Origin of the sequence: Streptomyces sp. NPDC050636, from assembly GCF_040654775.1 — a bacterium.
GTDB lineage: Bacteria > Actinomycetota > Actinomycetes > Streptomycetales > Streptomycetaceae > Streptomyces.
On the sequence record NZ_JBFAIP010000044.1, the window covers coordinates 1 to 54,386 of the forward strand.

47 protein-coding genes and 2 riboswitches are annotated in these 54,386 nt (G+C 70.2%); of the genes, 21 read left to right on the forward strand and 26 right to left on the reverse strand.

Annotated features, from left to right (window positions below; all coding sequences use genetic code 11):
* Positions 1–90 precede the first annotated feature (90 nt).
* The 3 genes from AB0I10_RS26205 to AB0I10_RS26215 form a co-directional block, all read right to left on the reverse strand.
* Positions 91–1,512, reverse strand: coding sequence for an NAD(P)/FAD-dependent oxidoreductase (locus AB0I10_RS26205; RefSeq protein WP_363155060.1), 1,422 nt, complete (start codon positions 1,510–1,512; stop codon positions 91–93).
* 41 nt (positions 1,513–1,553) lie between these two features.
* Positions 1,554–2,408 (reverse strand): inositol monophosphatase family protein, encoded by an 855-nt coding sequence (locus tag AB0I10_RS26210; protein ID WP_363155108.1) that lies wholly within the window; start codon positions 2,406–2,408, stop codon positions 1,554–1,556.
* A 226-nt stretch (positions 2,409–2,634) separates the two neighbouring features.
* Positions 2,635–4,473: a gamma-glutamyltransferase gene (locus AB0I10_RS26215; protein WP_363155061.1), complete on the reverse strand. Its 1,839-nt coding sequence runs from the start codon at positions 4,471–4,473 to the stop codon at positions 2,635–2,637.
* Between the two features lie 144 nt (positions 4,474–4,617).
* Here AB0I10_RS26215 and AB0I10_RS26220 point away from each other — a divergent pair, with 144 nt between their 5' ends.
* Together AB0I10_RS26220 and AB0I10_RS26225 are read left to right on the forward strand one after the other, a co-directional pair.
* Complete coding sequence (locus AB0I10_RS26220) at positions 4,618–5,574, forward strand: hypothetical protein (RefSeq protein ID WP_363155062.1); 957 nt, start codon at positions 4,618–4,620, stop codon at positions 5,572–5,574.
* Positions 5,575–5,610: 36 nt separating this feature from the next.
* Complete coding sequence (locus tag AB0I10_RS26225) at positions 5,611–6,369, forward strand: Sir2 family NAD-dependent protein deacetylase (RefSeq protein WP_363155063.1); 759 nt, start codon at positions 5,611–5,613, stop codon at positions 6,367–6,369.
* Between the two features lie 26 nt (positions 6,370–6,395).
* On the opposite strand, the gene AB0I10_RS26230 is transcribed toward AB0I10_RS26225, so the two are convergent.
* Positions 6,396–7,130, reverse strand: a complete 735-nt coding sequence (locus tag AB0I10_RS26230; RefSeq protein ID WP_363155064.1) for a TetR/AcrR family transcriptional regulator C-terminal domain-containing protein — start codon at positions 7,128–7,130, stop codon at positions 6,396–6,398.
* Positions 7,131–7,245: 115 nt separating this feature from the next.
* Here AB0I10_RS26230 and AB0I10_RS26235 point away from each other — a divergent pair, with 115 nt between their 5' ends.
* Both AB0I10_RS26235 and AB0I10_RS26240 read left to right on the forward strand, forming a co-directional pair.
* The gene (locus tag AB0I10_RS26235; protein WP_363155065.1) at positions 7,246–7,842 is read left to right on the forward strand and encodes an NAD(P)H-dependent oxidoreductase; all 597 of its coding nucleotides are present in this window, start codon (positions 7,246–7,248) and stop codon (positions 7,840–7,842) included.
* A 26-nt stretch (positions 7,843–7,868) separates the two neighbouring features.
* The gene (locus tag AB0I10_RS26240; RefSeq protein ID WP_363155067.1) at positions 7,869–9,470 is read left to right on the forward strand and encodes an MDR family MFS transporter; all 1,602 of its coding nucleotides are present in this window, start codon (positions 7,869–7,871) and stop codon (positions 9,468–9,470) included.
* Here the strand turns inward: AB0I10_RS26240 and AB0I10_RS26245 are convergent.
* Entirely contained in the window at positions 9,467–10,849 is a 1,383-nt protein-coding gene (locus AB0I10_RS26245) for an MFS transporter (RefSeq protein ID WP_363155068.1), read from the reverse strand. The two genes, AB0I10_RS26240 and AB0I10_RS26245, sit on opposite strands and share 4 nt — an antisense overlap.
* A gap of 58 nt (positions 10,850–10,907) precedes the next feature.
* On the opposite strand from AB0I10_RS26245, the gene AB0I10_RS26250 reads away from it, so the two are divergent.
* Together AB0I10_RS26250 and AB0I10_RS26255 are read left to right on the forward strand one after the other, a co-directional pair.
* On the forward strand, positions 10,908–11,447 hold the full coding sequence (locus AB0I10_RS26250) for a CGNR zinc finger domain-containing protein (RefSeq protein WP_363155069.1): 540 nt from the start codon (positions 10,908–10,910) through the stop codon (positions 11,445–11,447).
* A 392-nt stretch (positions 11,448–11,839) separates the two neighbouring features.
* Positions 11,840–12,103 carry a DUF6355 family natural product biosynthesis protein gene (locus AB0I10_RS26255; protein ID WP_363155109.1) on the forward strand — a complete coding sequence of 88 codons (264 nt, stop codon included), beginning with the start codon at positions 11,840–11,842 and terminating at the stop codon, positions 12,101–12,103.
* A 170-nt stretch (positions 12,104–12,273) separates the two neighbouring features.
* Here the strand turns inward: AB0I10_RS26255 and AB0I10_RS26260 are convergent, their stop codons facing one another.
* From AB0I10_RS26260 to AB0I10_RS26270, 3 genes are all read right to left on the reverse strand, one after another.
* The gene (locus AB0I10_RS26260) at positions 12,274–13,497 is read right to left on the reverse strand and encodes a beta-ketoacyl-[acyl-carrier-protein] synthase family protein (RefSeq protein WP_363155070.1); all 1,224 of its coding nucleotides are present in this window, start codon (positions 13,495–13,497) and stop codon (positions 12,274–12,276) included.
* 242 nt (positions 13,498–13,739) lie between these two features.
* Complete coding sequence (locus AB0I10_RS26265; RefSeq protein ID WP_363155071.1) at positions 13,740–14,921, reverse strand: aminotransferase class I/II-fold pyridoxal phosphate-dependent enzyme; 1,182 nt, start codon at positions 14,919–14,921, stop codon at positions 13,740–13,742.
* Positions 14,922–15,154: 233 nt separating this feature from the next.
* Positions 15,155–15,388 carry a phosphopantetheine-binding protein gene (locus AB0I10_RS26270; RefSeq protein ID WP_363155072.1) on the reverse strand — a complete coding sequence of 78 codons (234 nt, stop codon included), beginning with the start codon at positions 15,386–15,388 and terminating at the stop codon, positions 15,155–15,157.
* Between the two features lie 629 nt (positions 15,389–16,017).
* Between AB0I10_RS26270 and AB0I10_RS26275 the strand changes: the two genes are divergently transcribed.
* The 3 genes from AB0I10_RS26275 to cobF all read left to right on the forward strand — a co-directional run bounded on the left by AB0I10_RS26275 (position 16,018) and on the right by cobF (position 20,919).
* Positions 16,018–18,339: an MMPL family transporter gene (locus tag AB0I10_RS26275; RefSeq protein ID WP_363155074.1), complete on the forward strand. Its 2,322-nt coding sequence runs from the start codon at positions 16,018–16,020 to the stop codon at positions 18,337–18,339.
* 57 nt (positions 18,340–18,396) lie between these two features.
* Positions 18,397–18,615: riboswitch (cobalamin riboswitch) on the forward strand.
* Between the two features lie 154 nt (positions 18,616–18,769).
* Positions 18,770–20,104 (forward strand): tRNA uracil 4-sulfurtransferase ThiI, encoded by a 1,335-nt coding sequence (gene thiI, locus AB0I10_RS26280; RefSeq protein ID WP_363155075.1) that lies wholly within the window; start codon positions 18,770–18,772, stop codon positions 20,102–20,104.
* Positions 20,101–20,919, forward strand: coding sequence for a precorrin-6A synthase (deacetylating) (cobF, locus tag AB0I10_RS26285; protein ID WP_363155076.1), 819 nt, complete (start codon positions 20,101–20,103; stop codon positions 20,917–20,919). Before thiI ends, cobF begins: the two co-directional genes overlap by 4 nt.
* Positions 20,920–20,996: 77 nt before the next feature.
* Here the strand turns inward: cobF and AB0I10_RS26290 are convergent, their stop codons facing one another.
* From AB0I10_RS26290 to AB0I10_RS26310, 5 genes are read right to left on the reverse strand one after another with little or no spacing between them, the layout of a single operon-like run.
* Positions 20,997–21,788 carry an enoyl-CoA hydratase gene (locus tag AB0I10_RS26290; protein WP_363155077.1) on the reverse strand — a complete coding sequence of 264 codons (792 nt, stop codon included), beginning with the start codon at positions 21,786–21,788 and terminating at the stop codon, positions 20,997–20,999.
* Positions 21,785–22,738, reverse strand: a complete 954-nt coding sequence (mmsB, locus tag AB0I10_RS26295; protein ID WP_363155078.1) for a 3-hydroxyisobutyrate dehydrogenase — start codon at positions 22,736–22,738, stop codon at positions 21,785–21,787. Before mmsB ends, AB0I10_RS26290 begins: the two co-directional genes overlap by 4 nt.
* Positions 22,735–23,808 carry an enoyl-CoA hydratase/isomerase family protein gene (locus AB0I10_RS26300; protein WP_363155079.1) on the reverse strand — a complete coding sequence of 358 codons (1,074 nt, stop codon included), beginning with the start codon at positions 23,806–23,808 and terminating at the stop codon, positions 22,735–22,737. Before AB0I10_RS26300 ends, mmsB begins: the two co-directional genes overlap by 4 nt.
* On the reverse strand, positions 23,805–24,953 hold the full coding sequence (locus AB0I10_RS26305) for an acyl-CoA dehydrogenase family protein (protein WP_363155081.1): 1,149 nt from the start codon (positions 24,951–24,953) through the stop codon (positions 23,805–23,807). Before AB0I10_RS26305 ends, AB0I10_RS26300 begins: the two co-directional genes overlap by 4 nt.
* Before the next feature lie 5 nt (positions 24,954–24,958).
* Positions 24,959–26,458: a CoA-acylating methylmalonate-semialdehyde dehydrogenase gene (locus AB0I10_RS26310; RefSeq protein ID WP_363155082.1), complete on the reverse strand. Its 1,500-nt coding sequence runs from the start codon at positions 26,456–26,458 to the stop codon at positions 24,959–24,961.
* A gap of 199 nt (positions 26,459–26,657) precedes the next feature.
* A riboswitch (cobalamin riboswitch) is annotated at positions 26,658–26,844 on the reverse strand.
* 362 nt (positions 26,845–27,206) lie between these two features.
* Between AB0I10_RS26310 and aceA the strand changes: the two genes are divergently transcribed.
* The 3 genes from aceA to AB0I10_RS26325 all read left to right on the forward strand — a co-directional run bounded on the left by aceA (position 27,207) and on the right by AB0I10_RS26325 (position 31,057).
* On the forward strand, positions 27,207–28,490 hold the full coding sequence (aceA, locus tag AB0I10_RS26315; RefSeq protein ID WP_363155084.1) for an isocitrate lyase: 1,284 nt from the start codon (positions 27,207–27,209) through the stop codon (positions 28,488–28,490).
* Positions 28,491–28,586: 96 nt separating this feature from the next.
* Entirely contained in the window at positions 28,587–30,179 is a 1,593-nt protein-coding gene (gene aceB, locus AB0I10_RS26320; RefSeq protein ID WP_363155085.1) for a malate synthase A, read from the forward strand.
* Complete coding sequence (locus AB0I10_RS26325) at positions 30,176–31,057, forward strand: 3-hydroxybutyryl-CoA dehydrogenase (RefSeq protein WP_363155086.1); 882 nt, start codon at positions 30,176–30,178, stop codon at positions 31,055–31,057. Before aceB ends, AB0I10_RS26325 begins: the two co-directional genes overlap by 4 nt.
* Positions 31,058–31,163: 106 nt before the next feature.
* Here AB0I10_RS26325 and AB0I10_RS26330 read toward each other — a convergent pair whose 3' ends face one another.
* Complete coding sequence (locus AB0I10_RS26330) at positions 31,164–32,180, reverse strand: TIGR03842 family LLM class F420-dependent oxidoreductase (RefSeq protein WP_363155087.1); 1,017 nt, start codon at positions 32,178–32,180, stop codon at positions 31,164–31,166.
* A gap of 21 nt (positions 32,181–32,201) precedes the next feature.
* The gene (gene hydA / locus AB0I10_RS26335; protein WP_363155088.1) at positions 32,202–33,611 is read right to left on the reverse strand and encodes a dihydropyrimidinase; all 1,410 of its coding nucleotides are present in this window, start codon (positions 33,609–33,611) and stop codon (positions 32,202–32,204) included.
* Between the two features lie 414 nt (positions 33,612–34,025).
* On the opposite strand from hydA, the gene AB0I10_RS26340 reads away from it, so the two are divergent.
* The gene (locus AB0I10_RS26340) at positions 34,026–34,910 is read left to right on the forward strand and encodes an ABC transporter substrate-binding protein (RefSeq protein WP_363155089.1); all 885 of its coding nucleotides are present in this window, start codon (positions 34,026–34,028) and stop codon (positions 34,908–34,910) included.
* Between the two features lie 79 nt (positions 34,911–34,989).
* Here the strand turns inward: AB0I10_RS26340 and AB0I10_RS26345 are convergent, their stop codons facing one another.
* The 3 genes from AB0I10_RS26345 to AB0I10_RS26355 all read right to left on the reverse strand — a co-directional run bounded on the left by AB0I10_RS26345 (position 34,990) and on the right by AB0I10_RS26355 (position 38,874).
* The gene (locus AB0I10_RS26345; RefSeq protein WP_363155090.1) at positions 34,990–36,303 is read right to left on the reverse strand and encodes an aspartate aminotransferase family protein; all 1,314 of its coding nucleotides are present in this window, start codon (positions 36,301–36,303) and stop codon (positions 34,990–34,992) included.
* Entirely contained in the window at positions 36,300–37,142 is an 843-nt protein-coding gene (locus tag AB0I10_RS26350) for a nitrilase-related carbon-nitrogen hydrolase (RefSeq protein ID WP_363155091.1), read from the reverse strand. Before AB0I10_RS26350 ends, AB0I10_RS26345 begins: the two co-directional genes overlap by 4 nt.
* 199 nt (positions 37,143–37,341) lie before the next feature.
* Positions 37,342–38,874, reverse strand: coding sequence for a hypothetical protein (locus tag AB0I10_RS26355; protein ID WP_363155092.1), 1,533 nt, complete (start codon positions 38,872–38,874; stop codon positions 37,342–37,344).
* A gap of 160 nt (positions 38,875–39,034) precedes the next feature.
* Between AB0I10_RS26355 and AB0I10_RS26360 the strand changes: the two genes are divergently transcribed.
* Positions 39,035–39,505, forward strand: coding sequence for a MarR family transcriptional regulator (locus tag AB0I10_RS26360; RefSeq protein ID WP_363155093.1), 471 nt, complete (start codon positions 39,035–39,037; stop codon positions 39,503–39,505).
* Between the two features lie 97 nt (positions 39,506–39,602).
* Here AB0I10_RS26360 and AB0I10_RS26365 read toward each other — a convergent pair whose 3' ends face one another.
* Positions 39,603–41,045, reverse strand: coding sequence for an amidase (locus AB0I10_RS26365; RefSeq protein ID WP_363155110.1), 1,443 nt, complete (start codon positions 41,043–41,045; stop codon positions 39,603–39,605).
* Positions 41,046–41,398: 353 nt separating this feature from the next.
* On the opposite strand from AB0I10_RS26365, the gene AB0I10_RS26370 reads away from it, so the two are divergent.
* Both AB0I10_RS26370 and AB0I10_RS26375 read left to right on the forward strand, forming a co-directional pair.
* Positions 41,399–42,142 carry a hypothetical protein gene (locus AB0I10_RS26370; RefSeq protein ID WP_363155094.1) on the forward strand — a complete coding sequence of 248 codons (744 nt, stop codon included), beginning with the start codon at positions 41,399–41,401 and terminating at the stop codon, positions 42,140–42,142.
* 187 nt (positions 42,143–42,329) lie between these two features.
* Positions 42,330–42,695, forward strand: coding sequence for an STAS domain-containing protein (locus tag AB0I10_RS26375; RefSeq protein ID WP_363155095.1), 366 nt, complete (start codon positions 42,330–42,332; stop codon positions 42,693–42,695).
* Between the two features lie 301 nt (positions 42,696–42,996).
* On the opposite strand, the gene AB0I10_RS26380 is transcribed toward AB0I10_RS26375, so the two are convergent.
* Together AB0I10_RS26380 and AB0I10_RS26385 are read right to left on the reverse strand one after the other, a co-directional pair.
* Positions 42,997–43,995 carry a winged helix-turn-helix domain-containing protein gene (locus AB0I10_RS26380; protein WP_363155111.1) on the reverse strand — a complete coding sequence of 333 codons (999 nt, stop codon included), beginning with the start codon at positions 43,993–43,995 and terminating at the stop codon, positions 42,997–42,999.
* A 241-nt stretch (positions 43,996–44,236) separates the two neighbouring features.
* Positions 44,237–44,974 carry an SDR family oxidoreductase gene (locus tag AB0I10_RS26385; RefSeq protein ID WP_363155096.1) on the reverse strand — a complete coding sequence of 246 codons (738 nt, stop codon included), beginning with the start codon at positions 44,972–44,974 and terminating at the stop codon, positions 44,237–44,239.
* 217 nt (positions 44,975–45,191) lie between these two features.
* Between AB0I10_RS26385 and AB0I10_RS26390 the strand changes: the two genes are divergently transcribed.
* Positions 45,192–45,848 carry a class I SAM-dependent methyltransferase gene (locus AB0I10_RS26390; RefSeq protein WP_363155097.1) on the forward strand — a complete coding sequence of 219 codons (657 nt, stop codon included), beginning with the start codon at positions 45,192–45,194 and terminating at the stop codon, positions 45,846–45,848.
* 17 nt (positions 45,849–45,865) lie between these two features.
* On the opposite strand, the gene AB0I10_RS26395 is transcribed toward AB0I10_RS26390, so the two are convergent.
* The 4 genes from AB0I10_RS26395 to AB0I10_RS26410 form a co-directional block, all read right to left on the reverse strand.
* Complete coding sequence (locus tag AB0I10_RS26395) at positions 45,866–46,627, reverse strand: SDR family oxidoreductase (protein ID WP_363155098.1); 762 nt, start codon at positions 46,625–46,627, stop codon at positions 45,866–45,868.
* 55 nt (positions 46,628–46,682) lie between these two features.
* The gene (locus tag AB0I10_RS26400; protein WP_363155099.1) at positions 46,683–47,186 is read right to left on the reverse strand and encodes a hypothetical protein; all 504 of its coding nucleotides are present in this window, start codon (positions 47,184–47,186) and stop codon (positions 46,683–46,685) included.
* 248 nt (positions 47,187–47,434) lie between these two features.
* Positions 47,435–47,821: a hypothetical protein gene (locus tag AB0I10_RS26405; protein ID WP_363155100.1), complete on the reverse strand. Its 387-nt coding sequence runs from the start codon at positions 47,819–47,821 to the stop codon at positions 47,435–47,437.
* A 425-nt stretch (positions 47,822–48,246) separates the two neighbouring features.
* Positions 48,247–48,690, reverse strand: a complete 444-nt coding sequence (locus tag AB0I10_RS26410; RefSeq protein WP_363155101.1) for a helix-turn-helix domain-containing protein — start codon at positions 48,688–48,690, stop codon at positions 48,247–48,249.
* Between the two features lie 774 nt (positions 48,691–49,464).
* On the opposite strand from AB0I10_RS26410, the gene ligD reads away from it, so the two are divergent.
* Positions 49,465–50,436 (forward strand): non-homologous end-joining DNA ligase, encoded by a 972-nt coding sequence (ligD, locus tag AB0I10_RS26415; RefSeq protein ID WP_363155102.1) that lies wholly within the window; start codon positions 49,465–49,467, stop codon positions 50,434–50,436.
* A gap of 126 nt (positions 50,437–50,562) precedes the next feature.
* Here the strand turns inward: ligD and AB0I10_RS26420 are convergent, their stop codons facing one another.
* Positions 50,563–51,501, reverse strand: coding sequence for a hypothetical protein (locus AB0I10_RS26420; RefSeq protein WP_363155103.1), 939 nt, complete (start codon positions 51,499–51,501; stop codon positions 50,563–50,565).
* A 240-nt stretch (positions 51,502–51,741) separates the two neighbouring features.
* Between AB0I10_RS26420 and AB0I10_RS26425 the strand changes: the two genes are divergently transcribed.
* From AB0I10_RS26425 to AB0I10_RS26435, 3 genes are all read left to right on the forward strand, one after another.
* Complete coding sequence (locus AB0I10_RS26425) at positions 51,742–52,041, forward strand: hypothetical protein (RefSeq protein ID WP_363155104.1); 300 nt, start codon at positions 51,742–51,744, stop codon at positions 52,039–52,041.
* A 143-nt stretch (positions 52,042–52,184) separates the two neighbouring features.
* Positions 52,185–53,465, forward strand: coding sequence for a VWA domain-containing protein (locus AB0I10_RS26430; RefSeq protein WP_363155105.1), 1,281 nt, complete (start codon positions 52,185–52,187; stop codon positions 53,463–53,465).
* Complete coding sequence (locus AB0I10_RS26435; RefSeq protein ID WP_363155106.1) at positions 53,465–54,322, forward strand: hypothetical protein; 858 nt, start codon at positions 53,465–53,467, stop codon at positions 54,320–54,322. The genes AB0I10_RS26430 and AB0I10_RS26435 overlap by 1 nt, the downstream gene beginning before the upstream one ends.
* The last annotated feature ends 64 nt before the right edge of the window (positions 54,323–54,386 follow it).

The window sequence follows — 54,386 nt, forward strand, 5'->3', positions numbered from 1 at the left end:
CCTCCACACCTACAACCACCACCGCTGCCACACCGCACTGGACGGCAAGCCACCCATCAGCCGTGTGAACAACGCTCCAGGTCAATACACCTAGGCGCGGGCGGCGCGGAGCCGGCGCCAGACCGCCTTGGCGGCGTAGTGGCCGGACAAGCCGTGGACGCCGGGGCCGGGCGGGGTGGCCTGGGAGCAGAGGAAGACGGCGGGGTGGGCGGTTTCGTAGGGGATGCGGGTGAGCTTGGGGCGGATGAGCAGGCGCAGCCCGGCCGCGGAGCCGGTGGCGGTGTCGCCGCCGACGTAATTGGCGTTGCGGGCGGCGAGTTGGGGCGGACCGGCGACCGCACGGGCCAGGACGAGATCCCGGAAGCCGGGGGCGAAGCGCTCGATCTGCCGCTCGACGACGTCGGTGGCGTCGCCTTCCCAGCCGTTGGGGACATGGCCGTACGCCCAGAAGGTGTGCTTGCCCTCGGGGGCGCGGGTGTCGTCGATCAGGCTGGGCTGAGCGGTGATCAGGAAGGGCGCGGACGGGTCCTGGCCGTGCACAGCGGCGTTCAGCGCGGCGGCGATCTCGCCGCTGGTGGGGCCGATATGGACGGTGCCGGCCCGGCGGGCCTCCTCGGCCGTCCAGGGCACCGGGCCGGACATCGCGTAATCGATCTTGAAGACGCCGGGGCCGTACTTCACGTCCCGGTAGGCGTTGCCCAGGCCGGCGATACGGGCGAGCGCGGTCGGTGAGGTGTCGAAGACATAGGCGCGGGCCGGCGGCAGATCGTCCAGCCGCTTGACCTCGAAGTCGGTGTGCACCGCGCCGCCATGGGCCCGCAGCAGACCGGCGAGCGCGTCGGAGATCGCCTGGGAGCCGCCGCGCGGCACCGGCCATCCGTTGGCGTGCGCGGCGAGCGCGAAGATCAGGGCGAGGCCGGTGGTGCCGAAGCTGCCGAGCGGCGCGATGGCGTGCGCCGCGAGACCGGCCATCAACGCGCGGGCCTTCTCGTCCTGGAAGCGCCTGTTGAGGAGGGTGACCGGCTGCATCGCGACCAGGCCGAAGCGGGCGTACGTCAGCGGGTCGCTGGGCAGGCCCAGCCACTGGGTGCGCAGGAAGTCATGCGCCAGGGTGTCCCACTTGGCGACGAAGGGCGCGACGAGCCTGCGGTAGGTGCCGGCGTCGCGCGCGCCGAAGGACATCGCGGTCTGGCCGACGGTGTGGGCGAGCACGGCGGCCGTGCCGTCGGGGAACGGGTGCGCCATCGGGAGCTCCGGGTGCAGCCACTCCAGGCCGTACCGCGCCAGGGGCATGGCTCTGAAGGCGGGCGATCCCACCCCGAGGGGGTGCACCGCCGAGCAGGGGTCGTGGCGGAAGCCGGGGAGGGTCAGCTCCTCGGTGCGGGCTCCGCCGCCGATGGTGTCCCGGGCCTCGAAGACCTCGACGGACATGCCGCGCCGGGCCAGTTCGACGGCGGCCGTCAGACCGTTGGGTCCCGCCCCGACCACCACGGCATCGAGCATCCTCGGCACCTGCGCCACTCCCCTCGCGTCTGAACCCTCGTCGTTGAGGATCAGTTGGCGGCTGCCAGCAGTCCGAGGATACGCCGCGCCGTTTCCTCGTCCCGCGCCGCGGTGAAGGGCAGGGCGTTGCCGCCTTCGATACGGAACGGCTGCCCGGCGACCGTGCCGCTCGCGCCGCCCGCCTCCTGCACCAGGAGCAGCCCGGCGGCGTGGTCCCAGGCGTTCTCCCAGCTGAAGGCGATGGCGTCGATCTCACCGCGGGCTATGTGCAGATACTCCAGGCCCGCCGAACCGCAGGGGCGCGGGGCGACGCCACCGGTGTCCAGGGCGGCCAGCACCCGCTTCTCGTCGTCGCTGGTGAAGTCGAAGTGGGAGGTGGCCACGTCGAGCACCGCGCCGGGGGCCGGGCTGCCCGCATGCAGCGGTACGCCGTTGAGCTCGGCGCCGGCGCCGCGGCGGGCGATCGCCATCAGGCCGAGCGCGGGGGCGTACGTCCAGGAGGCCAGCACCTCGCCGCGGTGGGCGAGCGCCACGAGGGTGGCGAAGCCGGGGTCGCCGTGCACGAACTGGCGGGTGCCGTCGACCGGGTCGACTATCCAGACAGGGGCGTCGCCGCGCAGCGCGTCGAGCACGCTCGGGTCGGCGTGGACCGCCTCCTCGCCGACGACCTGGGAGCCGGGCAGCAGGGCCGTCAGCGCGGCGGTGAGGTGCTCCTCGGCGAGCCGGTCGGCGACCGTGACGAGGTCGTGCGGCCCGTTCTTCTCGACGATGTCCTCGGCGGCGAGCTGCCGGAAGCGCGGCATGATCTCGTCGGCCGCGGCTTGGCGCACGACTGCCTCGACGGCGGCGAGGTCCAGCGCGGAGAGGTCCAGCGAGGACCGGCGGGGAGCGGCGGTCAGGGCCATGGCGGCGTCGTCACTGCTGGTCGTGGCATCGGTGATATTCGTGGTATCTCCCGAATCCTGGGTACGAATTGCTTCGATCATGCATCCATCGAACCACGCCCCACTGACACAACGCCTGGACACCAGGTGAACTCCCGATGCTGCGGAGTGCACGGCGTGGTGGCACGCACACCCGCCGTGACCGCCCCGTCGCACACCCGCCGTCACCGCCCCACCACCGAGGGGTTCAGCGTCCGACCGCGTACCCCTGCATCCCCCGCGGATTCGCCGCCGCGGACAGCACTCCGGTCTCCGGATCGCGCGCCACGGCGCACAGCCGCCCCTCCGACCAGGCGTCGCCAACCGTGACGAGATGACCTCGCCGCCGCAGCTCAGCGACGGTCTCCGCGCCGATCCCGGACTCGACGGTGACGCTCCCCGGCCGCATCCCCCGCGGGTAGAAGGAGCCCGGGAACGAGTCGTTGTGCCAGTTCGGGGCGTCGATGGCACCTTGGAGGTCGAGGCCGCCGCGGACCGCCGACCGCAGCGCCACCGCGAGGAAGAAGTGCACCTGCCACTGATCCTGCTGGTCGCCGCCGGGCGTGCCGAAGGCCATCACAGGGGCCCCGTCGCGCAGCGCGAGAGACGGTGTGAGGGTGGTGCGGGGGCGGCGCCCGGGGGTGAGCGAGTTCGGCAGTCCCTCCTCCAGCCAGGCCATCTGCAGCCGGGTGCCGAGCGGGAAGCCGAGGGCCGGGACGACCGGGTTGGACTGCAGCCAGCCTCCGGAGGGGGTCGCGGAGACCAGGTTGCCCCAGCGGTCGACGACGTCGATATGGCAGGTGTCGCCCCGGGTGGCGCCGTTCCGGTCGACCTCGGGCGCGATGCCCGAGGCCACCCCACGGGCGACCGTCGGCTCGCCCGCCCCGCTCCCGGAGACAGCCATCGGATCAAAGGCGTCCTCGCCCGCCGCGACCGCCAGCGCGTGCTTGCTCAGCCGCGGGGTGCGGCCGTCCGGGCTGCCGGGCCGCAGCTCGTACGAAGCGCGCTCGCCGATCAGCGTCCGGCGCGCGGCGTTGTAGTCCGCGCCGAGCAGCGTGCCGAGCGGCACCTCGTCCGCGTCGCCGTACCAGGCCTCGCGGTCGGCCATCGCGAGCTTGCTGCCCTCGATGAGCAGATGCATGTACTCGGGACTGCCGTAAGCAGGCAACTCACTTGGCAGCAGGGCGAGTTGCTGGAGGAAGGCCGGTCCCTGGGACCAGCCGCCCGCCTTGGCGACGGTCCAGCCGTTCCAGTCATAGGTGGCCGGCGCCTCGTACGAAGCGGCGAAGGCGGCCAGGTCGTCACCGGTGAGGGTGCCCGCGTGGCGCTCCCCCGACGTGTCCATGGCCGGGCGGGCGGCGAAGGCGGCGAGCGCCTCGCCGATGAAACCCTCGCGCCAGACCCGGCGGGCGGCCTCGATCTGCGCCTCCCGGTCGGCGGACGCGGCCTCCGCCTCCGCTGTCAGCCGGCGCCAGGTGGCCGCCAGCGGCCGGTTCCTGAGAAGCCCGCCCGGGGCGACGGACTTGCCGTGCGGCAGGTAGATCCCGGCCGAGGATTTCCACTCCGTCTCGAAGAGCTCACGGACCGTCTCGACGGTCTCCCCGATCCGCTCGACGGCCGGGTGGCCGTGCTCGGCGTAGCCGATGGCGTAGCGCAGCACCTCGGCGAGGGACTTGGTGCCGAAGTCGCGCAGCAGCAGCATCCAGGCGTCGAAGGCGCCGGGGACCGCGGCGGCGAGCGGTCCGGTGCCGGGAACCAGATCGAGGCCGAGCCCGGTGTAGTGCGCCACGCTGGCCCCGGCCGGCGCCGGCCCCTGGCCGCACAGCACCCGCACCGGCCCGTCCGCGGGCGCGAGGATGACCGGCACCTCGCCCGCCGGGCCGTTCAGATGCGGCTCCACGACATGCAGCACAAACCCCGCGGCGACGGCCGCGTCATAGGCGTTGCCGCCGTCCTCCAGGACGGCCATCGCGGACTGGGACGCCAGCCAGTGCGTGGTGGCGGCCATCCCGAAGGTGCCTTGGAGGGTGGGGCGGGTGGTGAACACGGGGTGGCTCCTCGTTCTGTGACCATGGATGGCGATGTGGGTGCTGTGAGCGATGTGAGTGATGTGGGTGATGTGGGTGATGTGAGCGATGTGAGTGCTGCGCCTGAGGGGTTGCCCCCTTCACTGCTCCCCTACCCTCGCCGTATGGCCATGCACCGCACCACACTTCCCCGCTCCGCGGACGGGGTCCGCTGGGACGGCCTCGCGCTGGCCGTGGACGGTCCGGCCCGCCCGCCGCTGCGCTTCGAAGTCGCGGACGGGCGGCGGATGGTGCTGCTTCAGGGAGAGAAGGTCGTGCTGCTCGCTCGGCAGCGCGTCACACACTTCGGCGTGCATTACGCCCGCACCGGGCGGTACGCGTCGCCGCTGCCCCCGCTGCGCGCCGACGTCGCCCGCATACACCGGGAGGCCTGCCCGGACGACGACGCCTGGTTCGCCAGGTGGGCCCACCACTTCGCCGATGAGCTGCGGGACAGTCCCAACGGACCGCTGCACGAAGGTGATTGGCAATTTCGCCCCGGCATGTCCTCCTATGCCGTCGACGCCTTCTGGGAGTCGCTCTGGCACGACCCGGACCGCGGCCACATCGCCTGGTTCTCCGGGAGTCCCGAAGAGGACAGCCGGGACATCCTCGCGCTGCGCCCACTGTCCGACCCGGACGCGGCACGGGTGAAGGCCTATCGCCGCCAGTACCGCGAGGGCGTGCTGCCGCCCGTGCTGCTGTGGGGCATCAGCGCACTCGACTGCTGCGTGGTGCTGGACGGCCACGACCGGCTTCTCGCCGCGCTCGCCGAGGGTGGACGCCCACCCGTGCTGCGCCTGAACCGGGAGCACCAGGGGGAGTCGCCCAGGCTCTACGCCCAGCCGGCCATCCGCACGTACGAGGAACGTGTCGCCCGCCTTGGGCGGGAGCAGGCCGCCGGCGATCCGCTCGCGGAGGTCAGGATCGCGAACGCGAGCCGAAGCCTGGCGAAAGAGCTGCAGGACCTGTTCTCCGCCTCCCATCTCACCCGCTCCTGGCCGCTCTCCGGCGGCGCGCCCGCCTGGGACGCGCTCGCCCGGCAGCACGCGCCCGGCTGGCACCCCGACACCCGAAACTGACGCGACGACAGCGCGCCGACTGCGTACCCTCGCGCCATGACCGGCACCGACCACACCGCCCCGGACCAGCCGCCCCGCCGCCCCCTCGTCGCGATCCTGAGCGGCGCCGGGATCTCGACCGACTCCGGGATCCCCGACTACCGCGGTCCGAACGGCCTGTGGCGGCGTGACCCCGAGGCCGAGAAGCTGGTGACCTACGACTCGTACATGGCCGATCCGGAGATCCGGCGCCGCTCGTGGCGGATGCGCCAGGAGAGCCCGGCGTTCCGGGCCCGGCCGAACGCCGCGCATGAGGCGGTGGTCGATCTGGAGCGGTCCGGGACGCCGGTGCGGGTCATCACCCAGAACGTGGACGGGCTGCATCAGCTCGCCGGGATGCCCGAACGCAAGGTCCTGGAGCTGCACGGCACCGCACGGGCCGTCACCTGCACCCGCTGCCATGCCCGGTCCTCGATGGCGGAGGCCCTGGAGCGGGTGGCCGCGGGCGATCCCGACCCCGCGTGCCTGGTGTGCGGCGGGATCCTGAAGTCCGCGACGGTGATGTTCGGGGAACGGCTGGATCCGGAGGTGCTGGGTACAGCGCTGGGCGTGGCGAAGGCTGCGGAGATCTTCATCGCGGTGGGCACCACGCTTCAGGTGCACCCGGCCGCCTCGCTCGCCGGGGTCGCCGCCGAGAACGGCGCCCAGCTGATCATCATGAACGCCGAGCCGACGCCGTACGACGAGCTCGCCGACGAGGTGATCCGCGAGCCGATCGGGGACGCGCTGCCCAAGCTGCTGGCGGAGATCGGCTGAGCGGAGCCGCCCACCGGGGACAGCCCTTAGCTGCCGAGCCTGACCGCGATGCCGTCGAGCACGCAGTCGAGCCCCGTCTCGAAGTGCCAAGCCGCGTCGTCCTTGCGCGCGGCGCCGAGGGCGTAGCGCCGGTAGGTCGGGTAGCGGCCGGTCTCCATCAGATAGGTCATCTGGGGCGCGAGCGCCCGGCGCGTCTCGTCGCCGCCAGCCCAGCCGTTGTCCTCCATGTACTGGCGCAGCGCCACCTCGGACTGCGTCGCGCCGTGCACATAGGCGTTGACCGCGCGGAAGGCGGCCATCACGGTGTCGGTGTCCATGCCGTGGCCGTCGAGCGCGGCCAGCTGGCGTTCGGCGGCCGCCATCCGGTTCGGCGTCAGCACGAAGTGCGGCGTGGGCAGCTGGGCGAGCCAGGGGTGCCGCAGCATCATGGCGCGGTTGGCCAGCGCATGGGCGCGCAGGACCTCGCGCCAGCCGGTCACCTCGTCGGGGACCGTACGTTCGGTCATGACCTGGTCGACCATCAGCGCCCACAGGTCGTCCTTGCCCGAGACATGGCGGTACGCGGCCATGGGCGCGACGTCCAGCTCGGTGGCGAGGCGGCGCATGGTGACGGCGGCGAAGCCCTCGGCGTCGGCGACCTGCACCGCCACGGCGGCGATCTTCCGCGGTGTCAGTGAGGCGCGGGGCGCGGCGGTGGGGCGCTCCAGGCGCTCCCACAGCACGGGCGAATCCGCACTTCCGCTCTTCTTCTGGGCTGCCACGCGGGGCTCCTCTCAGGCCGACCGTTCGTGTACAGCGTATCGCCAGTAGACGACGTACACATCGACGTGTACGTTGTACGCACTTCGATACGTTGTACACAGCAGGGGGATTCCCATGAGCACGCAGCCGCAGCAGCTCCGCATCGCGGTCGTCGTCGGCAGCACCCGGGAGGGCCGCTTCGCGCCCGTCGTCACGCAGTGGATCAAGGGCCACCTCGCACAGCGCGACGACATGAGCGTCGACGTCGTCGACCTGGCCGAGACCCCGCTGCCCACCGTTCTGCCGGCCTTCGGGAAGCCACCGGCGCCCGGCACCGAGGAGGCCCTCGCACTGGTCTCGCCGCGCCTGGCGGCGGCCGACGCGTTCGTGTTCGTCACGCCGGAGTACAACCACAGCTTCCCGGCACCCCTGAAGAACGCCATCGACTGGCACAACGAGCAGTGGCACGCCAAGCCGATCGGCTTCGTCTCCTACGGCGGTATCTCGGGCGGCCTGCGCGCGGTCGAGCAACTCCGTCTCGTCATGGCCGAGTTGCACGCGACAACCGTCCGCAACGCGGTCAGCCTGCACAACGCCTGGGGCCTGTTCGACGAGGAGTACGCGATGAAGGACCCGCAGAGCGACGCCGCGGCCAAGGCGATGCTGGACCAGCTCGGCTGGTGGGCCCAGGCGCTGCGGGACGCCAGGACCGCCCGCCCGTACACCGCCTGACGTTACGTCAACACATTGGAGGAGCCATGGATCAGCGTACGGAAGAAGCCGCTCCCAAGACCACGTCCAAGACCACGTCCAAGACCGCCTCCACGAACGCGCCCCAGACCGCGGAGCCCGCCACCGGCCGGCCGCCGGACCCGGCGCCGCCGTCACGTCTCGCCATCCTGGGACTGCTGCTCGGCATCATCCTGGCGACACTCGACGGCACGATCGTCGGCACCGCCCTGCCCACCATCGTCGGCGACCTCGGCGGCCTCGACCACTTCTCCTGGGTGGTGACGGCCTATCTGCTCACCACCGCCGTCTCCACCCCGATCTGGGGCAAGCTCGGCGACCTGTACGGCCGCAAGGGCAGCTACCAGGCCTCGATCGCGGTCTTCCTCGTCGGCTCCGTACTCTGCGGAGTCGCCCAGGACATGGGGCAGTTGATCGCATTCCGCGCGCTCCAGGGACTCGGCGCGGGCGGCCTCTTCGTGGGCGCGCTCTCCCTCATCGGGACGCTCCTCCCGCCCGCGCAGGCGGGGCGCTCCCAGTCGATGATCGGCGTGCTGCTGCCGATCGCCATGATCGGCGGGCCGCTGCTCGGCGGCTTCCTCACCGACCAGCTGAACTGGCGCTGGGTCTTCTACGTCAACGTGCCCGTCGGCGCCGCCGCCCTCCTGATCGTCGGGTTCCTCATCAGGCTGCGCGGCGAGCGCAGCACGGCCCGCATCGACTACACCGGCGCCGTACTCCTCACGGCAGGCATTTTGGCGCTCACCCTGATCGGGACCTGGGGCGGCACGACGTACGACTGGATCTCACCGCAGATCGCCGGGCTCGCCGCACTCTCGGTGGCCGCACTCGGCTGGTTCGTCCACGTGGAGCGACGAGCACCCGAACCCATCATCCCGCCGCGCCTGTTCCGCGACCGCAACTTCACGCTCGCCCAGGTGCTGAGCTTCCTGGTGGGTGCGGCGATGCTGGCCGCGGCGAGCTATCTGCCGCAGTACATGCAGTTCGTACGGGGCACGTCGTCGACGGAGAGCGGGCTGCTGCTGCTCCCGCTGATGCTCGGCATGATGGGCGCGCAGCTGTTCATCGGGCGGGCGGTCGGCAACGGCGGCGGGTATCGCGCGTACCCCGTCGCGGGCGGCGCGGTCGCCACGGCGGGCGCTCTGGCGCTGCTCATGGTCGGCGCGGACACCGCCACGGCCGTGGCCTCCGCGCTGACGTTCGTCCTCGGCACGGGCCTTGGCTGCCTGATGCAGCCCTCGATGCTCATCACCATGAACAGCGCGGATCCGCGCGACATGGGCGCGGCCAGCGGCACCACCACGCTCCTGCGCACCATCGGCGGCTCGCTCGGCGTCGCCGTGCTCGGCTCCGTCTACACCAGCCGCATGGCTGCCACCCTCACGGACCGGCTCGGCCGGGACGGGGAGCGCCTGGCCGGCGGCCACGACGTGACCCCCGCGGTGCTGCGCGGGCTGCCCGGGCCGGTGCGGGACGCCTTCCGTGCCGCGGTCACCGGCGGACTGCACGGCGTCATGATCGGCACGGCCGCGCTGTGCGCCGTCACCTTCGCGGCCGCCTGGCTGATCCGCGAGGTACCGCTGCGGGCGGGCCCGGGGGCGGGGGACTAGGCCGACTGGACGGCGGGACGCCGTGCCTTGAGCAACCAGAGCGCCATTAGCCCGCTCCCCAGCCCGACGACAGCCGCGACCGCGAACACCGCGGACAGCCCGCTGGCGTACGCCGCGTGCAGCTCAACGCCGCCCTTGCCGGACGAGAACCGGTGGAATACGGAGCCGAGTACGGCGATGCCCAGCGCCAGGCCGAGCTGGCGCGCGCAGTTGGCCGCGGCGGAGGCGACCCCGCTCTGCGATTCGGGCGCGGCGGACATGGCGATGGCGGGCAGCACGGGGGAGACGACGCCCGCGCCGATACCGGTGAGGATCAGTCCCGGTACCAGCGCCGCCCAGGACGAGTCCGCGTCGACGGACAGCATGAGGACATTGCCCAGGCCCACGGCCACCGTGCCGCCACCGAGCGTCCAGTGCGAGGGGAGCCGGTGCAGTGCGCTGCCGACCACGGCGGAGGTGGCGAAGAACGCCGCCGGCTGCACCGTGATGACCAGGGCCGTGGGCAGGGAGGTGAGCCCCACGCTGTCCTGCAGCCAGATCGACATGACCGGCAGCGCGCCGAATCCGGCGAGGTAGTAGCCCATGGCCGCGACCAGCGTCCCGTTGAACTCCCGCTTGCGGAACAGGTCGAGGGAGATCATCGGGGCGCTCCCGGCCCGCTCGACGAGGATGAACGCGCTCAGCATCACCAGGCCGACGACGAAGCCGAGCACCGCGGAGGGCGCGCCCCACCCCTGTTCGCCGCCGCGGATGATGCCGAAGGTGATGCCGATCGCCGCCAGGGTGAAGGTGACGATGCCCGGGTAGTCGATGCGGGTTGAGGTGCTGGTGTCGTCGATCAGCACCGCGGCGGACAGCGCCACCGTGATCACACAGACCGGCACCCCGCCGAAGAAGATCCACTGCCAGGACAGAAACTGCGTCAGGACTCCGCCCGCGACATTGCCGATACAGGCGGCGGCACCGGCGACCGCGCCCCAGACCGCGAAGGCCACGCCCTTGTCGCGTCCGGTGTAGGTAAGTCCGATCAGGGGCAGCAGGGTCGAGAACATCGCGGCACCGGCCAGACCCTGTACCGCCCGCGCGGCGATCAGCACGGTGACATTGCCGGCCAGTCCGCAGACGAGCGTGGAGACGGCGAAGATCCCCAGACCGGCCAGGTAGAGGCGTTTGCGCCCCAGGTTGTCGCCGAGTGATCCCATGCCGAGCGACAGCCCGGCGAGGGCGAGGGTGTAGACGTCGACGATCCACTGCAAGGAGCCGAAGCCCGCGTGCAGGTCGTGGGCCATGCTGGGGAGCGCCACCGTCACGATCGTCGAGTAGACGAGCAGCATGAACGTTCCCAAGCAGGTGGCGACCAATGGCAGCCATTTGCGCATGGATGTGCTTCCTTCCGGGGCCTGGAGCCTTCCGGAACAAGCCTGTTGTAATACTCTTATGCAGCAGAACCCTTACGGAGAAGATCCCGTACGGCTCATCCTGGACCTCGCGGCCACGCCGCCCCGCTCCCCCGAGGAATTCGCCGAACGCTGCCTTGCGGCGGGCATGGCGATCGACCGGCCGGTGGGCGACGAGGACCTGGCGGAGATCCTGGAATTCATCCCGCGCTGGCTCGCGGTGGTCGACGCCGACACCCCCGAGCAGCGAGCCGCCCTGCTCAACGAGCTGCTGACGACCTCATCCGCGCACCCCCGGTTGACCGACCACGCCGACGGCGGCTGGCACATCCACTACCGCGCCGACGGCCTGGGCCTGGCCGGTGTGGTGCGGGCGGTGGTCAGCGTGGGTACCGCCCTGCACCTGACCCGCGGTATGGACCGCCTCGGGCGCTGTGCTCTGGCCGAATGCGGCCGGGCGTACGGTGACTTCACACGGGGCGGTCGACAGCGCTACTGCTCACACGCCTGCGCGAACCGCGACGCCGTGCGCCGTTTCCGCGTCCGGCAGGCAGCACAGAACCCGTGCAACCACGGGTGATTTCTCATTCTTGAATGGGCGCTGTCGAGGCGTCGGCCTGAGCGATCGACGCGTAGTACGCCGCATACGTCGCCTCCAACGCGGTGGAACCGGCCGCGCCGGTGAGCTGGTGAACCCGGGTCACAAGTTCGAAGGCTACCCATCCTTCGGCGCCTTGAGCATGTTGTTCAAGGTGGATGCGTGGCACGCGTGCTGCTGAAGAACAGCCAACGAAACGAGGCGGATCAGCGCCTCAAATGCATTCGCGCTCGATCCGGTGAATCCCTTCACTCACACGAGCAGAACCGTATGACCGTCAAGGTGATTGCTGCGACGCTCTCGACGTGCTCGAACCATCGGTGCTCGGGCATCGCGTCCTCAAGAAGGAGTTGACCGTGAGCGTTCGCCGTTCCCTGCCGGCCGTCCTCGGCGCCGTAGCCCTCTTCCTCGGGCTGTCCACAGCCGCCGCCCCATCGGCCGCAGCCAACCCCTGCGGGTTCTTCAAGACCAGCAGCGACGCGTTCTACAACCACTGCACGAACGACGGCTCACGCGTAGTCATCAAGGTCAATGCGGCGTTCGCCCCCGACTACGAGCGCTGCCTGGCCGCCGGCGAGACCTGGCTGGGATCGGCCGGCGATATCCGAGGCGCCCGCTACGTCGGCCGCACCTGCTGACCCCGACATGACCACGAGCCCGGGGCGCCGCGCCCCGGGCTCGTCTTACGACGACGAACACCGCCAGCCGCCGGGGAACCGCCCTCAGGTCGTGACGGCCGGCAGCCGCCATTGACCTCGTGTCACAACTCGCCCCGGACCAGTGCAGCCGCAGGCGCCGTCGGGCGTGCTCATTCCCCGACGAACACCAGGACGGTGTTCTGCCCGCCAAAACCGAATGAGTTGCTGACGGCGGCGTTGATGGCCGCGGCTCGGGGGGCTTGGGTGACGATGTCCAGTTCCCAGTCGTCCTCCTGGCGGTGGAGGTTGGCGGTGGGAGGGATGAGCTGGTGTTGCTGGGTGAGGACGGTCAGGGCTGCCTCGATGGCGCCGGCCCCTCCCAGAGCGTGGCCCAGAACGCTCTTCGGGGCAGTGACGGGGGGCGGCACCGGGCCGAAGACGCGGTGCAGGGCGCGCGCCTCGGCTCTGTCGCCAAAAAGGGTTGAGGTGCCGTGGGCATTGACATGCCCGACGTCGCGTGGCTGGAGGCCCGACTCCTTCAACGCGGTACGCAGGGCGCTTTCAACGCCGGTGCCCTCAGGGTGCGGGGCCACCGGATGGTAGGCATCGCTGGTGCAGGCGTGTCCGCAGAGCACCGCACGCTGATCGGCACCACGGCGCAGGGCGTGCTGGCGGCGTTCGAGGACGAGGACTGCTGCGCCTTCTCCCAGGACAAAGCCGTCGCGGTCGGCGTCGAAGGGGCGTGAGGCGAGGTGAGGAGCGTCGGTGCGCTGGGAGAGGGCGTGCATTTGCTGGAAGCCGGTCACCGTCATCCGCGAGCATCCCGATTCGGCGCCGCCGGCGAGAGCGATGTCGCAGGCGCCCGAGGTGACCATGTCGGCGGCGACCGCCAGGGCGGTGGCGCCGGAGGAACAGGCGCTGGCAACGGTGAAGTTCGGGCCTCGGGCGTCCAGCGTGATGGCGACCTCGGCGGCAGCCATGCTCGGCACGCTCCGCGGCAGCGCCAGGGGGGAGACCAGTTCCGGGTGGCCTTGGCTCAGGACGTCGAACTCATGGAAGTAGGTGTGCAGGCTGTTGCTGCCGACGCCGAGGACGACGGCTACCCGGGGAGCGTTCCAGGCGGCCGGGTCGAGTTTGGCGTCTCTGACCGCCTGCTGGGCGGCGGCGAGAGCAAGGTGGATGAAGCGGTCCAGGCGTCGTGCCCGTCGCCGGCCGTGAACGGCGTCGGCGTCGAACCCGTCGACGCGGCAGGAGATGTCCACGGGCAGCCCCGCCAGGTCGGGATCGGTGCGAGCCAGACTCTGTCCCTGGCACACCGTGGCCCAGGTGGATTCCTTGGTGAGCCCGGCGGGGGTGATCATGCCGATGCCGGTGACCGCAGCCTCGCAGCGCATGTCCGTTCCCTTCGTCGTGGGGTGTGACGACGTGGTGGCTGAGTGAGCGGGTTTCCGAAGCTCTCAGGGGCCGCGGCGCGTACCAGGACCGGGAGTTCGCGCGGGGTGGGCGCGCTCGGTCCGGAGTCGGAGCACGTTGTCTCTCCGTCCCCGACGGGTCCGGTGGGGGCAGCGTCGGTGCCGGGGCTGCGGGAAGGGCCGGAGGACCGGGGCCTGTCCGGTGGGTCGGGGTCGGACAGACCCTAGGCCGCAGCGGTGAGGGGCGGGAGGTGCCGCCCGACCGCCTCGACGATCTGGTCGACCTGGTCGGGCGTGTGTGCCGCGGTGACCGTGATGCGGACGACGAGCTGGTCCCCGGCCACGCTGGGCGGCAGAAACGCCCCGGTGAAGACACCCGCGTCGAGCAGTGCCCGCCATGCCTTCAGGCCCGGTTCGGGCTCCCCCGCCGGCAGCGCGACCGCGGGGCCCGGCCAGGCCGGCAGACGGTGCCCCAGCTGCGCCAGGCCGCGATGCAGGCGTTGCGCCGAGTCCCACACGGCGGCACGGAGCTCGGGCCGGGCACGAGCCGTCCGTACGGCCGTCAGCGCGGCGGCCGCGGACGCCGGTGGCAGCGATGCCGAATACATCTGGGCAGATCCGAAGTGACGCAGGTTGCGGATGGCTTTCACCGAGCCTGCGACAAACCCACCGATGGAGCCGAACGCCTTGCAGAGGGTGCCGGTGACGATGTCGATCGCACCCTCGGCGTCGAAGTGCTCGCCGATACCTCGCCCGTTGTTTCCGAGCACGCCGAAGTCGTGCGCGCCATCGACGATCAGCCCGGCGCCGTAGCGCTCGGCCAGTTCGGCAAGCTGCGGAAGCGGGCAGAGGTCGCCGCCGAGAGAGAACGCGCCCTCGGTGACGATGATGGGGGTCTTGCCCTTGTCCGTGGCGGTACGCATGAGCCTTTCGGCATGGGCGATGTCGTTGTGCCCGAACCGGCGGTGCTCAGCCCGTCCGAGGGAAACGGATTCCACGAGAGAGGCGTGGATGTGCTGGTCCGCGATCACCATGTGATTGGCGCCGAAAAGAGCGGACAGAGACAGGTTGGCCTGGAATCCCGTCATGGTCAGCATGACCGCAGGGCGCTGGAGAAAGTCGGCCAGCTCCTCTTCCAACTCATGATGGAGCCCAATGGTGCCGAGCATCGGGGAACCGGTGCAGCAGGTGCCGTACTTGGTGGCGGCTTTCGAGGCCGCCGCCCGCACGCCGGAATCGGTCGCAAGCCCCAGATAGTCCGTCGAGGCCGCGTTGATTGCGCGTACGCCATCGACGATCACCTCCCCCGGCGTCGGCCGGTCCTCAATGACGAGGTAATAGGGATAGATGTCACGACGGGAGACGAACTCGTCGAGAATGGGGACATCAGCGATCCAGCCAGTCATGATCATCCTGTCGATAGGGTTCGCCACCTCCGCACGGTGCGGGCAATCTCCCACAGTTCGTGGATTCGGTGACGAACGTTTCTACTGCGACACGGACTAAGAACTCCGGAGCTTGTGCTGGGTGTGAATTCCGCGCAGGGAGTGAAGCACTCGCGCACGCTGCCGATGCCTGACCCACGCCCCCCAACCGCCGGCCGCACCTACTCCAAGACTGTACGCGTGGGATCCCGACGTCAGGAGGATGCACCCTTGACCGGGACGAAGATCGCCGCGATCTCTTCGAGGGTGCTGTCGAGGCTCGCAGCATCCTCATTGAACTGCATTCCCGTCCGCTCCTTGATCATCACCTCTAGTTCCGCCAAAGACAACGAGTCCAATTCGATGTCTCGGGCCTTGGCCTGGGGATGAACCAAGTCTTCCGCTATCCCGAACTCCTGGACCAACAGGAGGGCAATTGTCTCGTACATTAAGGCACACCCTTCTCGTGCTGGTAATTCCCTTGCAACGCAGACCACGGACGCCGGAACCCCTGTGGAGTCCCGCACCACAGCCCTTGCGTCGTGCAAATGAAGCTCAGGCGGCATGTCGCTTTCCTGTGAATTCCGCACAGGGAGTGAAGAACTCGCGCACGCCGACAACGTCTGACCCACGACCGGTCCGGCCAGCCGCACGAAATCGATTCTGCACCCGGGAGACGAAGAGCGCATTCCGGCCAGCCAAACGAGGATCCCGGAGTTGACAGGAGAAACGCGCTGCACGCCTGGCCGAGATGGCACTCGCTCAGCGGCACGAACTTCCTCCCGTGACACGCACCGCCCACTCCCGTGCAGCCGTCGCGTCCTCGCCGAACCGCCCCGCTGATCCACGCCGACGAGGAGGCCCGCACGCCTCCAGATCCGCCTGACCGCGACAACTCGCGACAGCCACAGCGCCCATACAGCACCCATACAGCACCCATACAGCACCCACCAGAACGTGCGGGCCCTTGAAGCCGGTGTTAACACTGAGCTATTGCACGAATGCAAAGGGTGATCTGCATGAGTGGATGCGGTTCGGCCGTGAAACAGAGCCCCCGAGTGGACCCACAGGAATCACCGTGCGCAAAGCCGCCAACGCCACCACCGCAGCGGAAGGCTCGTCCTCCGCCCCCGGCCCCGGCCCCGGGAAACCGGCCGACCGCTCCCGGCTCGCCGCTCTCGGACGGTTCCTGGTCCGCCGCCGCGTACCCGTGCTGCTCGCCGTGCTGCTGGCCGTGGCGGCCGCCATCCCGGTCGGCGGAGGTGTCGCCGACCGGCTGTCCAGCGGCGGCTTCACCGACCCGGCGGCGGAGTCGTCCAAGGCCCAGGAGTTCCTCGCCGACCGCTTCGGCTCGGGCGTGCCCAATCTGGTGCTCCTGGCCCACGCCCCGGGACCGGTCGACGACCCCCGGACCGCGACCGCCGGGCAGGACCTCACCCGGCAACTCGCCCAGGAACCCGGCGTACTGTCGGCCGTGTCGTACTGGACGACCCCCCGCGCGTCGGCACAACCGCTCAAGGCCCGCGACGGGCGCTCGGCGCTGGTGCTCCTGCGGCTGGGCGGCGACGAGGACCGGGTACGGGCCACCGCGAAGGAACTGGTCCCCCGTTTCACCGGCCGCCAGGGGGTGCTGCGGCTCTCCGCAACCGGGGAGGCGCAGATCTCGGCGGAAGTCCAGGAGCAGAGCGAGCAGGACCTGTTCCGGGCCGAGGCATACGCGGCACCGGTCATCCTGCTCATCCTGCTCTTCGTGTTCGGCAGTGCGGTGGCGGCCGGCCTGCCGCTGCTCATCGGGGTGTTCTCCATCCTGGGCACCTTCGTCGTACTGCAGGCCCTCTCCCGCCTGACCTCGGTCTCCGTCTTCGCCGTCAACATCACCACGGCGCTGGGACTCGGACTCGCCATCGACTACAGCCTGTTCATCGTCACCCGTTTCCGGGAGGAGATGGCCCGCGGCCTCGGCACCACCGAGGCCGTCGCGCAGAGCGTCCGCACAGCCGGGCGCACGGTGCTGTTCTCCGCGTTGACGGTGGCCCTGTCGCTGTCGGCCCTGCTGGTCTTCCCGCTGTACTTCCTGCGCTCCTTCGCCTACGCGGGCGTGGCGGTGGTAGCGCTGGCGGCCTTCGCGGCTGTGGTGGTGCTGCCCGCGGCGCTCGGCCTGCTCGGCCCGCGGATCGACGCGCTGGACGTGCGGCGGCTGTTCCGGAGGAGACCGAAACCGAGGGCCGCCGACCAGGGCACAGGGCCCGGACAGGCCGCCGGGGCCGCAACAGGCGGCTTCTGGCACCGGCTCGCCACCGCGGTCATGCGGCGGCCGGTGTTGTGCGCGGTCGGCGTGGTCACCTTGCTGGTGGTGCTCGGCCTGCCGTTCACCCGGGTCTCGTTCGGCCTGGTCGACGACCGGGTCCTGCCCGGCGATGCGCCCGCACACCGTACGGCCCAGTTCGTGCGGGAGGAGTTCGCGAGCCGCGAGAACTCCTCCCTGTCCCTGGTAGTGCCCGACGCCGGCGGCTCCGGCGACCGGCAGCGGGTCGCCGCCTACGCCTCCCGCGTGTCGGCCATGCCGGGTGTGACCCGAGTGGACACCGTCACCGGCTCCTACGCCGCAGGGCGGCAGGTGGCGGCCCCCTCCGCAGTGTCCGCCTCCTTCGCCGCGGGCGGTGCCGGCTGGCTGTCGGTGGTGCCGTCGGTCGAGCCGTACTCCTCCGCCGGGACCGAGCTGGTGGAGCGGTTGCGGGCGGACAGCGCGCCGGGCACGGTGCTCGTCGGCGGTGACGCCGCAGTGCTCGCGGACACCCGTGACACACTCGCCGACCGGCTGCCCGAGGCAGCACTGATCGTCGGCGGCACGACTGTGGTGCTGCTGTTTCTCTTCACCGGCAGCCTGCTGATCCCGTTCAAGGCCGTACTGCTCAACCTGCTCAGCCTGACCGCGACCTTCGGCGCCATGGTGTACGTCTTCCAGGAAGGCCACCTGCGTGCCTTGGTCGGCGACTTCACGGTGACCGGCTTGGTGGACATCACCATGCCGGTGCTGATGTTCTGCGTGGCCTTCGGGCTGTCCATGGACTACGAGGTGTTCCTGCTCTCGCGGATCAAGGAGGTGTACGCCGAGACCGGGGACAACACGCTGGCCGTCGCCGTCGGGCTGGAACGCACCGGACGCCTGGTCAGCGCCGCGGCCGCACTCGTCGCCGTCGTCATGATCGCGCTGGCCACCTCGGGGATCACCTTCCTGAAGCTGTTGGGCGTGGGCCTGGCACTGGCCGTGCTGCTGGACGCCACACTGGTGCGCGGCGTGCTCGTACCCGCCGTGATGAAACTCGCGGGCCGGGCCAACTGGTGGGCGCCGCGCCCACTGCGCCGCCTGCACGCCAGGCTGGGGCTCACCGAGGAGTGAACGGTCCGCAGCCATGTTCCATCTTGGGCTGGTGCACTCACCGCGCGCCGCCTTGTCTACCCTGAAGCCGCAGCTGGTTCGCCCCGACCGCCAGACGGGGTGTCGTAAGAGGGAACCCGGTGGGAGTCCGGGACTGCCTCGCAGCGGTGAGTGGGAACGACCGACGTCATGAAGCACTGGGTCCGCATGTGGCCTGGGAAGCGACGGCCAGTAGGTGTCCCGTCCTTCGGGATGTGCCCACGAGTCCGAAGACCTGCCACTGCTCGTGCGGGGTGTGATCGCCGCGCACGCATCCACGGCGACCCGGCAGCGGGACCGCGGAGCTGGTGGTGCGTTTTCACCTCACCCTGCGTACGTGCGGGGTGGGCGGGCCCGCATCCCGTTCTCGGCCCGGCACCGGTCCTCACGACGACTCGCGAAGGAGAGTTTCGTGCCTGGCGAAACGAGCACCCCCTCCACCCCCTCCCCCGGAACACCCCGCCCGAGCGGGCCTTGTGTCCTGCTCAAGCATGGTGAGATCTTCCTCAAGGGCCGCAACCGGCACCGGTTCACCGAGCGGCTGCACGGCAACCTCCGCCATGCCCTGCGGGACATCGGCGGCTCCACGTGGATCAAGTCCGGCCAGAACGTGACCGTGCTCGGCGGCGAGGTCTCTCCGGACGTCCTCGTGGAACACGCCCGCCGGGTGATCGGGTTCAACTCGGTGGAGCCCGCCCTGCGTGTCCCGAGCGCCGTAGCGGACATCACGAAGGCGGCCGTGGACGCGCTCGCCGCCGCGCGTGCCGAGCGGCCCGGAATCAGTTTCGCCGTGCGGGTCAAGCGCCGGGACAAGAGCTTCGAGATGACCTCGTCGCAGTTCGAGCGCTTTCTCGGAGCGCGCGTCCGGGAGGCCCTGGGAGCCCTGCCGGTGAACCTCTCCCACCCCGATGTACGGGTCTCGGTCGAGATCGACCACGAGGAAAGTTATGTCTCCTGGACCCGTCACCCGGGGGCGGGCGGACTGCCCGTCGGTTCCAGCGGACGTGCCCTGGTGCTGCTCTCCGGAGGCTACGACTCGCCGGTGGCGGCCTACCGGGCGATGCGCCGCGGTCTGCACTGCGACTTCGTCCACTTCACCGGCGCTCCGTACACGAACGCCGCTTCCGTGTACAAGGCTTACGCCCTCGCCCGTGAACTCAACCGCTACCAGCCCGGCGGACGGCTGCACGTCATCGCCCTCGGCCACGCGCAGAAGCAATTGGCCATAGCGGGGGCCGGCCGGCTGCAGGTCGTCGCGCAGCGTCGGCTGATGGTCCGCGCCGCTTCCGCGCTGGCGGGCCGGACCCGGGCGGAGGCGCTGGTGACCGGTGACAGCCTGGGTCAGGTGGCCAGCCAGACCCTCGCGAACATGGCCGCCGTCGACGAGGCCGCCACCCTTCCCGTTCTGCGGCCGCTGGTCGGCTGGGAGAAGCAGGAGATCATCGACGAGGCCCGGTCCATCGGCACCGCGGAGATCTCCGTACTGCCGGATGAGGACTGCTGCAAGCTCCTCGCACCGCCCCGCGTCTCCCTCCGCGCCGGGCTGACCGACCTGCGCTCGGTGGAGAAGCGACTCGACCTGGACGACCTGGTGGACAGTCTGCTGCGCGACGTCCAGATCATGTACCCGGGAGAGTCCGACGGGGAGACGGCTCCCGGCGCGGACCGCCCGGACGGGGGCCCCGCGCCCGATCGCCCCGGTCCGGCCGTGTGCGCGACGGCACCGTCCGCGGCGGTGTCCTCATGACCGGAGGGGACCGACGGCAGGTCCTCGTGATCGGGATCGGCTCGGGGAATCCGGAGCATGTGACGCTGGCCGCCGTACGGGCCATGCGGGACTGCGATGTGTTCTTCCTGCTCGACAAGGGCGCGCGGACGTCCGAACTGACCCGGCTGCGCAGAGATCTGGTGGCCGAGCACGCTGGTCCCGGGCACAGGGTGGTCGAGGCCGACGACCCGCGGCGTGACCGGTCCCCCGCGAGTCCGGCCGGTTACCGGGCCCAGGTCGTCGAATGGCGCCACCGCCGCGCCGCCCTCTACGAGCGGCTCATCCGAGACGAACTGGCGCCGGGCCGGACCGGAGCTTTCCTGGTGTGGGGCGACCCCGCTCTCTACGACAGCACGATCGACACGCTGGAGGAGGTCGCCGCCCGGGGTGCGGTGCCCTTCACGTACGACGTGGTTCCCGGGGTGAGCAGCATCTCGGTGCTGGCCGCCCGCCACCGCACGACGCTGACCCGGCTCGGCCGTCCGGTCCGGATCGCCCCCGGCCGGCACATCGCCGGATCCGGGCTCGCCGAGGGCGAGGACGTCGCCGTGATGCTCGATGTCGGTGCGGCGCTCACCGCGCCCCGGGAGGAGGGCCGGTGGATGTACTGGGGCGCCTACGTCGGAACGCCTGAGGAACTGCTCGTCTCCGGTCCGCTGGCCGAAGTGGCCGACCGGGTGCTGGAGTTGCGCGCGGCGGCCCGGGAGCGTCATGGCTGGATCATGGATGCCTGCCTGCTGCGTGCCGGTCCTCCCGGGCCGTCGCCGGATGCCGTTCCCTCGGCGTCCGGCTAGCGCCGAGGGCCCGACCCTGCCCCATCGGACAGGCCCTGGGCCCGAAGGCGGGTGGCGCCGCCCGAGGGCCCGTCCGGTCAGCGGTGGATGAACTCCGGCGGCCGTTTCTCGACGAAGGCGCTCATGCCCTCCTTCTGGTCCGCGGTCGCGAATACGGCGTGGAACAGACGTCGTTCGAAGCGGACGCCCTCGGTGAGGGTCGTCTCGAAGGCTCGGGAGACCGCCTCCTTCGCCATCATCGCGACGGGCAGCGACATTTCCGCGACGGTCGCGGCGACCGCGAGGGCCTCGCCGAGCAGGTCGTCCGCAGGGACGACCCGCGAGACCAGGCATGCGCGTTCGGCCTCCCCGGCGTCCATGGTGCGGCCGGTCAGGCACATCTCCATCGCCTTGGCCTTGCCGACGGCGCGGGTCAGTCGCTGGGAGCCGCCGATGCCCGGGATGACACCCAGCTTGATCTCAGGCTGCCCGAACACGGCGGTGTCGGCGGCCAGCAGGATGTCGCAGAGCATGGCGAGTTCGCAGCCGCCGCCGAGGGCGAAGCCGGAGACGGCCGCGACCGTCGGCGTGCGCAGCTGTCCGAGCCGGTCCCAGGCGGTGAACCAGTCGCTCAGGTACATGTCGAGATAGCCCTGCGGGGCCATCTCCTTGATGTCGGCTCCGGCCGCGAACGCCTTCGCCGAGCCGGTGAGCACGATGCAGCCGACGTCCGGGTCCCGGTCCAAGCCCTCGGTGGCCGCGACGACTTCGGTCATCACCTGGAGACTGAGGGCGTTGAGCGCCTCGGGTCGGTTGAGGGTCACCAGAGCGGTGCGGCCCTTGCGTTCGACGAGGATGGTCTCGTATGCCGTCTCGTAGGGGTGGGTCATGCGGGGGTACCGCCTTTCGTGTCGCTCCTGGGTTCGGCCCCGGGCTCGCAGAGCACTCCGTCCCGCAGGGTCCGCAGGATTCCGGAGAAGTCCTCGTTCGCGCCGTTTCCCGCCGCATATGCGGTGTACAACTCCGCTGCTCTCAGGCCCAGTTCGGCACGCACACCGCCCGCACGTACTGCATTGGCGGCCAGCCCGAGGTCCTTGGCCATCAGCGGTGCCGCGAAGCCGGGGAGGTAGTCGCGGTTGGCGGGGCTGGTGGGGACGGGGCCCGGCACGGGGCAGTTGACGGTCAGTGCCCAGCACTGACCCGAGGCGGTGGAGGCGACGTCGAAGAGGGCCTGGTGGGACAGGCCGAGACTCTCACCGAGAACGAACGCCTCGCTCACGGCGATCATCGAGATACCGAGGATCATGTTGTTGCAGATCTTCGCGGCCTGCCCCGCGCCCCTCCCGCCGCAGTGCACGGCCTTCTTGCCCATCGCGGCGAGCAGCGGCTCCGCCTCGGTGAACTCGGTCTCCGCTCCGCCCACCATGAAGGTGAGGGTGGCGGCCTCGGCGCCGACCACCCCTCCGGAAACAGGCGCGTCCAGAGCTCGCATCCCGGCGGCGACGGCGGCTTCGTGGGCGGTGCGCGCGTCGGCGACGTCGATGGTCGAGCAGTCGATGAACAGCGTGCCGGGCCGGGCGGCGGCCAGCAGGCCCTCGTCCTGGTACAGGGCCAGGACATGGCGCCCTGCGGGCAGCATGGTGATCACCACGTCCGCCGCGGCCGCGACCTCCGCCGCCGAGCCCGCCGCCGTGGCTCCGGCGCCGGCAGCGGCGGCGAGGAGGTCGGGCATGAGGTCGTAACCGATCACCCGGTGGCCCGCTTTGACGAGGTTGGCGGCCATCGGACCGCCCATGTGGCCGAGACCGACGAAGCCGATGGTGAGGGTTTCGCCGTTCACCAGGGCACCTCCTGTGAGGATGCGAGTGGGGCGAGTCCGAGTCCGGACGATTCGCGTGGTGCGAAGAACCGGTCCACGTCCGCGTCGGTGACCTCGGCGAGAGTGGCCGGGGACCAGTGCGGATCACGGTCCTTGTCGATGACCTGGGCGCGGATGCCCTCGGCCAGGTCGGGCCAGGACAGGGCGGCGCAGGAGATCTGGTACTCCTGTTCCAGTACGCGTTCCAGAGGCCCGAGCCGCAGTGCACGGCGTAGCGCGGCGAGCGTGACCTTGAGCGCGGTGGGCGACTTGGCGGCCAGGGTCTCGGCGGCCCGCGCGGCATCGTGCGAGGGGTGGGCCCGCAGGCGGGCGATGATCTCCTCCACCGTGTCGGCGCGGTAGCAGGGGTCGATCCAGGCCCGCTGCCCGGCCAGTTCAGCCGGCGGCGGCTGCCTCACGAAGCTCTCCAGGGCGTCCCAGACCCCCTTGGTGGCGAGGTCGTCCAGCAGCCGGGGCACGAGGGCGGAGGGGACGAAGTGGTCGGCGAGGCCGCACAGCATGGCGTCACCCGCGCCGATCTGCGTCCCGGTCAGCGCCAGGTGAGTACCGAGTTCTCCGGGAGCGAGCCCCAGCAGGTAGGTACCGCCGACATCGGGGACGAAGCCGATGCCGGTCTCGGGCATGGCGATCCGGGAGCGTTCGGTGACGATGCGGACGCTGCCGTGGGCGGAGATGCCGACTCCGCCGCCCATCACGATGCCGTCCATGACGGCGACATAGGGCTTCGGGTAGCGGGCGATGCGCGCGTTGAGCCGGTACTCGTCCCGCCAGAACCCGGGCGATGCGGTTCCGCCGGAGCGCGCGTCCTCGTAGATGGAGCGGATGTCGCCGCCCGCGCACAGTCCGCGCTCCCCCGCACCCGTGATGACCACGGTCTCGATGCCCGGATCGTGCTCCCAGGCGGTCAGCGCCTCGTCGATGCGCGCGACCATGGCGTGGGTGAGGGCGTTGAGGGCACGCGGCCGGTTGAGCGTGATACGGGCGGTACGGCCCGCGGTGGCCAGCAGAACCGGCTCGTCGGTACCGCTCATCGCAGGGCCTCCGTCAGCCCGCGGGCAACGATGACACGCATGATTTCGTTCGTCCCTTCCAGGATCTGATGCACCCTCAGATCGCGCACGATCTTCTCGATGCCGTACTCACTCAGGTAGCCGTAGCCGCCGTGCAGTTGCAGGGCACGGTCGGCGACGGAGTAACCGGTGTCGGTGGCGAACCGCTTGGCCATCGCACACAGCTGCGGGGCCTGCGGGTCACCGCGGTCCAGGGCCTGGGCGGCCTGGTGAACCAGTGCACGGGCGGCGGCGAGTTCGGTCGCCATGTCGGCGAGCCGGAACTGGAGGGCCTGCGCGTCGAGCAGCCGGCCCCCGAACGCCTCGCGGTCGGCGAGGTGGACCAGGCTGCCGTCGAGGGCGGCGCGGGCACCGCCGAGCGAGCAGGCGGCGATGCCGAGGCGACCGCCGTTCAGCCCGTTCATGGCGATGCGGAAGCCGTCGCCCTCCCGGCCCAGCAACCGGTCGGCGGGCACCCGTACCCCGTCGAGGATCACCTGGCGGGTGGGCTGGGCGTTCCAGCCCATCTTCTTCTCGTTCGGGCCGAAGGACAGCCCGGGGTCGTCCTTGTCGACGAGGAACGCGGAGATGCCACGGGGTCCGTCGTCGCCGGTGCGTGCCATGACGACGTACACCTGGGAGGCCCCCGCGCCGGAGATGAACTGCTTGACGCCGGTGAGGAGGTAGTCGTCGCCGTCGCGTACGGCGCGGGTGCGCAGGGCGGCGGCGTCCGAGCCGGCACCCGGCTCGGTCAGGCAGTAACTGCCCAGGTCCTCCATGGCGCACAGGCGCGGCAGCCATCGCTCGCGCTGGTCGGCATCGCCGTAGTGGTCGATCATCCAGGCGACCATGTTGTGGATGGAGACGAATCCGGCGATGGACGGGCATCCGGAGGCCAGCGTCTCGAAGACCAGCACGCCGTCGGCGCGGCTGAGCCCGCTGCCGCCGGCCTCCTCCCGCACATAGACGCCGCCGAGCCCGATGCCCGCGGCCTTGCGCAGGACATCCAGCGGGAAGTGCTTGTCCTGGTCCCACTGCACCGCGTGCGGGGCGAGATGGTCCTGTGCGAAGTCGAGCGTGGCCTCGACGAGGGCGAGCTGGTCGTCGGTGAGCATGGTGGTGGTCATGGCGCTCACTTCATGGTCGGGATGGTGAAGCTCGCGCCCTCCTTGGCCCCCGAGGGCCAGCGCGAGGTGACGGTCTTGGTCCGGGTGTAGAAGCGGATCGCGTCCGGCCCGTGCTGGTTGAGGTCGCCGAATCCCGAGCGCTTCCAGCCGCCGAAGGTGTGGTACGCGACCGGGACCGGGATGGGCACGTTCACGCCGACCATGCCGGTGTTGACCCGGCGGGTGAAGTCGCGGGCGGTGTCCCCGTCACGGGTGAAGATCGCGACCCCGTTGCCGTAGGGATGCTCGCTGGGCAGCCGCAGCGCCTCTTCGTAGTCGGCGGCGCGCACGACGCACAGGACGGGTCCGAAGATCTCTTCGCGGTAGACGCGCATCTGCGGGGTGACGCGGTCGAAGAGCGAGGCACCCGCGAAGAAGCCGTTCTCGTGTCCGGTGAGTGTGAAGTCCCTGCCGTCCACGATGAGTTCTGCGCCTTCGTTGACGCCGATGTCGACATAACGGCGTACCCGGTCGAGGGCATCCCGGCCGACCAGAGGCCCGAAGTCGGCATCGGGGTCGTCGGAACGGCCGATGCGCAGCTGCCCGATGCGCTCCTTCAGGCGTTCCACCAGGGCGTCGGCGGTGGTCTCGCCGACAGGGACGGCCACGGAGATCGCCATGCAACGCTCCCCCGCCGAGCCGTATCCCGCGCCGATCAGGGCGTCGACGGCCTGGTCGAGGTCGGCGTCCGGCATCACGATCATGTGGTTCTTGGCTCCGCCGAAGCACTGGGCTCGCTTGCCGTGCGCGGCGGCGGTGGCGTAGATGTGTGCGGCGATCGGCGTCGAGCCGACGAAGCCGAGCGCGCCGACCCGCGGGTCCGACAGCAGAGTGTCGACCGCTTCCTTGCCCCCGTTGACGACGTTGAGGACGCCTGGCGGAAGCCCCGCCTCCAGGAACAGCTCGGCGAGCCTGAGCGGTACCGAGGGGTCGCGCTCGGAGGGTTTGAGGATGAAGGAGTTGCCGCAGGCGAGGGCGGGGGCGGCCTTCCACAGGGGGATCATCGCGGGGAAGTTGAACGGGGTGATGCCGGCGGTGACACCGATGGGCCCGCGCAGGGAGTGGACGTCGATGCCGGTGCCGGCGTTGTCGGTGAACTCGCCCTTGAGCAGATGCGGGATGCCCGCGGCGAACTCGACGACCTCCAGGCCGCGTTGGAGGTCTCCGTGGGCGTCGGCGACGGTCTTGCCGTGCTCCGACGACAGCAGCCGGGCCAGCGACTCCCGTTCCCCTTCCACGAGTTGCAGGAACTTCAGCAGCACGCGGGCGCGGCGCTGCGGATTCCACTCGCCCCACTCGCACTGGGCCGAGGCGGCGTCGGCGATCGCCGCCTCGGTCTCACCGCGGTCGGCGAGCGGGACGCGGGCCTGCACCTCGCCGGTGTTGGGGTCGTACACATCGCCGTAGATCCCCGAGGTTCCCGGGGTGTGTTTGCCGCCGATGAAATGTGCCAGTTCACGGACCATGAAAGCCTGCTCTCGTCAGGTGAGATCCGGGGATGGCGCGCCGGCCCGGCACGGACACCGGGTGGCGTGCGTGCGGGGCGGCGCGAGAAGCGCAGGGGCTGGGTGGCCGTCAGTCGTCGGCGGTCGGTACCCGTCGGATTCGCCGGCCAGGGGCGTGGGTGCACACCGGTGCCATGCGTGTCTGCTCCATCCTCGTGGACAACACGGAACGTCCCGCGGCCGGTATCCTGACTCCCGGATCAGTACACGCTCCCCGGCCTTCCCGACGGACTTCTCCGTCAGTGGCCGGTCTCTTTCGGGGAGCGCATTCCCCGGTCACAGTGGCGGGACCGCGCCGGAATCACACCGGCTTCCCTGCACCGCGGGCCTTGTCCCCCGAACATATAGTTGGACGTCCTAGTAAGTCCACCCCGCCGCGTCCGCGCAGCAGAACATCGCCGCTCCGCACCTTCGCAAGGTTGGCAAAGACGGGCGGGAAGATACACAAAACTTGGCACACTTCCCCGCTTGATGGCACTCAGTGCCGGTGCCAAAGTCTGAGTACGGCCCGCCGGAACCGGCGACCGAAGCGGAACACCGGGCACGATTCACGCCCTGATGTCGGAGAACCCGGCCGTTCCGGACGGAAGTCCGCGCAACATTGCTCACCCTTGATCGCGCAGGGACCTCCGGCGGGCCGCATCCGAATACGGCACTCAGTGCCACATTCGCAACTTTGACGAGATACAGGCAGACCCGGGAGACGGTCATGGCACAGGCAAGCACGACGACGGCCGCAGAGCTGGCGCAGCGGTGGGCTACCGACCCGCGCTGGAAGGGTATCGAGCGCACCTACACGGCCGAGGACGTGGTGCGGCTGTCGGGCAGCGTCCGTGAGGAGCACACGCTCGCCCGGCGCGGCGCCGAGCGGCTGTGGCGGCAACTGCACGAGCAGGACTACATCCACGCGCTCGGTGCGCTGACCGGCGGTCAGGCGGTGCAGCAGGTCAAGGCCGGTCTCCAGGCCATCTACCTGTCCGGCTGGCAGGTCGCCGCGGACGCCAACCAGGCCGGCCACACCTACCCCGACCAGAGCCTGTACCCCGCCAACTCCGTGCCGCAGGTGGTCCGCCGGATCAACAACGCGTTGCTGCGCGCCGACCAGATCGCCACCGCCGAGGGCAACGGTGACACCACGGACTGGCTCGCGCCGATCGTGGCCGACGCCGAGGCCGGGTTCGGCGGGCCCCTCAACGCCTTCGAGCTGACCAAGGCGATGATCGCGGCCGGCGCGGCCGGTATCCACTACGAGGACCAGCTCGCCTCCGAGAAGAAGTGCGGCCACCTCGGCGGCAAGGTCCTGGTCCCCACCGGCCAGCACATCCGCACCCTCAACTCCGCCCGCCTCGCCGCCGACATCGCCGATGTCCCGACGGTGATCGTCGCCCGCACCGATGCGCTCGCCGCCAACCTCCTCACCAGCGACATCGACGAGCGCGACGCCCGGTTCGTCACCGGCGAGCGCACCGCGGAGGGCTTCTACCGCGTCCAGAACGGCATGGGCCCGGTCATCGCCCGCGGCCTGGCGTACGCCCCGTACGCCGACCTCATCTGGGTGGAGACGGGGACGCCGGACCTGGCGCAGGCCCGCGAGTTCGCCGAGGCGATCCACGCCGAGCACCCCGACCAGATGCTCGCCTACAACTGCTCGCCGTCCTTCAACTGGAAGGCCGCCCTCGACGACGACCAGATCGCCAAGTTCCAGCGTGAACTGGGGGCGATGGGCTACCGCTTCCAGTTCATCACCCTGGCCGGCTTCCACTCCCTCAACCACGGCATGTTCGACCTGGCCCGCGGCTACGCCGAGCACGGCATGACCGCCTATGTCGACCTGCAGGAGAAGGAGTTCGCCGCACAGGCCCACGGTTTCACCGCGGTCAAGCACCAGCGTGAGGTCGGCACCGGCTACTTCGACCAGGTCTCCACCGCTCTCAACCCGACCTCCTCGACCACCGCGCTCGCCGGCTCCACCGAGGAGGAGCAGTTCCACTAGGAACCGCTCGGCCCTCGTGTCCAGGTGAGGGCCGGACGACCGTCTCCGTCCGGCCCTCACCACTCCCCCTCCGCTCCGCCCGTTGAGGAGATGCGCATGTCCACCACCGAACTGACCAGCCGTGTCCAGGTGCTCGGCGCACCGGGCGACCGCTTCGACGAGATCCTGACGCCCGCCGCCCTTGATTTCATCGGGCGCCTCGCCCATACCTTCGCCGACCGTTACCGCGACATCCTCACCGAGCGGCGCCGCCGCGCCCTTCTCCTCTCCTCCGGCTCCCCGCTCGACTTCTCGCTGACCACCTCCGCCATCCGCAACGACCCGGACTGGCGGGTCGCACCGCCCGCACCCGGTCTCGCCGACCGCCGGGTGGAGATCACCGGGCCGCCGGAGCGGCGGATGACGGTCGACGCGCTCAACTCCGGGGCACAGGTGTGGCTGGCGGACTTCGAAGACGCCACCTCGCCCACCTGGGACAACATCATCGGCGGCCAGCTGAACCTGCTGGACGCCATCGAGCGGCGGATCGACTTCACCACGCCGGACGGCACCGAGCACCGCCTCGGCGACCAGCTCGCGACCATCGTCGTCCGCCCGCGCGGCTGGCACCTCACCGAACAGCATCTGCTCGTCGACGGACGCCCCGTTCCCGCCTCACTCGTCGACTTCGGCCTGTACTTCTTCCACTGCGCGCAACGGCAGATCGACGCCGGCTCCGGCCCGTACTTCTACCTCCCCAAGCTGGAGAACGCCTGGGACGCCCGGCTGTGGAACGACGTGTTCGTCCTCGCCCAGGACCTGCTCGGCATCCCTCGGGGCACCATCCGCGCCACTGTCCTGATCGAGACGGTCACCGCGGCTTTCGAGATGGAGGAGATCCTCTACGAGCTGCGCGAGCACAGTGCCGGCCTCAACGCCGGCCGCTGGGACTACCTCTTCAGCCTGATCAAGATCTTCGCGCATCGCCCCGACTTCTCGCTCCCCGACCGGACGAAGGTCACCATGACCGCGCCCTTCCTGCGGGCCTACACCGAACTGCTGGTGCGCACCTGCCACAAGCGCGGCGCGCACGCCATCGGCGGCATGGCCGCCCACGTCCCCCGTCATGACGCGCAGGCCGACGGGGCCGCGCTCGCCAGGGTGCGTCTGGACAAGGAGCGCGAAGCGGAGGACGGCTTCGACGGCACGTGGGTCGCCCACCCCGGGCTCGTCCCCCTCTGCCGGGACATCTTCGACGGCGTACTGGGCGGACGACCGCACCAGATGGACCGCACCCGGGACGATGTCGATGTGTCGGCCGATCAGCTCCTGGCCGTCCGGCGCACAGCGGGGCCGCCCACCGAGAACGGTGTGCGCGCCAACATCTCTGTCGCGTTGCGCTACTTCGACGCCTGGCTGCGCGGCACCGGTGCGGTGGCGCTGGACGGGCTGATGGAGGACGCGGCGGCCGCGGAGATCTCCCGTGCGCAGATCTGGCAGTGGCTGCGGCACGGCGCCGTCGACAGGAATACGGTGTACGGCCTGCTCGACGACGAGATCGCCGCCCTGGGCGCGGAGTACCCCTGGGCCCGGATCGACGAGGTCCGGGCGCTCTTCGAACGGACCACGCTCGCCAGGGAGTTGCCGGCCTTCTTCACCCCGGACGCCTACGCCCGGCACCTCGTGCACCACGCGGAGGTCACCGCATGAGCGCCGCACCGAACACCGCGATCCGTCGGGTCGGAGTCGTCGGAGGCGGTCAGATGGGCGCGGGCATCGCCGAGGTGTGCGCCCGCGCCGGCCTCGACACCGTGGTCTGCGAGGCCGATGCGACCGCGGCACGCGCCGCCCGCGAGCGGGTGGCGATCTCCCTCGAACGCGCCGTCCAGCGCGGCAAGCTGGACCGTATCTCGGCCGAGGACGCGCTGACCCGGATGGTCTTCACCGGCAGCCTCGACGACCTGGCGGACCGCCGGCTCGTCATCGAGGCGATCGTCGAGAACGCCGAGGCCAAGACCGATGTCTTCGCCGCCCTCGACAAGATCGTCGAGGACGAGGAGGCGATCCTGGCGACCAACACCTCGGCCATCCCCGTCATGCGGCTCGGCATGGCCACCCGCCGCGCGGACCGTGTCCTAGGGCTGCATTTCTTCAACCCCGTACCGGTGCTGCCGCTCGTCGAGGTCGTCACCTCCCTGCACACCGCGCCGGCAACGGTCGCCACCGCCGAGGAGTTCGTCACCGGCACCCTGGCGAAGACCGTCGTACGGTCCCAGGACCGGGCCGGCTTCATCGTCAACTCCCTGCTCGTCCCGTACCTGCTCTCGGCGATCCGGATGGCCGAGTCCGGCTTCGCCACCGCTGCCGACGTGGACGCGGGCATGGAGCTGGGCTGCGCCCACCCCATGGGCCCGCTCAAACTTGCCGACCTGATCGGCCTGGACACCGTGGCCTCCATCGCACAGTCCCTCTACGACGAGTTCAAGGAACCGCTCTACGCCCCGCCACCGCTGCTCCAGCGCATGGTGGAGGCGGGACTGCTCGGCCGCAAGACCGGGCGCGGGTTCCACACCTACGACCAGGGCTGAGGGTCCCTGGATCGCCGCCGGGCTGAGGGGCCCGGCATGTGTGTGCGGTACGGGGCGCGGAACGGACGACTGAGGCCGTTCCGCGCCCCACCGTGCCATTGGAAGGTCAACTGGTGAATGCTGGGATGACCTGCGCGCCATAGGCGTCGATCGTCGCCTCCTTGGCATCGTGCATGTCGTAGACGGCGAACTGGTCCACTCCCAGCTCGCGCAGGGCCTTCAGCTTCTCGATGTGCGCCTCGGCCGGGCCGAGCACGCAGAACCGGTCGACCACCTCGTCCGGCACGAACGCCGTGTCGGGATTGTCGGCACGCCCGTGGTGTGAGTAGTCGTAGCCCTTACGCGCTCTGATGTAGTCGGTGAGCTCCTGCGGCACCATGCCCGAGTCCGAGCCGTACCGCTCGACCAGGTCGGCGACGTGGTTGCCGACCATCCCGCCGAACCAGCGGCACTGCTCGCGCGCGTGCGCGAGTGCCTCCGGCGAGTCGTCGGCGGTGACGTAGGCGGGCGCGGCGACGCAGATCTTGATCGACGCGGGGTCGCGTCCGGCCTCGGCGGCCGCAGTGCGCACCGCCTTGACCATCCACTCGGTCAGATACAGGTCGGCGAGCTGGAGGATGAATCCGTCGGCCTTCTGCCCCGCAAGTGCCAGCGCCTTCGGCCCGTATGCCGCTATCCACACGGGCAGCTTTCCGTCGCGGACCCAGGGCAGGCGGAGCGGCTGCCCGTCGACGACGGCTTCGCGGCCCTCGGCGAGGTCGCGGATGACCCCGATGGCCTCGCCGAGCCGGGCGAGGGTGTTCGGCTTACGGCCGGCGACGCGCATCGCGGAGTCGCCGCGGCCGATGCCACAGACGGTCCGGTTGCCGTACATGTCGTTGAGCGTCGCGAACGTGGAGGCGGTGACCTCCCACGTGCGAGTGCCCGGGTTGGTGACCATGGGGCCCACGGTCAGCTTCTGCGTGTGTTCGAGAATGCGGCTGTAGATGACGAACGGCTCCTGCCACAGCACGGCGGAGTCGAAGGTCCAGCCGTAGCGGAATCCGTTGCGCTCCGCGCGCCGCATCAGCCCGACGACCGCGGATCCAGGTGGGTCGGTCTGCAGGACGAGTCCGAAGTCCACGTCACAGCCTCCTCGTCGGTGCTAGTCCAGGTATTGGCAGGTGGATCGGGGGGTGTAGCTGCCGTGACCCGCGCGGCCCGTGAACTCGCGCTTGTCGATGACGACTTCGCCGCGCGACAGCACGCTCTCGACCCGGCCGGTGACGGCCTTCCCCTCGTACGCCGAGTAGTCGACGTTCATGTGGTGGGTGGCCGCCGAGATGGTCTGCTCGGCATCCGGGTCGTAGATCACGATGTCGGCGTCGGTGCCCGGCGCGATCGTGCCCTTCTTCGGGTACAGGCCGAACATCCGGGCCGGTGTCGCGCAGGCGATCTCAATCCAGCGGCGGCGCGAGATATGTCCGTCGACCACGGCCTGGTGGAGCAGGTCCATACGGTTCTCGACGCCGGGCATCCCGTTCGGGATCTTGGAAAAGTCACCGCGGCCGAGGTCCTTCTGCCCCGAGAAGCAGAACGGGCAGTGGTCCGTCGACACCACCTGGAGGTCGTTCGTGCGCAGGCCGCGCCACAGCGCCGCCTGGTGCTCCTTCGGGCGAAGTGGCGTACTGCAGACGTACTTCGCGCCCTCGAAGTCCGGCTCGGCGAGGTTGTCCGTCGACAGGAACAGGTACTGCGGGCACGTCTCGCCGAAGACCGGCAGACCCTCGGCGCGGGCGCGCGCGAGCTCGGCGAGGGCTTCCTGTGCCGACACGTGCACGACATACAGCGGCGCCCCGGCGACCTGTGCCAGCTTGATCGCGCGATGCGTCGCCTCCGCCTCCAGGAGCGCTTTCCTGACCTCGCCGTGATACCGCGGGTCGGTCTCGCCTCGCTCCAGTGCCTGCTGCACGAGCACATCGATCGCGATGCCGTTCTCGGCGTGCATCATGATCAGGCCGCCGTTCTCGCCGGCCCGCTGCATGGCGCGCAGGATCTGCCCGTCGTCGGAGTAGAACACCCCCGGATACGCCATAAAGAATTTGAACGAGCTCACGCCTTCGCCGACGAGCCCGTCCATTTCCTTCAGCGTCGACTCATTAACGTCAGACACAATCATGTGGAACGCGTAGTCGATGGCGCACTGGGCGTCGGCCTTGGCGTGCCAGAGGTCCAGGCCCGCGCGCAACGACTTGCCACGTGACTGGACCGCGAAGTCGACGATCGTGGTGGTGCCGCCCCAGGCCGCGGCGCGGGTGCCGGTCTCGAATGTGTCGGAGGCGAAGGTCCCGCCGAAGGGGAGCTCCATATGGGTGTGTGCGTCGACGCCGCCCGGGATCACGTATTTGCCGGTGGCGTCGATATCGCGGTCCGCGGACTCACTCCAGCCCTCGGCGGACGGGCTGCCGTGCGCGGCGAGAGCAGCGATCCGTCCGTTCTCCACCAGGACATCGGCATGCATTTCCTCGGCGGCGGTGATGACCAGTCCGCCCCGGATGACCGTACGGCTCACCATCTCAGCTCCCTACCTGACGCCACGTCACAGCTGGTCTACACCCGTAGATTCCGGTGGAGAAGGGGACACCGTAGAAGCATGTCACCCATGGTGGCAATAGCGTGACCGTTAATCAGCGGGGACGCTCGTGTTGCGCCGACGGTCAGCTGGACGGTTCAACGATGGACGGGTGTGCGGTCGCGGAGGGGTGCGGAGGGGCCGGGGTGGGCAGGTAACAGCCGACACCGGCAGGCGGTCCTTGCCGACGACTCTTGCCGGACAACAGAGCACGCACACCGCACGAGGACGGCATCGGCTGACGGACCCCACACCTCAGCGGGCTTCGGAACCACGAGATCGGACCAGCGAGGAACGGAACGTAACGAGCACTCAGAACGAGCACACAGGACGTCAGATCAGAAAGGGCGAGACGTCATGGAGCAGAGCACGCCGTGGGAGTTCTCCGACGACCGCGGGCGCCTGGCGGTGGCCGGGGACCGGCCGGTGAGGATCGTCGCGTACATACAGGCGGGGGCGACGCTGTGGGACCACGGCATACGTCCCGTGGGGCTCTTCGGGTCCCAGCACGACGGCGCCAGCCCGGACCCGGCCAAGAGCGGTGAGCTGCCGCTCGCGGAGATCCCGTATCTCGGTGCGGGTGGCGCGCTGCACCCGGACACCCTCCTGGAGGCCGAACCGGATCTCGTGGTGGCCGTGACCTACGACTGCGAGCAGGTCTACGGTCTGGAGCCGAAGACCGCGCTGGAGCTGGAGGCGCATGTCCCGGTGGTGACCGTCGCGGTGGGTCCGGGGCGGGGACTCGCCGAGGTACGGGAGCGGTTCGCGGCGCTCGCCGGGTCGCTGGGCCAGGGTGAACCACTGTCGGTGGCAAGGGAGTTGGACGCCGCGGAGGACGCCCTGCGACAGGCGTGCGGAGGCCCGGCCAACCCCCGGGTGCTGGCACTGTCGGCCTCGGGTCCGGAGCGGGTGCATCTGGCCAGGCCCAGCTCCTGGCCGGATCTGCGAGCGCTGGCCGAGCACGGCGTCGGCCTGCTGGAACCGGCGGCGGGGCCCGGCACGAACTGGACCACGGTCGGCTGGGCGGAGGCCGCGGAGATGGCCCCGGACATCGTGCTGAGCGACGCCCGGGTCAACGCCGCCCGGCCCGAGGAGCTCCGGGCCGTTGAACACTGGCGCGCGATCGAGGCCCGGGCCAGCCTACTGCCGTGGAATCCGGAGCCCCCGTGCAGCCGTCGCGCGCACACCCGGTTCTTCACCTTGCTGGCGGAGACGATGCGGGAGCGGGCCGCCAGGGCGTAGCGATGTCGCACCCCGATGGCCACACACCGGCGGGGGCGGGGCACCAGCGATTGCCCCGCCCCCGCCGCAGACCCGCGCGCTACGACGCCGCCAGCCGGCCCTGCGCCGTCTGAAGCGCCTCGCCGAGCAGCCCGGCGCCCTCTTCCGCCTCCGCGACGGTCAGGGAGAGCGGCGGCGCGATCCGCAGGGTCGCGCCGGTCTGGCCGCCCTTGCCGATCAGCAGACCGCGCTCGCGGGCGACCTCCAGCACCAGGGCCGCCGCCGCGGGCGACGGCTCGTCCGTGCCGGGGCGGACCAGGTCGACGCCGATCATCAGGCCCCGGCCGCGCACTTCCCGTACGACATCGAGCCCGGCCGCGAGGGCCCGCAGCCGCTCGATGAGCAGGCCGCCGACCCGCCGGGCGTTGCCCTGGAGGTCGTGTTCGAGGAGGTAGGAGAGGTTGGCGAGGCCGGCGGCCATGGTGACCGGGCTGCCGCCGAAAGTGGAAATGGAGTTCGCGGAAAGGGAGTTCATCACCTCTGCGCGGCCCACCACACCGCCGATGGCCATGCCGTTGCCGATGCCCTTGGCGAAGGTGAGCAGGTCCGGCGGACCGTTGTCGGCGTGTGCCTGCCAGCCCCAGAAATGGTCGCCGGTGCGGCCCCAGCCGGTCTGCACCTCATCGCTGATCCAGAGAATGCCGTGCCGGTCGAGGACCTCGCGGAACGCCGCGTACAGGCCGTCCGGTGGCGCGGTGAAGCCGCCGACGCCCTGGACCGGTTCGGCGATCAGCGCGGCGACACCGCCCGCGGTCTGCTGGAGCATGTCCTCCAGGTCCGCGACGCAGGCCGCGATGTAGTCGCCGTCGGAGAGGCCGGCGTACGGCCCCCGGGAGCGCACCCCGCCGTGGATGTACAGCGTCTGGAAGGGCGAGAGGCTGGTCGGCGACCAGCTGGTGTTGCCGGTGACGCCGACGGCGGAGAACGAGCGGCCGTGGTAGCTGTTCCGCATCGCCAGGATCTGGTTGGAGCGGCGGTGCGCGGTGGCCAGCAGCATGGCGGCGTCATTGGCCTCGGTGCCGGAGGTGGTGAAGAAGACCCGGGCGTCGGGGATACCGGAGAGCGCGGTGATCCGCTCCGCCAGCTCGACCATGGGGCGGGAGAGGTAGAGCGTCGAGGTGTGGACGATGCGGCCGGCCTGTTCGCTGACCGCCTTGGTCACCTCGGGCAGCGCATGCGCCGTCATGGTGGTGAGGATGCCGCCGAAGAAGTCGAGATAGCGGTTGCCCTCGGCGTCCCAGACGTGCCGGCCCTCGCCGTGGGTGAGCTCCAGCGGATGCTCGTAGTAGAGGCTGAGCCAGGAGGGCAGGACGGCCCGGTGCCGGGCGTGCAGACTCGCGGAATCGTGCGTCACGGCTGCACCAGGCCCTCGTACGCGTCGGGGCGGCGGTCGCGGTAGAACGCCCACTGCTGGCGCACCTCGTCGATCAGCCCGAAGTCGAGGTCGCGGACGACCAGTTCCTCCTTCGAGTCGCTGGCGACCTCGCCGACGAACTGGCCGCGGGGGTTCACGAAGTAGCTGGTGCCGTAGAAGTCGTTGTCGCCGTACTCCTCGACGCCGACCCGGTTGATCGCCGCGATGAAGTACTCGTTGGCGACGGCCGCCGCGGGCTGCTCCAGCTGCCAGAGGTAGGCGGACAGACCGCGGGAGGTGGCGGAGGGGTTGTAGACGAGCTGGGCGCCGTTGAGACCCAACTGCCGCCACCCTTCCGGGAAGTGGCGGTCGTAACAGATATAGACCCCGACCTTGCCGACCGCGGTGTCGAAGACCGGCCAGCCGAGGTTCCCCGGCTTGAAGTAGTACTTCTCCCAGAAGCCCTTGACCTGCGGGATGTGGTGTTTTCGGTATGCCCCCAGGACCGTGCCGTCGGCATCGATGACGGCCGCGGTGTTGTAGTAGAAACCGGACTGCTCGATCTCGAAGACCGGCACCACGATCACCATGCCGGTCTCCCGGGCGAGCTCCTGCATCCGGCGTACGGTCGGACCGTCGGGCACCGGCTCGGCCCAGCGGTAGTGCTCCGGCTCCTGCACCTGGCAGAAGTACGGGGCGTTGAAGACCTCTTGGAATCCGATCACCTTCGCGCCCTGCGCGGCCGCCGCTCTGGCGTGTTCCTCGTGCTTCGCGATCATCGATTCGGTGTCGCCGGTCCAGGTCGCCTGGACCAGTGCGGCACGCACAACATCGGCCATGAGCTGCTCCTTTGTCGATGCGTCAGCCTGCGGCCACGCGGGTGGGACTTAGGGCCTGTCCGATGGGTCAGGGTCGGAAAGTCCCTACTCGTCTACGCGTGTGGAGGTGACCGTAAGCCCCGTCACGCACCGTGGCAAGACCATCTCTCACGCGGCGCGTCCGCGGCGTGCGGACGGTGCGGCGCTCCGGGATGGACGCTCAGGGATGGACGTCGTGGCCGGCGGCGCGCAGGGCGTGCGCGATATCGCTGTGCCGGTCCCGCGAGACGGTCCCGGCCGCGTCGAGGAGCAGCGGCCCCAGCGACTCCGGGGCGACGGCGGCCGCCGCGGCGGACTCCTCCGGCGTACGGGCCCGTACGAGCGTGGCCAGCAGCTCCAGCGCCTGCGCGGGACGGCCCCGGCCGAGCAGCGCCAGCGCGGCGTGCGCCACCTCCTCGACGGGGCGCGCCACGCTCTGCCGGAGCAGACTGGCACTGTCCTCCGTGCGGCCGGCGGCGGCCAGGGCGTCGGCGGCCGCGGCGAGCCCCGCGGGCGGCAGGGAGGCGACTTCCCAGAGCAGGGTGGGCACGTCGGATGCGAGACCGGACTGCTCCAACTCGCCGATGAGCAGCGGGAGTTCCGGGGCAGGGCGGCTCGCGGCCGCACACAGTTCGCCGTACGCCAGGCCGCCGCCACCGGCCGCGCGCAACTGCGCCAGGTGGGCTACGGCAGCGGCGATGGCCTGCCTCGCTTCGTCGTCGACGGGCGCGCTGACCGACTCGGGCGCGGCGTCCGTGTCGCGCTCTGCCGCCTCCTCGTCATACGCCCCGGCGAAACGGGCGCCGCGCGGGGCGGTCGCGGGATCGGCCTGCCCGTCTCCCTCGGACGCCGCCCCGGCCGGCATCGCATCCAGGACTGCGGGTGGCAGCAGCGCCGCGGCGCCCGCATCGTCCATGGCCTCGTCCGCGGTCTCCAGCCCGGCGAACCGCGCGCCCCGGGGACGGCCGGCGGCCTTCGTCCTGGCCTTGGCTTTGGCCTTGGTCTTGGCCTTCGTCTTGGCCTTGGCGGAGTTCTTGGTCTTTGCGCTCGTTCGGCCGGGCGGCTCGGCGAGCGCTTCCGCGACGGGTTCCGGCGTCGGTTCGGGTGCCGGTTCGGGTTCCGGCACCGGTTCGGGCACGGCCGCCTCGATGCGCGGCTCCGGAGCTCGCGGCTCCGACGCCTCCGCCCACCCCATCGACTGCGCCTCCACCCGGGTGAGCGTCTCCAGGCGGGAGCGGAGCTCACGGACGCGGACGCCGGCGCGGGCGTGGTCGTCCTGGGCCCAGGCCAGTTCGTCGGCCAGGCGCTCCGCCTCCGGGGTGCCCGCTGCAGCCCATACCGCTCCCTGGAGTTCGCGGGCACGCAGTGCCGCGTGCTGGTGCTCGCGCAGCATCACCTCCAGACGGTCCTGCAGAGCGGGCTTGCCGCCCGGCTGTGCGTCGTGGTCCGCGACCGCGCGCGCGTGCAGCCGCCGGGCGTGCGGGCCCGCGGTACGTACGGCCTGGTCGCCCTCAAGTCCCGCCAGGTCGTGCAGCATCGACTCGACCACGTCCCACGGCGGTACGTCCCGCCCGTCCAGACACGCGCGCAGGCCCTCCGGGTCGCGGTGTACGAAGACTCCGTACCAGCCGGCCGCCGGGTCGAGCAGTGACGCGAGCCCAGTCAGGAAGTGTGCGAACTCCTCTACCGGTTCGAGGAGTTGAGTATCCGACATACCTTCACCTCTCCCCCCGCAGACCGGATCTACCGGCCCGCCCGCATTCGACACCAAACATGTTTCGGTAGTGATAACAGCCGTGCTACAGGAAGTTTTCCTGGAACGCACACAACAGGTGAACTTGCAAGTTCACCTGTTGAAATTCTAGGCTCGGCACATGCCGGAAAAGGATCGGGAACGCCCCGCGAACGACCAGGAACTCCTCGCGGCGGATCTGGGCGCGACCGTCGGGCAGCTGATGCGGCGCATTCGCGCCGCACCCCCGCAGGACGGGCTCACCCCCGCCCAGCGATCGGTCATCTCCCGGATCGACACCGACGGGCCCGCCACCACCGCGGCGCTGGCCCGCGCCGAACTGGTCCGCCCGCAGTCCATGCGGCTGACCCTCGCCGCGCTGGAGGAGCGCGGCATCATCGCCCGCAGCCCGCATCCGACGGACGGACGTCAGGTCGTCTTCTCCCTCACCGAAGAGGGCCACCGGATGCTCGATGTCGTACGGCAGGCCAAGCGCAACTGGCTCGCGGTGGCCATCGCCGACCGGCTGACCGCCGACGAACAGCAGACCCTGGCCACGGCGAACGAGCTGATGCGGCGGCTGCTGGTGCCGGCGGCGGGAGCCGTGACTTAGGGCCTGTCCGATGGGCCAGGATCGGACAGGCCCGAGGTCGTGGTGGGTGCGGCGAGGCATTCCCGGGGAGCAACCCGACTACGTAGCGGACCCCGACTCAACCGCCCGCCCCCGGCGCCGGGTGCCCCGCCGGACGCCGCTCATGCCACCGCAGATCGTCCTGCAACTGCGCGGCCAGCGAGATCAAACGCGGCTCGCCGTGCGCCGGGCCGAGCAGTTGGGCGCCGAGCGGCAGCCCGTCCGTGCTGAATCCGGCGGGTACGCTCACGCCCGGCCAGCCCAGCACATTCCACGGCCAGGCGTACGGGCAGGCCGCGATCATGGCCCGGTCCGTGCGCCAGCCGCTCAGCTTCGCGAGGGTCCCGATGCGCGGCGGCGGGGTGGCGGTGGTCGGCGTCAGCAGCACGTCGTACGGGCCGAACAGCGCGCCGATGCGCCGGTGTTGACGCTGCTCGACGGCGCGCGCCCGGCGCAGCACGGGCCCGCCCAGCAGCCGTCCCATACGGGCCGCGTCGCGCGTACGCGGGTCCAGCAGGGTGCGGTCGGGGACCCTGGCCGCCCACTCCCCCACTCCGACCGTGGCGCGCGGTACGAAGGCCAGCCCGACCAGCCCGTAGTCCGGTTCCGCCTCCTCGACGAGGTGGCCGAGGCGGGCCAGCGTACGGGCCAGCTCGCTGACGGCCGCCCGGACCTCGGGGTGCAGCCGCTTGGGCGTGCCGGTGAAGGCCGGTTTGAAGGACAGTGCGATCCGCAGCCGCCCGGGGTCGCGTCCTGCCGCCTCGCGCGCCGCGATGGCGGGCGGCCGGTGCAGATCGCCGTCGTGGTTGCCGCTCGCGACGTCCAGCAGCAGCGCCGCGTCCTCGACCGTACGCGCCAACGGGCCGATCCCGGTGATTCCCTGGAAGGCCTCGGCATCCGGCCAGGTGGAGATGCGGCCGCGCTGCGGTTTGATGCCGACGAGATGGGACCAGGCGGCGGGGATACGGACCGAGCCCGCGCCGTCGGTGCCGAGGGCGGCGGGTACCAGTCCGGCGGCGACCGCGGCGGCCGAGCCGCCGGACGAACCGCCCGGGGTGTGGGCGAGATTCCACGGGTTACGGGTGTCGCCGAAGGCCGGCCCCTCCGTGAACGGCCATTGCCCCAGCTCACAGGCGTTGGTCTTACCGACGATGATGGCGCCGGCCGCGCGCAACCGGCGGACGACCTCGGCGTCGTGCTCCTTGGGCGGGAACTCCCCGGCGCACCCGAACGCGGTCGGCTCGCCCGCCACATCGGTGTCGTCCTTGACCGCGACCGGCACCCCGAGCAGCGGCAGCCGTTCGCCGGCGGCGAGCCGGCGGTCGGCGTCGGCGGCCTCCGCCAGCGCCGCCTCGGCCCGTACCCGCCGGAAGGCGTTGACGGTGCTCTGGGTGGCTTCGATGCGCTCCAGTGACCGCAGTACCAGCGCGGCTGAGGTCACGCGCCCATCGGCCAGCGCGCGCGCCTGCTCGGCGAGGCCCTCGTACTCCCCGGCCGCCGCGCCGGTATGGCCCGCCGCGATGGGCCTGGTCTCGCTGTCACGGCTCTCGTCAACGCTCACGGTACGTGCCCTCCTGGGACCGCCCCATTCGAACGAACGGTCCCCGGAGGCTAATCGTTCCCAGTGGCGGCCAGCAATGACGCCGCGCGGCATGGCACATGGACGACACACGGACGGCACATGGCGGGCTGCCGCATGCCGGTCACGTAACGACGGATGGGCCGCCCTCGCCGACCTGATGCCGCGCCGACGCCCCGCGCCCGGCGAGACCGGAAGGCGCACCGGCGACACCGGAGGGCATAGCAGGGCAAGCCCTCCCAGCCCCCTGCCCCGACCTCGAACACAAACCCGGTAAACCGCTACGATCCCCGGCCATGGACGACACCCTGCTGCTCCTGACCGTGGCGTTCGCGGCCCTCATCGTCGGCCTGGCGGCCGGCTGGGCGGCGCAATCCGCCGCGTCCCGCCGGAAGCTGACCCGCGAACAGAGCTTCTTCGGGCTGCCGGACGGTTCGGAGTGCGTTCTGGTCACCCACCGGGACAGCACCTCGGCCCACTGGAGCATCCCCCGCCATGACGCGCTGGCGCTGCTCGGACTGGCCTCGGTGGTCGAGAACTGCGGAGCGCACCCGGAGGTCGCGCCGCACGACACCGGCCTCCAGGGCTTCGGCGCGCGCACCGAGTTCTGCGTCGGCGATCCCACCGCGCATCGCCGGCTGGCGGCCCATATCGCCAATCTGCTGCCGGGCGTCGCGGTGCACCCGGGCGACGAGACCGGCGCGGGCCGCGGCACCTTCACCATCGGCGGCTCGACGTACCGGATGGAGCCCGGCGCGGTCGAATACGTACTGCTGGCCCGGCTGACGGCCGGCGAGAGCGGTCGGCCGGTGTTCCTGGCCGCGGGCCAGCGCCCGGTCACCCACCGGGCCGCGGTCCGCCATCTCGTACGCAACCGGGTCAGGCTGGCTCGTAAGCACGGCGCCGACGGCCAGTTCTGCCTGCTGCTGAAGGTGGTCAACTCGCAGGCGTACGGACCCGATGTCGTGGAACTCGTCGCCGATGTCACCAAGGCCGCGACCGCCCCGGCGGAGCCGAAGGGACACCGGGCGACGGCCTGAGAGAGCTCCCCGTCGGCGCCCGAGATCACCCACATCATCACCTTCACCCCTGTGTGACCCAGCTCCTGTTGTGACGTAGTTCCCGTTGTGACCTAGTTCCTTCCGGCCGGATATCGGGCCCGCCTACGCTGACGACCGTCCCGCAACCGCTCCGCCCGGAGCGCAGACCGGACCGGAAGGAGATCTCTTGACCAACACCTCTGTGACCCACGTCATCACCGCGACCCACGACGGACCGGCCGTCGTCACATTGGAGGGCGAGCAGGACATCCTCACCGCGCCGCGCGCCCTGGCCCTGCTCACCGCGGCCGCCGCGACCCGGGACCGGATCCTCGTCGATCTGCGGAATGTGACCTTCATGGACACCACCGGCCTGGAGCCGCTGGTCAGGACCGCCCGCCGGCTCCTGAAGACCGGCGGCGGCATCACCCTCGTCATCACCGACCAGCGGCTGCGCAAGCTCCTGGTCCGGAGCCGGGTGGACGATCTGTTCACCCAGGTCAGCTCGCCGCGCTCGGTCTACAGCGCCTTCGTGCCGGCCGCCCGTGGGTGACAGCGGTCACTCAGCGCACCGGAACGCCGATCGATGGTTTATCGTTCAATTGGACGCGGGTGCCGAGTCGACGGCGCCCCTGGGCCGCACCGTCCCCTAGCCGGGACGCCCGCCCACAGCCGTACGGCGGCCTCCACCACGAGGTGACCGCCGTCACCACCCGCACCCCCATAGCCGCCCCGGCCGGATTCCCCCGTCCGCCCGGGGCCGCCCCGGCCGGATTCCCCCGTCTGGCCGGGGCTCCCCCTTTTTTTTACGGCCTTCTCGACTCCTCCGGCGCCACCACGCACCGTGGCCCTGCTCACCGCACCCCGCCCCGCTCCCCACACCGCAGCAGCGCCCGCCCCTCCGCCGTCGCCGTATGGAAGGCGCGCCCGTCCCGCCGGACGGTGATCAGCAGCCCGGCCTCGCGCAGCACGGCGACATGCTGGCTCACGGCGGGCGTGCTCACCCCCAGCCGCCGGGCGAGCTCCCCGGTGGAGCCGCCGATACAGGCGTACCGCAACAGTGCGGCGCGGGTCTGCCCCAGCAACGCGCCCAGCGGCTGACCGCGCCCCCGGGACGCGGCTCCGGCCCGTCCCCCCTCCCAGTCCGGTTCGTGCTGGACCGGATAGACGAGTACGGGCGTACGGCTGGGGTCGGCGAGCGTCACCGGGGTGGGCCAGCAGAAGAACGAGGGCAGCAGGGTGAGGCCGCGGCCACCCAGCTCCAGGGTGCGGTCCACCGGGTAGTCGGCCTCCAGCACCGGCCAGCGCCAGCGGAATCGCGGCCCGAGCCCCGAGAGCAGCCCCTCCGCGCCGCCGTCGAGCAGGGTGTTCATGCGCAGCGCGCGATCGGCGTCGATGTGGGCGTGGATCCGGCGCCAGAAGGGCGCCACCGCTTGGGCGTCGTACGACTGGAAGGCCTCCCCGAGGCGGTGCAGCGCGGGAAGCTCGCCGTGCGCCAAGTCGCTTGTCCAGGACGGGAGTTCGCGGGTTGCGGCGAGCCGAGCGAGGTCCGCGGTCAGTTGCCGCTTCGGGGTCGACCGCAGGGTGTCCACGGCCGCTTCGGGTGTGCGGCGGTCACCGGCGGTCGGGGTGAGGAAGTCCGGCGAGTAGCCGGTGGGCGGGAGGAGCGCGGGCAGCAGACGGCTGCTGCCCGAGAGCCGCGGCCGGGCCCAGCGCCGCCAGGCCCCGAACACCGCGGCACCGTCCCGCCGTTGCAAGGTCTGCACACTGTTGGCGATCTCCCACAGGAAGTCCGGCTCGGCGGCCACCCGCACCCGCGCCACATCATCGGTCTCGAAGACCACCCTCAGCATGTCCCGGCCGCCCCCGTCGCTCGTGGCTCCGCTGCTCACACGTCACGGCAAGCCGATGGCGCACCGACCGGACACACCCGACCGTACCCCCGTACCGGCCGCCGGTGAGGGCCAAGGACGGAACTCAGGGAAGGGCGTGAGGAAGGGCATGAAGAAGGGCGCGAGGAGGGAACGTCGGTAGGGCACTTGGGGTCAGGACCGTCCGCTGCCACTGCCCTCCAAGGGAACCGTCTCATCCGCATCACCGCAGATGGGACGCCCCATTGACGTCGAGGACCGCACCGGATGACCAGACCGCCTCGGGCGAGGCGAGGTAATGGACGGCGGCCGCCACGTCCCGCGGCACCGCCACCCGGCCGAACGGGCTCTGCTGCCGGACCTCGTCCGTGATCCGCTCCGCGACCCGCTCCGTCGCGACGAACCCGGGGGCGACCGACGCGACCGCGATCCCGTAGGGCGCCAGATGGACCGCCAGCGACTGGCCCATGGCGTGCAGCGCCGCCTTGGACGCGCCGTACGCCGGATGGTCCGGCTCACCACGGAACGCGCCACGCGAGCCGATGTTGACGATACGGCCCTCCACCTCACGGTCGATCATGCTCCGTGCCGCGCAGTAGCTCACATGCGCGGCACCCAGCAGATTCACGTCCACGACCCGCCGCCAGGCGTCCTGCCAGTCCTCGAAAGACGTACGGTCCAACGGGTGCGCCACATTCGCAGCGGCGTTGTTGACCAGAACATCGATACCGCCGAGACCGGCCACGGCCGCCTCGACGATCGAGGCCGCGCCGTCCGGGGTGCTCACATCCCCCTGCACCAGGACATGCCCGCCGCCCTCCAGCGCCGTGAATGCCTCCTCCGCCGCCTCGCGCCGCGACGCGTAGTGCAGTGCGACGCGGTCCCCGTGCGCGGCGAAGATCTCCGCCACCGCCCGACCGATACCCCGCGAGGCACCGGTCACCAGCACCGCCCGGCTCACAGCACACCTTCCGACGCAACGAACGAACGCGACCGGCTCCGCTGACTCATCAACATTCGCTATCAACATTCCTTACCTGGTGCCGGACCTGGCGCCGGACCCGGCGCCCAGCAAACGATCATAAGGAATCACAGGCAGGCGCATGGGGTTGAGAAACGAGCGAAAGAGATCGATCCTGCCGTGGCTAGGTGACACGTCATGCCCTTTAATCGCACCCATGCCCTTTGACCACAACGACCACTATCACCGGCTGTTGTTACGTCAGGTACCGCGGGATTGTGGCGCCGCACTGGATGTGGGATGTGGGACCGGCCGGTTCGCTCGTCGGCTCGCCGGGCGCGGAATCGACGTGCACGCGGTCGATCCGTCGGCGGACACCATCGCCGAGGCCCGCTCCGAGTGCGAGGGGATGGCGGTCGGCCAGTACCTCCGCTTCGAGCACGCGGATGTCACCGAGCTCGAACTGCCCACCGGCCACTACGACTTCATCTCCTGCCTGGCCAGCATCCATCACATGCCGTTCGGCACGGTCGCCACCCTGCGCGCGGCACTCGCGCCAGGTGGCGTCCTGGTGATCCTCGGCTGCTATCCGGAGAAGACACCGGCCGACTGGGCCTGGAGCCTGGCAGCCGTGCCGGTGAACGCGGTTGCCAGGCTGGCCGTCGGCGTCGCGGAACGGCTCCGTCCTGCCGCTGCCCGTACCGCTCTCGCGAGCGGCCGGGCGCGGACGGCGGCCCCGGTGAAAGCGCCGACCCGGCAACCGGTGGTGCCACTCGACGAAATCCGCCAGGAAGCCGCCGTGCTCCTCCCCGGGTCCCGCATTCGCAGGCTGCTTTTCTGGCGCTATTTGCTGGTGTTCCGCAGGGACGGCTGACGCGGTTCGGGCAGGGCCTACTTGGGGGTGCGCGAACGTGCCATCTTGGCCGCCAGTGTGCGCGGCGCGTGGCGTACCGCCAGGGCGTATGTCTTGTACCGCCAGCCGGTGATGCTGACGGGCTTGCCGCGACCGAGGTCCTTGAGCGCCTGGTCCACGACGCTGTCGGCCTCAAGCCATGCCCATGCCGGCAGGCTGCTGACATCCATTCCGGCGCGCTCTTGGAATTCGGTACGGGTGAAACCCGGGCACAGGGCGAGGACCCGGACACCGTGCGGGGCGAGGTCCACCCGAAGTGATTCGCTGAAGGCGGTGAGCCATGCTTTTGCGGCGCCGTACGTTCCGGTGGGCAGCAGGCCCGCGACGGAGGAGACATTGAGAATGACGCCGCGTCGGCGGGCGGTCATACCGGGTACAGCGGCGTGGGTGAGCCGTAGCGGGACCTTGGTGAGAAGGTCGAGCATCCGCTCCTCGTCGTCAATGGGACTGTGCGGGAAGGGAGCGGGCAGCCCGAAGCCGGCATTGTTGACGAGGACGTCCACGGGATTCACGGATGAGGCGAGTCGTTCTTCCACGGCTGCGCGGCCGGTGGCCTCAAGAAGATCTGCGGCGATTGTCTCGACCTTGACGCCGTAGCGGGTTCGCAGTTCGTCGGCCGTTCGGTCCAGGCGCTCCTTGTTACGGGCGACCTGTACGAGGTCGAATCCCTTGGCCGCGAACCGGCGGGCAAAGGCAGCGCCGATACCGGACGTGGCACCGGTTATCAGAACATTCGTCATGGGCGAACCCGGTTTCCCTTGTCTTGTGTCACGCGCCTACCGTTCCCCTCTACCCTTACACCCTGTCAGAACCCGAACCGATCGTATCGAGCCGACGACCGAACGTCTTGATCAAGGACGATTCGTACTCCTCGGTGGCCTGGAGCAGAAACGCCTTCTCGTCCCTGACATCATTGCTGTCATTGCTGTCCAGTCCCAACGGCACTATGGGAAACGGCCTTTGGGGAAGGCCGGCGAGCTTGCTCCGGCGGGCTTCGCGCATGACACACGCCAGCACGGCAGCCTCTCTCCAAAGGGGCCACAGACACCACACCGTTCTGACGTCCGCGATCGCGCGGCAGACCGCGGCGAACGTCGGCACGAGAATCGCCATGGCACGGAGCAGTGCGTGCGCTCCCATGACGATCACCATGCCCGGCAATACCCAATCCGCGCTGGTGAAGAGCCGGACCACGTGGCCGATCCAGTAGCGGCCGGCGAGCGCGGTGCCGAGGCCGAACAGCCGCAGGCTCGACCTCAGCAGCGGGGGCGCGGTGGACCGGCCGTAACGCCAGCACATACGGCGCCCGCCGACAGCACACCGAAGAAATTCGTTGTGACGTGGACGAGGCGAATTGATTCGCCATTGTCGCGGAACGCATGCTGCACGACGGGAAGGTTGAGCGTTATGGCCATCGCGGCCGTCGCCACGGCGAGCCACAGGCCGCGCTGACTGCGGGACCGCACCGCCGAGGGCAAGCGGGCCAATACCGCGCCCCATAAGCAATTGCGCCGACGCTTTCCAGCCACCCCCCGAATGCCGCAAGGTCAGACGTCATGAGAGGAACCCAGCCCCAGGCCGGCACCGAGCCTCGCCAGCACATCGTCCGGCCTGCCGTGACGCGGCGGGCCGCCCGCGGAATCCATGGTGGTACACATCAAGCTGGCGATCATCTCCGCCTCCCGCTCCTGGGACGTGGAATAGTTGGTGCGTCCCAGGAGTCGGCCGATGAGCCCGGGATCCAGGTCCGGCAGGAGTTTAGCGGTCCAGCTCTCCTCCGCGTCCGACGCATGATGATCGAACAACATGTGCCCGATCTCGTGCAGAACGATGTGTTCTCGATGCACACGGGAGGTCTGCTGCTCATAAAAGATGTGGTCATCGACCGACGTGCCCAGCCAGAGACCGTAGGCCCCGGCCACGAGCGTTTGCATGGGCAATGCATGGAGATATAGCGGCCGCCCTCGCCGTTCCCCCATGTGACGGCATAATGCCTCGATCGAAAAGGCTGAGGCGGACTGAACTTGCTGAGTACCGCATTGCAGCGGCGGCGCAGAGCTATGTCCCTGTACGGCATGCGTAACCTCCCTCGACCCTGTCCAGGACAACGGCGGTACGCGTGACACACGGACTGACATCGCTCCTCCCGGTCCACAAGCGTCCGACGTCGCGGCGGTGCTGCGCACCACCTGCAGGACGAAAACCGAAGGCAGGGATGATGTGAACGCCTCCCCCCAGGCATGCCCTTGGTCGCTTCGTCGGCACACTACGTCACGCCGGCCGCTCACGGCTTGCGAATCGATAGTCGAATAGAGAATTTTAGGCTTTGGGTTCGGCGGGCCTGCCGGACTGGGCGCTCTTAAGCGTCAGCAGAGATATCATTTCCGGTCGGCAAGTTCTGAATCCTGCGGGCTTCGTTCACCATGGTGAGCAATGCATCCAGGCTCGCCGGGGACAGCCCGTCGGCACGGAGCGCCAGGCTGCGGACGCGGGTGTTGCGCAGCGCGGTGGCCAATTCCAGTTGAGTATTGACCCTTGCGGTGACATCGTCATCGAAAAAATACGCAGGGGGCACGCCAAAGAATTCTGCCAGCGCCGCCAGATGCCGCAGGGTCGGATTGTCCCGCTGCCCCTTGCGTAGCAACCAGATATAGCTTCCAGAGATGGAGGCTCCGTGCGCCGAAATCGCCTGGGCGGCTTCTTCGGTGCTGTATGACCCGCGGCCGGCCGGCATCACGGTCCGAAAAAGGTGATTGATTTTGTCGGCGAGACTGGGCCCAGCCGGGTCGGCCGTTCCAGACATGGTCACGCTCCTCCAATCCCCGTAAATATCCACACTCGCGTGCGGCCCAGGCCATCTTGGTCAGAGGGCGGGTCAGCGATCCCGCATCTTACTACCCGTCATCCCGGCGTGGCAGCTATGCCGCTGTCCCACCGACGCCCGGAACAGCGGCCTCCCTGCCCTCGCCCCCGTCCGCAAGGCCGTACCCCACCGGTTCCCCGGCGGAGAACCACCGGTCGGTCCAAAACCCGCCTGATCTCCGGGCAACGGAAATTGAGCACACATCACAATGCCCACCACATCATCGAATTCCTGTCCCAGCACGATGATTCGTCACGATGATGCATTCCTTCATGGGTATTTGCATGACCTGGTCGTTCACATGTCATTAGCCTCGCCCAAACCCTCGGGCGGCGCCATTGACAGCGTTGCTCATGGCCGGGATCGGGAAGGTCCGGCTGACGACCAGTCACCGTGGCACGCGAACAACCAGGCACTTTGGTCGGAGAGCCACCACGGTTGCCGCCATAGGAGCCCCTCCCGAATGCGACAAAGCGCAGTACGCGCATACGGCCGTAGTGGCCCGCAGCATTCCCGGAAGTTAACAAGAGGACCACCTCGACCAGTGAATCCATCTGCGTCTGAATACAGCTGCGCCACGAAAGGTCCACCAACATGGAAAGTAATCGATAGCCATACATAGTGGAGCAAGGAATCCGGGGTTCCGGTGCTCCGGTCGAGAGCAACCCAGCCGCCCGATCTGCGAGCGCGCCCGCCGCCCCCGATCATCGAAGCATGGCCCCGACCGCCGAGCGTGGCTTCGCCCCGTATCCCGTGATCCGGCCGATGCTGGCCACCGTCGGGCCGCTGCCCGCCGAGGGCGACGATGCGGCATGGGCGTTCGAGGCAAAATGGGACGGGGCGCGCTGTGTCATCTATACGCCGGGCGACGGAACCATCCGGCTGGTCACCCGGGCGGGCAACGACGCGACGCTGACGTATCCGGAGCTCGGTGCCCTCGGTGAGCAGCTGCGCGGCCCGCCCGCCGTTCTCGATGGCGAAGTCGTGGTGCTGGACGCGCGCGGGCGGCCCGACTTCGGGCTGCTGCAGCGCCGTATGGGCGTGGTGAATCCGCGCCGTACCGCCCGTCTCGCGATGGAGCATCCCGTTCATCTCTTGCTGTTCGACGTCATGTACCTGGGCCGGTCGCTGCTCGACACGCCGTACCACGAGCGCCGGTCCGTGCTCTACGGGCTGAGACTGCGCGGTCCGAACTGGTCGGTGCCCGCACACATGGAGGGGCATGGACGGCAGGCGTGGGAGGCGTCGTTGCGGGGCGGCATCGAGGGGGTGGTGGCGAAGAAGCTGAACTCGGTGTACACCCCGGGAGTCCGGTCGCCCGACTGGCGCAAGACGAAACACATGGAGACGCTCGACGTGATCATCGGCGGCTGGACGGAAGGCCACGGCGGACTCGCCGGTCTGCCGGGCGCGGTCCTGGTCGGCGTCGAGGACCCGTTGGGGCTTCGGTACGTGGGCTCCGTCGGGTCGGGTCTCTCCGACCGCGAACGGCGTGACCTGGCGCAATTCCTGAGCGTGATCCGCCGCACCGAGTCCCCCTTCACCAACCCTGTGGACGCCTCGGGCGCACACTGGGCCGAGCCCCGACTCGTCGCGGAGATCTCCCTCTCCGGCTGGACCGCCGCCGGCCGGCTGCGGCACCCGATCTGGCACCGGCTGCGGCCCGATCTGACACGCCTGGGCTGACGAAGACCGGTCCGCCGTCTGACGAAGGCTGGACCGACGAACGCCCCTGTACCTACGCCCCTGGACATACGCCCGGGTCCACCGCAGCCGCGAGGCAGGGACGGCCACCCCTCGGCTGCTCGCACATCACGGCCGGCAGAACTCCGCGGAGGCGATCGATCCGCCGCCGTTCTCGTCGTCCGTGCCCAGAATTCCCTCGTCGGACTTCGGCAGACAGGCGAGCGCCTCGATCTTGTGCCCGGGGAACGTGGCGAGACGTCGCGGCGCATCGGAGACGTGCAGACGGAGCTCGCTGCCGAAGGAAATCCGTCCGGCCTCGTACAACGCGGAGTCGTACGGGCCGTCGTCGCCCGGGTCCGAGGCCGCGGAGACGGTCAGCGCGCCGGTGGCGGAGATCTTCACATCGGAGATGTGCCGCACATCGTCGGTCGGATAGGGAACCGTGAATTCCGCGGAATCGTGCTTGCTGAATGTGTTCGTGCTCGGGTTCCATTCCGCTGCCGACAGTTTCCCGGGTCGGTCGTCCTGCCCGCGGTCCGCCCAGACGGCGACTATCGCGCCACGCTTGGCGGTCAGCGCGAATCCCTCGTAGTTCGTGTCCGGCGAAGCGGCCGGTAGCCGGAATTCGTGCGATACGCGCACGGTGTCCTTTTCCCGATGTATTCGGTAGGCCTTTCCGCTGCTGGCGAGTGCCACGTACTCATGCTCCCGCCCCGGAATGGCGTCGATCGCCTCCAGGTCCACCGGCAGCTCCCCGTCCCAGGTCACAGGGCGCACCCGCGGCTTCGCGTCCGGGCTGTGCCGCATGGCCACCAGACGGTTCTGGCCGGGATTCTTGTTGTCGCGGACGGCGAGCATGTCCACCGTGTCGCCGTGCCGTCCGTCAATGGCGACTCCGCTGACACCCGAGGTGATGCCGTCGCCGACGGACTGCCAGTCGTCCGCCGCCGATATTTCGGATGACGGAATTCCGGATGACGGAATGGACGATTGAGCGGTGGCGGTCGGCACAATGAGCGAGGTGCCGACAATGGCCACAGCCACACTGAATGCCTTCTTGATCATCGGTCGATTGTATGGCAGCGCGTCAGAATATCGAGTGGCGGCCGTTATTGTTTTCGCAATCCGGTCCGCAGGCGCTCCTGACCCGGCCACCGCAGCTCCCGCGGCCCGTCCGCGAGCGGAGATCTTCTGCTCCCGCGTCCACATCGTGAGATCCTGAAAACGGTGCGGCCGGAGCTTCCCGCGAGCGCGCCGTGTGCCCGGGCTCCCGGTCGATCGCGCGCAACGCGAGGAGTGAGCCCCATGAGGATGGTCCTGAAGGCCAAGATCCCTGTCGAGGCGGGCAACGAAGCGATCAGAAACGGCACCCTGTCGAAGATCATCGAGAATGTCAGTGCCGCCCTCAAACCGGAGGCGTCCTACTTCACGAGCGACGAGGGCGACCGCACCGCCTTCTTCTACTTCGACATGCAGGATTCCTCGCAACTGCCGGTCTGCTGCGAACCGTTCTTCCTCGACCTGAACGCGAAGGTCACGGTCCAGCCGGTGATGAACGCGGACGACGTACTCAAGGGCATGAGGGACCTCCAGGGCGGCAGCTGACCTGACCGAGGCAGCCACCATCCGTCCGCCGGACATCACGCATCCCTCGCCCGCCCCGGCTCCTCGGCTGAATATCTCGCCTGCCGCCGGTCGCCCGTAGGTTCCGTTTGGAGCCGATGGAGAAACCTCACTACGATCCGGCGATGATCATAAGAAAATGGCTGGCGGCCGCCGTGTCCGGCCTGGTCGCCGCCTTGGCCGCCGGGGTCCTCGCGACACCCGCCGCCGCCGATGAACCGGACGGCAAGCCGTCCCCCAAGGTTGAGTTGGTGCTCGACGTCAGCGGCTCCATGCGGGCGCGGGACATCGACGGGCAGACCCGGATGGCGGCCGCGAAGCAGGCGTTCAACGAGGTGCTGGACGCGGTGCCGGAAGAGGTGCAGCTCGGCATCCGCACCCTCGGCGCCAACTACCCCGGCGCGGACCGCAAGACGGGCTGCAAGGACACCAAACAGCTCTACCCGGTCGGGCCGCTCGACCGGACCGAGGCCAAGACCGCGGTGGCGACGCTCGCCCCCACCGGGTGGACCCCGATCGGCCCGGCCCTGCTCGCCTCGGCCGACGACCTCAAGGGCGGCGACGCGACCCGCAGGATCGTCCTCATCACGGACGGCGAGGACACCTGTGCCCCGCTCGACCCGTGCGAGGTGGCGCGCGACATCGCCGCCAAGGGCATCCACCTCACCATCGACACCCTCGGGCTGCTGCCGAACGCCAAGACCCGCAGCCAGCTGAGCTGCATCGCCGAGGCCACCGGCGGCACATACACGTCGGTGCAGCACACCGACCAACTCCGCGACCGAGTCCACCAGTTGGTGGACCGTGCCGCCGACCCGGTCGTCACACCGGTGGCGACCCAGGGGGCGCAGCAGTGCGCCGGCGCCCCGAAGCTCAAGCCCGGCCTCTACAGCGACCGCGAGAAGTTCGCCGAGCACCGCTGGTACCGGGTCGATGTCCGGCCGGGACAGGAACTGCGTGCCTCGGTGAGCGTCGCCGCGGACCGCGCGGTCAACAATGACTACGGCGTCATGCTGCGCGCCTCGACCGTGCACGGCAGGGAGATCGTCCGCGGATCGGAGGCGGGCGACGGGCGCACCGACGTGATCTCTTCCGGGCTGCGTTACCCCAAGGCCGAAGCCGACGACGCGGACCTGGACGGGGACGGCAAGCCCGCGGCGGAGACCGTCTGTCTGCAGGTCAGCAACTCCTTCTCGGCCCCCGCGTCGGTGAAGACGTCGCCTGGCCTGCCCCTTGAGCTGACCGTCGACCTGGTGGATGCGCCTGATGACGCCTCCGATGCGGCGTCCTTCGGACTCGGCCACGGCTGGTGGCTGCTGGCCGTGCTGGTTCTCGTCGGCCTGCTGGCCGGTCTGCTGTGGGGCTGGATCTCCCGCTGGCGTGTCACCGTCTGGAGGACCAACTGATGCATGCTGCAAGGATATTGACGACTCTGCTGTTGGTGGGCGGCGGCCTCTTCGGCGCGACGGGCGCAGCCATGGCGGACGGCCCGTCGGACGGCCCCTCGGACGCTTCTTCGGACAGCAGCCCTTCGGGGAGCCCGAGCCCCAGCGCCGACGCCGCCGGTCCGACCGAGGCGGGCACCTCCTTCCGCACCGCGGCCAGGATGAAACTGGACCAGCGGGCCGTCGCCGACGCATCCACCGGCGACTATCTCTATTGGGTGCTCCCCTTGGACAGCGGTCAACGCGCCACGGTGAAGGCCAAGGTGAAGCTGCCCGGGACCGCCCGGCACGGTGCCGCCACCTGGCAGCTCGACGTCTACGACGGACTCCGCCGCCGGCAGGCATGCACGTACGGCGCGCAGAGCAGGGCAGCCGCCAAGGACGCCGAGTCCGTCGAGCTGTCCTGCACGCTGCGGCCGGTCCGCGCCTGGGCCGAGCCGTGGGCGAACGATCCGCTCCCGGGCAGCTATTACGTACGCCTGACGGTCGTCGACCTGCCGCAGGAGGACCTCGGCCTGCCGGTACACGCCGAGGTCGAGGCCACCGCGGCCGATGCGGGCGGCGGCCAGGCGGTGGACGGCGCGCTCTCCGCCCCGCTGGTGCCCGGCATCGGCACCGCCGCAGATGACGACGAAAACGGTGCGACGCAGCAGTCCGCCGCCTTGGGCGAGCCGGACGGCGGCTGGTCCTCCGGCTGGTGGTCCGACCGCTGGATCTGGACCGCGGCGGGCGGGTTGCTCGCAGCGCTCGCGGGCATCGCGGGTTACTCCGTCACCCGAGGATCCGGCCGCCCGTCGCGGGTGCCGCCGGGCGCCTGACCGACGGGTGGGGGGGGGGGCCGCCCCCCCCCGGGGCCCCCCCCCGCGGGTGGAACCGCCCCCC

Coding starts and splice junctions, on each gene's coding strand:
- aceA (WP_363155084.1), top strand. CDS start 27,207: ATGGCACAGGCAAGCACGACGACGGCCGCAGAGCTGGCGCAGCGGTGG.
- AB0I10_RS26250 (WP_363155069.1), top strand. CDS start 10,908: ATGCAGCAGAACCCTTACGGAGAAGATCCCGTACGGCTCATCCTGGAC.
- AB0I10_RS26235 (WP_363155065.1), top strand. CDS start 7,246: ATGAGCACGCAGCCGCAGCAGCTCCGCATCGCGGTCGTCGTCGGCAGC.
- hydA (WP_363155088.1), bottom strand. CDS start 33,611: ATGGTGAGCCGTACGGTCATCCGGGGCGGACTGGTCATCACCGCCGCC.
- cobF (WP_363155076.1), top strand. CDS start 20,101: ATGACCGGAGGGGACCGACGGCAGGTCCTCGTGATCGGGATCGGCTCG.
- AB0I10_RS26260 (WP_363155070.1), bottom strand. CDS start 13,497: ATGCGCTGCGAGGCTGCGGTCACCGGCATCGGCATGATCACCCCCGCC.
- AB0I10_RS26240 (WP_363155067.1), top strand. CDS start 7,869: ATGGATCAGCGTACGGAAGAAGCCGCTCCCAAGACCACGTCCAAGACC.
- AB0I10_RS26390 (WP_363155097.1), top strand. CDS start 45,192: ATGCCCTTTGACCACAACGACCACTATCACCGGCTGTTGTTACGTCAG.
- aceB (WP_363155085.1), top strand. CDS start 28,587: ATGTCCACCACCGAACTGACCAGCCGTGTCCAGGTGCTCGGCGCACCG.
- AB0I10_RS26290 (WP_363155077.1), bottom strand. CDS start 21,788: ATGACCCACCCCTACGAGACGGCATACGAGACCATCCTCGTCGAACGC.
- AB0I10_RS26400 (WP_363155099.1), bottom strand. CDS start 47,186: ATGTGCTGGCGTTACGGCCGGTCCACCGCGCCCCCGCTGCTGAGGTCG.
- AB0I10_RS26360 (WP_363155093.1), top strand. CDS start 39,035: ATGCCGGAAAAGGATCGGGAACGCCCCGCGAACGACCAGGAACTCCTC.
- AB0I10_RS26405 (WP_363155100.1), bottom strand. CDS start 47,821: ATGCAAACGCTCGTGGCCGGGGCCTACGGTCTCTGGCTGGGCACGTCG.
- AB0I10_RS26300 (WP_363155079.1), bottom strand. CDS start 23,808: ATGAGCGGTACCGACGAGCCGGTTCTGCTGGCCACCGCGGGCCGTACC.
- AB0I10_RS26265 (WP_363155071.1), bottom strand. CDS start 14,921: ATGACTGGCTGGATCGCTGATGTCCCCATTCTCGACGAGTTCGTCTCC.
- AB0I10_RS26435 (WP_363155106.1), top strand. CDS start 53,465: ATGCATGCTGCAAGGATATTGACGACTCTGCTGTTGGTGGGCGGCGGC.
- AB0I10_RS26420 (WP_363155103.1), bottom strand. CDS start 51,501: ATGATCAAGAAGGCATTCAGTGTGGCTGTGGCCATTGTCGGCACCTCG.
- AB0I10_RS26340 (WP_363155089.1), top strand. CDS start 34,026: ATGGAGCAGAGCACGCCGTGGGAGTTCTCCGACGACCGCGGGCGCCTG.
- AB0I10_RS26310 (WP_363155082.1), bottom strand. CDS start 26,458: ATGGTCCGTGAACTGGCACATTTCATCGGCGGCAAACACACCCCGGGA.
- AB0I10_RS26225 (WP_363155063.1), top strand. CDS start 5,611: ATGACCGGCACCGACCACACCGCCCCGGACCAGCCGCCCCGCCGCCCC.
- AB0I10_RS26395 (WP_363155098.1), bottom strand. CDS start 46,627: ATGACGAATGTTCTGATAACCGGTGCCACGTCCGGTATCGGCGCTGCC.
- AB0I10_RS26410 (WP_363155101.1), bottom strand. CDS start 48,690: ATGTCTGGAACGGCCGACCCGGCTGGGCCCAGTCTCGCCGACAAAATC.
- AB0I10_RS26270 (WP_363155072.1), bottom strand. CDS start 15,388: ATGTACGAGACAATTGCCCTCCTGTTGGTCCAGGAGTTCGGGATAGCG.
- AB0I10_RS26305 (WP_363155081.1), bottom strand. CDS start 24,953: ATGACCACCACCATGCTCACCGACGACCAGCTCGCCCTCGTCGAGGCC.
- AB0I10_RS26245 (WP_363155068.1), bottom strand. CDS start 10,849: ATGCGCAAATGGCTGCCATTGGTCGCCACCTGCTTGGGAACGTTCATG.
- AB0I10_RS26430 (WP_363155105.1), top strand. CDS start 52,185: ATGATCATAAGAAAATGGCTGGCGGCCGCCGTGTCCGGCCTGGTCGCC.
- AB0I10_RS26380 (WP_363155111.1), bottom strand. CDS start 43,995: ATGCTGAGGGTGGTCTTCGAGACCGATGATGTGGCGCGGGTGCGGGTG.
- AB0I10_RS26325 (WP_363155086.1), top strand. CDS start 30,176: ATGAGCGCCGCACCGAACACCGCGATCCGTCGGGTCGGAGTCGTCGGA.
- ligD (WP_363155102.1), top strand. CDS start 49,465: ATGGCCCCGACCGCCGAGCGTGGCTTCGCCCCGTATCCCGTGATCCGG.
- AB0I10_RS26370 (WP_363155094.1), top strand. CDS start 41,399: ATGGACGACACCCTGCTGCTCCTGACCGTGGCGTTCGCGGCCCTCATC.
- AB0I10_RS26350 (WP_363155091.1), bottom strand. CDS start 37,142: ATGGCCGATGTTGTGCGTGCCGCACTGGTCCAGGCGACCTGGACCGGC.
- AB0I10_RS26210 (WP_363155108.1), bottom strand. CDS start 2,408: ATGGCCCTGACCGCCGCTCCCCGCCGGTCCTCGCTGGACCTCTCCGCG.
- AB0I10_RS26355 (WP_363155092.1), bottom strand. CDS start 38,874: ATGTCGGATACTCAACTCCTCGAACCGGTAGAGGAGTTCGCACACTTC.
- AB0I10_RS26425 (WP_363155104.1), top strand. CDS start 51,742: ATGAGGATGGTCCTGAAGGCCAAGATCCCTGTCGAGGCGGGCAACGAA.
- AB0I10_RS26220 (WP_363155062.1), top strand. CDS start 4,618: ATGGCCATGCACCGCACCACACTTCCCCGCTCCGCGGACGGGGTCCGC.